Source organism: Caballeronia sp. Sq4a (genome assembly GCF_023170545.1).
In the GTDB taxonomy this organism is placed as follows: Bacteria; Pseudomonadota; Gammaproteobacteria; order Burkholderiales; family Burkholderiaceae; genus Caballeronia.
Map to the genome: position 1 here is coordinate 911389 of NZ_CP084252.1, position 56420 is coordinate 967808.

Here is a 56420-nt window from a genome sequence, read left to right on the forward strand (position 1 = left end):
GTCGTCGAGAAAAGCGCCGGACTGGAAGTAGCGGTCGGCAATCTGAAGGGCGGTGTCGCGGGTCACGTCGGTCTCCGTCGAAGCTGAAAAGGCAGCCGTAGCCGCCGACCAATTCATGCTGACCTCGCCGATATTTCTGGACAATTACAATATTTCTCACCAACCTTTGCCATTTCGGCAAAGCGCGGGTTTCGACTTCGAACGCGGATACGGACGGCGCATGGACCAGACGGCTTTACGCTATTTCCTCGAAGTGGCTCGCAGCGGATCGCTCAGCAAGGCGTCCGAGCGGCTCTTCGTCGCGGTGTCCGCGCTCAGCCGGCAGATCGCGAAAATCGAGGAGCAAATGGGCACGCCGCTTTTCGAGCGACGCCCGCGCGGCATGGTGCTGACCGAGGCCGGCCGCCTGCTCGCCAATCACGCGCGCCGCAGTCAACTGGAAGACGAGCGCGTGATCGACGAGATTCGCGGACTCGCCGCGAGCGGCCGCGCGACGATTCGCATCGCGGCATCCGAAGGCGTGGCGCCCGACTTCCTGCCGCAAGCCTTCGCGCACTTCCTGACCACGCATCCGCGCGCGCACTTTCAACTCGACGTGTCCGCGCCGTCCATCGCGACACAGCGCGTGCGCGACGGCTCGCACGACATCGCCGTGTGCTTCAGCATGGCGCCCGAGCCGGACGTGCACGTGCAATATGCGCAGCGCGCGCCGGTCTATGCGCTGATGCGGCGCGACCATCCGCTCGCATCGCGCGAATCGGTGTCGCTCGCTGACTTGCATGCATGGCCGCTCGCGATGCATAGTCAGGGCGTTACGCTTCGACAACTCTTCGACATCGCGTGCAGTCTCGAAGGACTCGTATTCGAGCCGGTCTTCGTCGGCAATTACCACATGGCGCTGCAAAGCTTCGTGCGGCTCACGGACGCCATCACGCTCACCGGCTATCTCACGGTGCGCAGCCGTCTTGGCGCCGAGGGCTTCGCCGCCGTGCCGATCCGTAATCCCGAACTGCATCAACGCACGCTGCAAATTCAGACGATGGCAGGACGCACGCTGCCGCAGCCGGTCGCGGCATTCGTCGCTCTGCTGAAGGATGCGATCGAAGACCCGGCGATCATCGACAGGAATAGCCGTTGCTCCAACTGATGCCAACGCCACACGGCATTGCGACTCACGGAGCACATCATGTCAGGCTTGCCATCGACCGGGCAGGACAAACCCGAGACACGCCCGCCGTTCGTCGGCGCTTCGGAGCGGCGCTCGCCTGTCGAGCTACCGCCGCTTGCGCCTGATCGCAAGGTGGGCTTCGCCATCGTCGGCCTCGGCCGTCTGAGTCTCGATTCGATCTTGCCCGCGCTGGCTTCATCGAAGCTCGCGCGCCTCGCAGCCGTGATGACCGGCGACAAGGCAAAGGGCGAGCGCGTGGCGCGTCAATACGGCGCGCCTGCCGAAGCGGTGTACGGCTACGACGAATGGGCGCGCCTCGCCGCCAACGACGAGGTGCAGGCGGTCTATATCGTGACGCCCAACGGCTTGCATCGCGAACAGGTGATCGCGGCGGCGGGCATCGGCAAACACGTGCTGTGCGAGAAGCCGTTGAGCAATACATCGGCCGAAGCGGAAGAGATGATTCGCGCATGCGCGGATGCGGGCGTCATGCTGATGGTCGCGTACCGCTTGCAATACGAGCCGCATAATCGCGAGGCCGCGCGGCTGGCGAGATCGAAAACATTCGGAGAACTGAAGATCATCGAAGCGCATAACGGTCAGGTGCAGGGCGAGGCGGATCAATGGCGGCACGACAAGCGCCTCGCGGGCGGCGGATCGTTGCCGGACATCGGCCTCTATTGCCTGAACTTCGCGCGATTCGTGACCGGTGAAGAACCGGTCGAAGTGTCGGCCTGGGCGTGGAGCACGCCGGGCGACGCGCGCTTCGCTGAAGTCGAAGAGAACATCTCGTGGCAGATGCGCTTTCCGTCGGGCGTCGTCGCGCGTTGCTCGGCCGCTTACGATGCGCACGAATCGCGCGTCGCACGCCTGCATTTCCAGCGCGGGACCGTGGTGCTCGATCCGGCGTTCGCGTACAAGGGCCTGCGATTGTCGGTGCAGCATCGCTCGCCGGAACGCGAGGACGTCGAGGTGCGCGAAGAGCGCGTGCTCGAAGACGCGAACCAGTTCGGCGCGGAGATCGACCACATGGCCGAATGCATCCTGACCGGCAGAACGCCCGCGACGCCCGGCGAAGAGGGCTTGCAGGATCAAAGGATCATGGAAGCGATCTATCGCTCGGCGGCGGAAAATCGCCCGGTGCAGCTTCCCGCCGTCGCCGAGCGGGACGCGTTCCGCGACGCCCGGCTCACTGTCTGAGGCGACATCATGCACTGGCTACTCGCGATCTTCGCGGTACTGGCGGGCGTCTCGAACCCGCTGCAATCGGGCAGCAACTCGGCGCTGCTCAAGGGCTTGCACGAGCCGATCGTGTCCGCGTTGATCGTCTATCTGATCGGCGCGGCGTGTCTTGCCGTGTGCGTGCCGTTCTTCGGCTTCGGCGTGCGGCCCGCGCTCTCGCGTCTCGGCAGCGTGCCGTGGTGGGCGTACATCGGCGGCATCTGCAACGCGCTCTTTCTGATGTGCTCGCTCCTCATCACGCGCAAGCTCGGGTCGGCCACCTTCACGACCATCGTCGTCATTTCCGCTGTCGTGACATCGATCGCGCTCGACCACTTCGGGCTGATGGGCTTCGAAGTGCGCGAGGCCAGCGCGTTGCGTCTGCTCGGCGCCGGCCTGGCTGTCGCGGGCGTCATCCTCATTGCGATCTTCTGACTGCGCCCGTCGACGTTCGCATTAACGCGCGTCGCCGTTAGCTTTACAAACGTAAAGCCAGCGGGCACAATCCGCCGTTGAATAATAATGATTCGCATTTAAAACCACGACGGCTACGAGAAGAAGCATGAATTCAGACAAGACCAGCCGGTTCGCCCTGCGACCGCTGAGAACGGCCGCGCTGCTTTTGTTCACGGCGAGCGCATGCGTGAACGCGCAATCGGTCGACGCCGACACCGCACCAGCGGAAAGCGCGCTGCCCGCGGTGAAGGTGACGGCCCAGAGCGATCAGGACGCGCCGTACGGACCGACGAAAGGCTACGTCGCGAAGTCCAGTTCGACGGCGCTCAAGTCCGGCACGCCGATCATCGAGACGCCGCAGTCGGTCTCCGTCGTCACGCGCGATCAGATGGATCAGCAGAACGCGCAGACGCTGAATGCCGCGGTGCGCTACGTGTCGGGCGTGACGCCGGAAACGCGCGGTGCCATCGCCACCCGCTACGATCTGCTGAAGGTGCGCGGCTTCGACGCCGACACGTACTGGAACGGGCTGAAGCTCATCGGCAACGGCTGGTATTCGACACCGCAACTCGACCCGTATCTGATGGATCGCGTCGAAGTCCTGAAAGGGCCGGTGTCCGTGCTGTACGGGCAAGCCGCGGCGGGCGGGCTGCTCAACATGGAAAGCAAGCTGCCGACTGTCGAGCCGCTGCACGAAGTGGGCGTCGAAGTCGGCAACTACGGGCACGTGCAGGGCAAGTTCGATCTGTCCGGGCCGATTGCCGGCGACGACCGCTACCTCTTTCGCGTGACCGGCATCGGACGCAAGGAGGACGGACAGGTTGCCATGACGAAGAACGAGCGCATCGCGATTGCGCCGTCGTTCACCTGGCGCCCGGACAACAAGACGTCACTCACATTGTTCGGCCTGTATCAGCACGATCCGCGCAGCTCGTCTTACGGCAGCGTGCCGCCGCAAGGCACCGTGCTCTATAACCCGAACGGCAAGCTGCCGAGCAATTTCTACGACGGCGATCCGAGCTTCGAGAGCTTCAATCGCGTGCAGGAATCCGTCGGCTACAAGTTCGACCGACGCCTGACGAACGCGTGGACGTTCCGCGCGAACGGCCGTTACATGCACCTCGCGCAGGACTACAAGAGCGTCTACGCAAGCGCGCTGGAAGACGACCTGCGCACGCTGGATCGCGGCACCGCTTATTCCCAGGACAATCTGAATACCGTCGCGCTGGACAATCAACTCGAAGGCAACTTCTCGACCGGCCCGATCGACCACACGTTGCTCGTCGGCTTCGACTATCAGCATTACGCGACGAACTTCGTCTCCGGCTTCGGCACGGCGCCTTCCATCGACATGTTCGCGCCCGTGTACAACCAGGCGATTCCCGTGCCCGAGTTGTCGAAGCAGGTCTTGAGCGGCACGCAATACGGCGTGTATGCGCAGGATCAGGCGCGTTTCGGCAACGCGATTCTCACGCTCGGCGGGCGCGAGGACTGGATCAACAGCAAGACGCGCAACGAAACGTTCGGCACGTCGTCGAGCCAGTCCGACCGCGCGTTCACGGGCCGCGCCGGTTTGACGTATGTATTCAACAACGGCATTGCGCCGTATGTGAGCTATACGGAGTCGTTCACGCCGCAAGTGGGCACCGACATTAACGGCCGCGCGTTCGACCCGGAGCGCGGGCATCAATATGAAGTGGGCGTGAAGTATCAGCCGAAGGGCTACGACGCGCTTTTCACGGCGGCACTATTCGATCTGACGCGCGCAAACTTGCTGACCGTCGATGCCACGAACCCGAATTTCCAGTCGCAAACCGGCGAAGCGCGCTCGCGCGGCGTCGAGCTCGAAGCGAAGGTCAGTCTCACTGATTCGTTGAACGTGACGGGAAGCTATACGTATCTGAATACCGTCTACACGAAGGACAACGGCGGCCTGAAAGGCAAGCATCTGCCGGCGGTGCCGCAGAACCAGGCGTCGTTGTGGGCGTATTACACGATCAATCGCGGGCCGCTTGCGGGCCTTTCGCTCGGCGCGGGCGGGCGATACACCGGCACGACGTACAGCACCCAGAACGACTTCAAAGTGCAGAGCTTCTTTCTGGTCGATGCCACGCTGCGCTACGACCTCGGCCACGCGGCAGCGCAGCTGAAGGGCGCGGAGTTGTATGTCAATGCGCAGAATCTCTTCGACAAAGAGTATGTGGCGTCGTGCTACTACGGAAGCTGGTGCGCGTTCGGCTACGGGCGGCAAGTGTTCGCAGGCATGAACTATCGCTGGTAGTGCACATGCGCGCGTCACACGGGGAATGCTGTCGTCGAGAGAATTTCCCGCAGAACGACGAAGGTCCGTATCTGCCGCACGCCCGGCAGATACAGCAGCTTCTCTGCGTGCAGCCGGTTGAAGCTGTCGCTGTCGCGCGTGCGGATCAGCATGAAGAAATCGAACTCGCCGGTGACGACATGACACTCCATGCAGCCCGGCACCTTTTGCGCGGCCTTTTCGAAGTCGGTGAAGGACTCCGGTGTCGAGCGATCGAGCACGACGCCGATCAGCACGAGCATGCCCGCATCCAGCGCCTTCGGGTTCAATAGCGCGACGGTGCCGCGAATCAGCCCGGCTTCGCGCAGCCGTTCGACGCGCCGCAGGCACGCGGGCGGGCTCAGGTGAACCTTGGCGGCGAGCGCGACATTGGAGATGGATGCATCGCGCTGAAGCTGACGCAGGATCGCACGATCGACGCGATCGATCTCGTTGCCCGATGCTGGCGGCTCTCGCCGTAGCGTGGTTTTTTTCATTGCGTGCCCGCGTCGTTCGAAGAAATAAAACTGCGCTGCGTCGAACCGATAAGCGGCTACGTTAGGCCAAAGCCAATTTATTCGCAACGCCGACATCTCCCAGATTGACTACGATTTCGGTCAGGCGTCGCGGATCATGCGCGGCAGCCCGACCTCAATCGCACAGGATGCCGACCATGAACCTGCAACGCTTTCCCCGCTACAAGCTCACATTCGGGCCGACGCCCATTCAGCCGCTCAAGCGCCTGAGCGCGCATCTCGGCGGCAAAGTCGAGCTGTATGCGAAGCGCGAGGACTGCAACAGCGGTCTCGCGTTCGGCGGCAACAAGACGCGCAAGCTCGAATACCTCATTCCCGAGGCGCTCGAACAAGGCTGCGATACGCTCGTGTCCATCGGCGGCATTCAGTCGAACCAGACGCGTCAGGTCGCCGCCGTCGCCGCGCATCTCGGCATGAAGTGCGTGCTCGTGCAGGAGAACTGGGTCAACTACTCGGACGCCGTCTACGACCGCGTCGGCAATATCCAGCTGTCGCGCATGATGGGCGCGGACGTGCGGCTCGTGCCCGACGGCTTCGATATCGGCATTCGCAAAAGCTGGCAGGACGCGATGGACAGCGTGCGCGCGGCGGGCGGCAAACCGTTTCCGATACCGGCGGGCTGCTCGGAGCATCCGAAGGGCGGGCTGGGTTTCGTCGGCTTCGCGGAGGAAGTGCGGCAGCAGGAAGCCGAACTCGGCTTCAAGTTCGACTACATCGTGGTGTGCTCGGTGACGGGCAGCACGCAGGCCGGCATGGTCGTCGGCTTCGCGGCGGACGGCCGGGCGCGGCGCGTGATCGGCATCGACGCGTCCGCGAAACCGCAGCAGACGCACGATCAGATCACGCGCATTGCGAAGCACACGGCGGAACTCGTCGATCTCGGCCAGGACATCACGCGCGACGACGTGATTCTCGACACGCGCTTCGGCGGCCCCGAGTACGGCCTGCCGAACGAAGGCACGCTCGACGCCATTCGCCTGTGCGCGCGGCTGGAAGGCGTGCTGACCGATCCCGTCTACGAAGGCAAGTCGATGGACGGCATGATCCAGATGGTGCGCAACGGCGAGTTCCCGGAAGGGTCGAAGGTGCTGTACGCGCATCTGGGCGGCGTGCCCGCGCTCAATGCGTACAGCTACCTGTTTCGCAACGGCTGACTCGCTTTACCTCGCACGTAATCGACGCGACGCGCGCGGGGCGGCAAGATCGGCGGCATCCCCAGACAGAAGAAGGAGCCGCGAAATGACTGCTTACGCCGTTGGGCATCTGCACGAAGTCGAGATGTGCGCGGATATCGTCGCGTATCTGGAGCGAATCGACGCCACGCTCGCGCCGTTCGGCGGGCGATTCATCATTCACGGCGGGCCGTGCGACGTGCGCGAGGGTGAGTGGCACGGCGATCTCATCGTGATCGCGTTTCCGGATGCATCGGCCGCGCGGGGCTGGTACGAGTCCGACGCGTATCGGCGCATCCTGCCGCTGCGCACCCGCCACGCGCGCGGCGCGGTCTTTTTGATCGACGGCGTCGATCCAACGCACAAGGCGACCGACATCCTGCACTAACGGCGGCTCGCGGCGAACGACCGTCTACACGCGCGGTTTTGGCGCAAACTTGTCATATCACCGGTCATGGTTGATACTGCCCAGTTGCACCTTTCCCGTACGTCGACTTAACGGTTTCGCTAATGAGCACAATTCTTGAAAGCCTTCCGACTGGGCAAAAAGTCGGTATCGCGTTCTCAGGTGGCCTCGACACCAGCGCCGCGCTGCACTGGATGCGCCTGAAGGGCGCGGTGCCGTACGCCTACACGGCCAACCTCGGCCAGCCCGACGAAGACGACTACGACTCCATTCCCCGCCGCGCCACGCAATACGGCGCGGAAGGCGCGCGCCTGATCGACTGCCGCGCGCAACTGGTCGCGGAAGGCATCGCCGCGCTGCAATGCGGCGCGTTCCATATCTCGACGGCGGGCGTCACCTACTTCAACACGACGCCGCTCGGCCGCGCCGTGACCGGCACCATGCTCGTCGCCGCCATGAAGGAAGACGGCGTCAACATCTGGGGCGACGGCAGCACGTACAAGGGCAACGACATCGAGCGTTTCTATCGCTACGGCTTGCTCGTGAATCCGGACCTGAAGATCTACAAGCCGTGGCTCGACCAGACGTTCATCGACGAACTCGGCGGCCGCGCGGAAATGTCGGAGTTCATGCGCCAGTCGGGCTTCGAGTACAAGATGTCGGCGGAAAAGGCGTATTCGACGGATTCGAACCTGCTCGGCGCCACGCACGAAGCCAAGGACCTCGAAAGCCTCGAATCGGGCATCAAGATCGTGAATCCGATCATGGGCGTCGCGTTCTGGCGCGACGACGTGAAGATCGACAAGGAAGAAGTGACGATCCGCTTCGAGGAAGGCCGCCCGGTCGCGCTCAACGGCAAGACGTTCACCGACGCGGTGGAACTGCTGCTGGAAGCCAACCGCATCGGCGGGCGTCACGGCCTCGGCATGAGCGATCAGATCGAGAACCGCATCATCGAGGCAAAGAGCCGCGGCATCTATGAGGCGCCGGGGCTCGCGCTGCTTTACATCGCGTATGAACGGCTCGTGACGGGCATTCATAACGAAGACACCATCGAGCAGTATCGCGAGAACGGCCGCCGCCTCGGACGCTTGCTGTATCAGGGCCGCTGGTTCGATTCGCAGGCCATCATGCTGCGCGAAACCGCGCAACGCTGGGTCGCGCGCGCGATCACCGGCGAAGTGACGCTCGAACTGCGCCGCGGCAACGACTACTCGATTCTCAGCACCAAGTCGCCGAATCTGACGTATCAGCCGGAACGCCTGTCGATGGAAAAGGTGGCGTCCACGTTCTCGCCGCGCGACCGCATCGGCCAGTTGACGATGCGCAATCTCGACATCACGGATACGCGCGACAAGCTGCGCATCTACGCGCAAGTCGGGCTGCTCACGCCGGGCGAGGCGTCCGCGCTGCCGCAGATCAAGGGCGACGAGGCCTGACGCCACGCGTCCGGTCGCCGGATGAGCGCTGCGAGCGCGCGCTCATCCGCGTATCCTGTGGGTCTCGTCACCGATCCGCAAGGAGCCGCACTTGACTCGTTTGACCATTGCGCTGCTCGGCGCGGGCAGCATGGGATCGGCGGTCGGTCTGGCGCTGTCTGCCTCCGGCGCGCGCGTGCTCACGACGCTCGAAGGTCGCAGCGCCGCGAGCGCCGCTCGTGCAAAAGACGCAGGCATGGAGGACGCGAGCCTCGCCGAACTGGCCGCGTGCGATTTCATTCTTTCGATCGTGCCGCCGGCCGTCGCCATTCAGACTGCCGAACGTCTCGCGCCCGCGCTCACGCAGGCGGACCGAAAAGCCGTCTTCGTCGACTGCAACGCCATCAGCCCGGACACCGCCGCGACCATCGCCCGAACGGTCGATGCCACCGGCGCGCCGTTCGTCGATGCCGCCATCATCGGGCCGCCGTCGGCGCCGAAGTTTTATCTCTCCGGACTGCACGCCGCGCGCGCAGCCGTACTCGGCGACGCGGGCCTGAACGTGCGCGTGCTCGACGGCCCGGTCGGCGCAGCCTCCGCGCTCAAGATGTCGTACGCGGGCATCACGAAAGGGCTGACGGCGCTGGGCTCGGCCATGTCGCTTGCCGCCATGCGCAACGGCGCGGGAGAGGCGCTTTTCGACGAACTCCGCGAGAGCCAGCCCCAGCTTGCCGCGTGGCTTGACGGTAACGTGCCGCGCATGCCGCCGAAAGCGTATCGCTGGGTCGCGGAGATGGAAGAGATCGCCGCGTTCATCGGCGATGCGTACCCGGAGCATCGCATCTACGAAGGCGCGGCGGCCCTGTACGCGCGGCTCGCAAGCGACAAAGCCGCGACCGACGCGCTCATCGACTTCTTCGGCAAGCGCGGGAAGTGAAGGGCGACCCATGCACGCCCGCGATTTAATCCGTATCCTTTTCCTTTTCGACGACGATGCAGCGCGGCGCATGCGCCGAAGCGCCGAAGCGGCAATCGTCGTGCAATAGACGCCGCGCCGGAAACGCACCGGCGCGGACCATCTTTCCAGCAAGAGGTGCTCAATGACTGCAGGTACGTATCAGAACACGCGTCTTTATATCAACGGCGAATGGTGCGACGCGCAGGGCGGCGCCACGCTCGACGTGGTGAACCCGGCCACCGGCGAGAAAATCGGCACCGTCGCGCGCGCCGGCATTCCGGATCTGGATCGCGCCGTGGCCGCCGCGCAAGCGGGCTTCGCGACGTGGCGCAAGATGAGCGCGCTCGAACGCGCCTCGCTGATGCGCAAGGCCGCCGCGCTCGTGCGCGAACGCGCCGACAGCATCGCGCGCCTGATGACGATGGAGCAGGGCAAGCCGCTCGCCGAAGCGCGCATCGAAGTGAACTCGGCGGCGGATATCATCGAATGGTTCGCGGACGAAGGGCGCCGCGTCTACGGCCGGATCGTGCCGCCGCGCAACGTCAACGCGCAGCAGACGGTCGTGAAGGAGCCGGTCGGCCCGGTCGCCGCGTTCACGCCGTGGAACTTCCCGGTCAATCAGGTGGTGCGCAAGCTCTCGGCCGCGCTTACGACGGGCTGCTCGTTCATCGTGAAGGCGCCGGAAGAGACGCCGGCATCGCCCGCCGAACTCATCCGCGCGTTCGCCGACGCGGGCGTGCCCAACGGCGTGCTCGGACTCGTGTTCGGCGATCCGCCCGAAATCTCGAAGTACCTGATCGCGCATCCGGTCATCCGCAAAGTGACGTTCACCGGCTCGACGGCCGTCGGCAAGCAACTCGCCGCGCTCGCCGGTCAGCACATGAAGCGCGCGACGATGGAACTCGGCGGCCACGCGCCCGTGATCGTCGCGGAAGACGCAGACGTCGAGCTTGCCGTGAAGGCGTCGGGCGCGGCGAAGTTCCGCAACGCGGGCCAGGTCTGCATCTCGCCGACGCGCTTTCTGGTTCACAACAGCCTGCGCGACGACTTCGCGAAGGCGCTCGTCAAGCACGCGGAGAGCCTCTCGGTCGGCGACGGCCTCGCCGAAGGCACGACGCTCGGGCCGCTCGCCAACGCGCGGCGCATCACCGCGATGGCGAGCGTCGTCGAGAACGCGCGTCAGGCGGGCGCGAAGATCGCGACGGGCGGCGAGCGCATCGGCTCGGCGGGCAACTTCTTCGCGCCGACCGTGCTGACCGACGTGCCCCTCGAAGCCGACGTGTTCAACAACGAGCCGTTCGGCCCGGTCGCGGCCATTCGCGGCTTCGATTCGCTGGAGGACGCCATCGCCGAGGCGAACCGGCTGCCGTACGGCCTGGCCGGCTACGCGTTCACGCGCTCGTTCAAGAACGTGCACTTGCTCACGAACCAGCTCGAAGTGGGCATGTTGTGGATCAACCAGCCCGCGACGCCGTGGCCGGAAATGCCGTTCGGCGGCGTGAAGGATTCGGGCTACGGCTCCGAAGGCGGACCCGAGGCGCTGGAGCCGTATCTCGTGTCGAAGTCGGTCACGGTGATGGCGGTCTGATCTCCGCTCTTTGCCCGCAATGACGCTTGGCGGCCCCGCAAGGGGCCGCTTCGCTTTGGGCCGCTCAAACTTGGGCCGCTCAAACGTCAGACATAGAGGTATCGAACGAGGTGAAAGAACACCGGCGCCGCGAAGCAGACGGAATCCACGCGATCCAGCATGCCGCCGTGTCCCGCAATCATCACGCCCCAGTCTTTCGCGCCGAGCGAGCGTTTGACCGCCGACAGCACGAGCCCGCCGACGAAGCCCGCGAGCACGATCGCCAGCGACATGAGAAACGCCGCGCCGAATCCGAACGGCGTCACGCGATACAGCGCCGCGCCGCACAGGGTCGCGAGCAATCCGCCGCCGACGAAACCTTCCACGGTCTTCGAAGGCGACAGCACCGGCGCGATCTTGCGCCGCCCGAAGAGCTTGCCGACGACATACTGCAACACATCGCTGATCTGCACGACGAGCAGGAAGTAGAACAACAGCAGCGCGTTCTGCCCGCGATAACCGGGAATATCGAGCGTCAGCAGCGCGGGCGCGTGGCTCAGCCCGTACACGCACACCATCAGCGCCCAGTTGATGCGCGCGTTGCGGCTCAGGAACTCGCGCGTGTCCTGCGTGAGCGCGGAGACGAGCGACATCGCGAAGAAAAGATGCACCGGCACGAAGATCGAATACATGCCGTACCAGTCGATGCCGAGCAGCACGTATTGCACCGGCACCGCGACGAAGAACGCGACGAACAGCGTGGTGTGATCGCTCGCGGTGGTCGGCGTGAGCGTGATGAATTCGCGCAGCGCGAGATACGAGAGCAGCGCGAAGACGACGAACGTCGCCTTGTCGCCGAGACCGATGGCGACGACCATCACCGCGATCATGCCCCACCAGGCACGGATGCGCTGGTTCAGATTGACGATGGTCGCGCTCGTGCCCTTTGCGCGCGCGCCGAGCACCGCGCCGATCAGCGTCGCGAAGGTCAGCGCGCCCACGACGCCCGCGACCAGATTCCAGAATGAAGTCGGCATAGCTTAATTTCGATGTGCTGATTGAGCGAGCGCGATCACGGCGTCGCGCATCCGGGCGAGAAACGGCGCTTTTTCTTCGCCGTCGCGCAGTGTTTCGCTCGCGCCGACGTGCACCTTGCAGATGAGCGGAATTGGCCAGATAGCGCCTTTCGGCATGATTCGCTGAAGGTTCTCCAGATACACGGGCGTCAGCGCCACGTCCGGAAACTCGCTCGCCAGATGAAAGAGCCCGCTTTTGAACGCTTGAGGCAGCGCATCGGCGCCGCGCGTGCCTTCCGGGAAGATGATGATCGAGTGGCCGTGCCCGAGCGCGTCGCGCACCGGATCGAGCGGATCGCCTTCCGTCTCCCGGCGGCGGTCGATCAATACGGCGTTGAGCAGATTGCGCGCGATATGTCGCTTGATGCGGCCGGTAGCCCAGTAATCGCGCGCGGCGACAGGCCGCACGGCATCGCGCAGTTTGCGTGGCAGCGCAGCGAGAATCGCGAGCGTGTCGATATGGCTCGTGTGATTCGAAAAATAGAGCTTCTGCGTGGCGGTCGGCGCGGCGCAATGCCATACCGGATACGCGCCCGCAACGAGCCGCACCAGCGCGAGCAGCAGGTCGCGCTGCCAGACGTGCATGAGTTTCATCGGGTAAGAGTGCGAATAGTGATTGTCAGGCTGCTATTCCTTTCACATCCGCCGTTGGCTTGCAATGCACAGTGACGAGATTTGCCAGATATCGGCGATGCTGTGACAAACCTGCTCAAATGTTGAGCTTCGGCGTCCTTATCGTTTGACGCGTGCGGAAAGGGCCGCGATAGTAGCGCCTTGTTTTCGACATCCCACCCGTCTCATGAGCCTCTACGCACTCAAGCCCCGCTTTCAGAATCTCTTGCGTCCGCTGACCGACTGGCTCTTTCGCCACGGCGTGACCGCGAATCAGGTGACGTTGACCGCGGCGGGCGGATCGATCGCGGTAGGCGCGGTCGCGGCGTTCGGCTCGCCGCGCCATTCCCTGTTCCTGCTGATTCCGCTTTGGCTTTTCATCCGCATGGCGCTCAACGCCATCGACGGCATGCTGGCGCGCGAGCACGGCCAGAAGAGCGCGCTCGGCGCGTACCTGAACGAACTGGGCGATGTGGTCTCCGACGTCGCGCTCACGCTGCCGTTTCTCGCGGTGCAGGCGTTCTGCGCGGCCGATGTCTGGCTCTTCGCGCTCTTGGCGGCGATCGCGGAATGCGCCGGGCTCGCCGGGCCGCTCGCGGGCGCGAGCCGGCGTTATGACGGACCGTTCGGCAAGAGCGACCGCGCCTTCGTGCTCGGCGCGTTTGCGCTCTGGGTCGGCGCGGGCGGCGCGGGCGGCGCAGTGGGCGCGGCCGGCGTGGGACTGTGGCGCGCGTTGATCGTCTTGTCGCTCGTGACGGCGATCCGGCGCGTGCGCGCGGGCGTCGCGGAGGCGAACCGCGCGCGCGTCGGGAGCGATGTCAGTTGAAGCGGCGCACGAAGCGATAAAAGATACGCGGATGGATCTTCAGAAGACACATCGCGACGGATAACTTGGGCCGCTTGTCCGCGTAGATCTTGCCGACATGCGTGAAGCGCAGCTTGCTCGCGACGCTGTCGAGTATCGGAGCGGCCGTCGCGTAATCGGGCGCGAGGCGCGCGGCTTCGAACGCGATGTTCCGGTACGCATACACGTACTTGAGCCGGAAAAAGAGCTTGCTGCCGTTGTCGATGGGCAGCCCGCGCGTGTCGCGCTCCACGCGGTCCATGATTTCGAACAGGTCTACGATACGCGGATTGAAGCGCACCGAAAGCCCGTTGCCGCGCTTCACGTAGAAGTACAGTTCGTCGGGAATCAGCCGCACCACGCGCGCGCGCGAAAGCGCCTGCACGCAAACGAGAATGTCTTCGTAGATGAGCCCGGCCGGATGCTCGACCGAGGCGAACAGCTCGCGCTTGAAGAGCTTGTTCCAGCAGTACGCCTGCAGGCTCAGGTCCATGATGCGGCCCACGGCCTGAAGTCCGGTGATGGTCTCGTTGCCGGTCTTGACGCGATAGACCTCGCGTCCCTGCGGGTCGATGCACTTCGCCGCGAAGATCACTACGTCCGCGCCGTGCTGGTCGGCTTCGCGGCACACCACTTCCACGACGTTCGGCGCGACGAAATCGTCGCTGTCCACGCACAGCACGTACTCGCCGCTCGCGTGACTCACCGCGATGCGCCGCGTCTCCGCAATGCCGACGTTCTTCTCGTTGCGCACGAGCTTCCACGGAATGACGTGCTGCGCTTCGAGCAGCGCGCGCGCGACTTCGCCGGAGCGGTCGGGACTGCAATCGTCGACGGCGATGATCTCGAAGTCGGTGCGCGTCTGCGCGAGAATCGAGCGGACGCACTCGGCGATGCATCCTTCCACGTCGTACATCGGCAGAAGAATGCTGACTTTCGGTGTAGGCATGCAGGCTCTCACGGGTGGCCGGGGAAAGGGCGGTATGCAGCACCGTTGGAAGCGGCCTCGCGATGAAAACGGCGGTGGACCGCCGTCGAGACTAACGTGACGAATCGCGCCGGATTGTGCGGCACCGCACATAGCGGCGATGCGCGGCTGCGTGCATCGCTTGCTGCCGGTATGCGAGTTTCGCGACCTTAACGCCCTTTACTGCCGACTTCCGCAACGCCGCTTCTTGCGGCTGCGGCGTGAGCGCGCTGGCTTTCGCTGCGTGAACCGGGCGACCTCGACGCGTCGATCCCGACGAGCCCGCGACGACGCCGCACGAACCGAGACCGTGAGCCGCGCGCTTCAGCTAATGAACACGAGCTGGTCTTCGTGCGCCGCCGAGTGCCGGTACCAGCACACGCGCCCCGCGCGCACGTCGAGCAACACCTGATCGAGGCCGGCTATTTCGATGCCGTCCGTCCTGCATCCGTCGATAGCCGGTGCCGCGCGATTCATCCGCGCCAGTTCCCGCTTGAGTTCCATCAGACGCTTGATGGCGCCTTGCCTTGAGGTGAAATATCGAGTCATTGACCGCCGAACGCTGATCCGCCTGGAGGGCCACAGCGTAGGGCGATTCATCGGACAATAATGTGCGCTCGGCGACACACGCGCGTATGCGACACTTCGCTCGAAGGCGCCGTGTGCGCAGAGGAAAGGAAAAACGACGATGAACGACGTGATGCTGCCCGAGGACGACTACGACGCGACGCTCGGCGACGTGCTGACGTTGCTCGAACAGGGCCGTCAGGCGGCGGCGCGCAGCATCAACGCGCTGATGACGGCGACGTACTGGCGCATCGGGCACCGGATCGTCGAATTCGAGCAGGGCGGCGCGGGCCGCGCGGCGTACGGACAGGCGCTGTTGCAGCGGCTCTCGGCCGATCTGACGAGGCGCTTCGGGCGCGGCTTCGGCGTCGACAATCTGGAGCTGATGCGCCTCTTCTACCAGGCGTATGCGAGCGCCGGGATTTCCGAATCGCCGATTCGGAATTCGGCGGCGTCCGCGTCCGCGGGAAAATCCGAACCGGCGATTCGGATTTCGACGCTCGCGCAACTGGCCGAGCGGTTCCCGCTCTCGTGGACGCATTATGTCCATCTGATGCGGCGCACCCGTTCCGACGACGAGCGGCGTTTCTACGAAGCCGAAGCGCTGCGCGGCGGCTGGAGCGTGCGGCAACTCGACAGGCAGATCGGCAGTCAGTTCTACACGCGCACGCTGATGTCGCGCGACAAGCGGGCGATGCTGGACAAAGGCGCCATCGCCGAGACGCGCGACATCGTGACGCCCGAGGAAGCCATCAAGGACCCGTACGTGCTCGAGTTCCTCGATCTGAAGGACGAGTACTCGGAAAGCCAGCTCGAGGACGCCCTGATTCATCGGCTCGAGGACTTTCTGCTGGAACTGGGCGGCGACTTCACGTTCGTCGGACGGCAGCGGCGCCTGCGCATCGGCGATAGCTGGTATCGCGTGGATCTGCTGTTCTTTCACCGGCGGCTGCGGTGTCTCGTCATCATCGACCTGAAGCTGACCGAGCTTAATCACGCCGATGTCGGGCAGATGCACATGTACTGCAATTACGCGAAAGAGCACTGGATGCTGCCGGGCGAGAACCCGCCGGTGGGCCTGATTCTCTGCGCGCGGACCAATGCGGCGGTCGCGAAATACGCGCTCGACGGTCTGCCGAACAAGGTGCTCGCCGCCGAATACCACATGATGCTGCCGGACGAGGCGGTGCTCGCCGAAGAACTGGCGCGTGTGCGCAGAGAGCTGGAAGCGGCGCGGCTCGCGGAAGGCGGCGAAGCGTAGCCGCGTCGCGCAGCGTCTACGCCGCTACCGGTTCCAGCGCGTTCAACGCCGCGCGCCATGCCTGCGAAAGCGGCTTGGGCCGCCGCGTCTCGCGATCAACATAGACGTGCACGAAATGCCCTTGCGCCGCCGGTGAATCGCTGCCTTCGCGAAAAAGCCCGATCTCATAGCGCACGCTCGACGTGCCGACCTTCGACACGCGCAAGCCCGCCTCGACGCGATCCGGAAACGCGATGGATTCGAAGTAATTGCACTGCGTCTCCACCACGAGGCCGATCACATCGCTCGCGCCGAAATCGAGCACGCCCTGACGCAGCAGGTACTCGTTGACCACCGTGTCGAAGTAGCTGTAATACACGACGTTATTGATGTGGCCGTACACGTCGTTGTCCATCCAGCGGGTCGGAATCGTCAGGAAGTGACGATACGCATCGCGCCCGCGCAGCGCGGGTTTGCTCATGGAATCATCCTGTGGGGTGAGAGGATGGCCCGCGATACCGCGCGCGGGCCAGCGCCGATGCCGTTACCGGAATTCTTCGGGAATGGCGAGATACCGCCCTTCGCCGAACGGGATATACGGCACGTTCGGATGCGTCTTCAGTTCGGAGAAGAAGCGCGTCATGACCGGCACGAAGAACAGCCCGATCCAGCCATTGTCCTGCCCGCTGTAGCGGCCCGGCGACGTCTGATTGCCGCCCGTGGGCATCGCGCCATTGAAGGCGATGTCGAACTGCTCGCGCGGGTCCCACTGAAGATCGTAGATGGCGGGCGCTTTCATCGGGCGTTGCGGGCCGAGCCACGTGTCCTGCGCGGTGTACAGCGCCTTGAAGTTCTTCACGCGCACGCCCCCGAACGTCTGCCCCGAGAAGTAGACGAAGCTCGTCCGCTTGCCCGGTCCGTTGCCGAGCAGCGAATCGCTGAGACCCATGCCGTCGAAGATGATCGGCTTGCCTTCGTTGTCCTTCGATTCGTACGCCGGCGGCTGTTCGCCCGCCAGCGCGGCGAACGTCGGCCACCAGTCCATGTGCGAGAACATGTCGGTGTTCACCGAGCCCGGCTTGATATGCCCCGGCCACCACGCGATGGCCGGCACGCGGAAGCCGCCCTCGAACGGCGTGCCCTTCTCCCCGCGAAACGGCGTATAGCCGGCGTCGGGCCACGCATCGACCCACGCGCCGTTGTCGGTGGTCCAGACGACGAGCGTGTTCTCGGCGATGCCGGCGTCGCGAATGGCCTGCAAGATCTGACCGCTGTTGTCGTCCAGCTCCATCAGCGAATCGAGATAATTGCCGCCGCCCGGCGACTTGCCCTTCCAGCGCGGCGACGGGTTGTTCGGGTTATGCACCTTCAGGAAGTTCAGGTACATGAAGAACGGATGATCGTCCTTCGCGTGCGCCTTGATCCAGTTCACGGCGGTGGCGCGCATGTCGTCGTCGGCCGTCGCGAGGTCGTCGTAGCTGAACTTCGGCTTGACCACGCGGACCGGCTGACCGGCCTTCTGCTCCAGCATCGACACATTCACGCGATCCCACGCCTTCTGAAAGTCGGCGTCGTGCGCGGGCCAGTTCGGATGCAGCTCGCGATTCTCGTACGCATAGACGCCGGCGTAATACGCGAGCTCGTTGTACATCTCGTCGAAGCCGTTCGCGGTCGGATAGTTCTGCGGCTTGTCGCCGAGATGCCACTTGCCGAGTTGTACGGTCGTGTAGCCCGCCTTCTTCAGAAATTGCGCGATGGTCGGCGTCTGCTTCGTCAAGCCGTTCGGGTCGCCCGGCACGAGCACCGACGACAGCGACGTGCGAATCGGCAAGCGCCCGGTGATGAACGACGCGCGTCCCGCCGTGCAACTCGCCTGCCCGTAGTAGTTCAGGAAGCCTTCGCCTTCGGCGGCCATGCGGTCGAGATTGGGCGTGGGCGCGCCGCGCATGACGCCGCCGTCGTAGCTGCCGAGGTCGCCCCAGCCCACGTCGTCGGTCATCACGACGACGATGTTCGGACGCGCGCCCGTCGTACCCGTCGCCGCCCACGCCTGCCCGCCCGCCGCGAACGCCACGCAGGCGCCGAGCAGCACGCGGGCGGCCGAGCCGAGCCGCGCGATCGATCGATAGATTTTCATTTGTTGTCTCCTCCTCGCAGATCGGCACGCATGAATCTGCGTGCGCAGTGTGCTTTCCTCTAGATCAGACGGCGATGCCCGCGTACGGCACGTCTTTGTGTCCGTAACGGCGCACGCGGAGATTGGCCTGTTCGCCGTGTCCGGCGAAGCCTTCCAGCGCGCACAGACGCGAACAGTATTCGCCGATCATCGCCGAGGCCTCGTCGGTGAGCACGCGCTGATACGTGCACGTCTTCAGGAACTTGCCGACCCACAGGCCGCCGGTATAGCGCGCGGCCTTGCGCGTGGGCAGCGTGTGATTCGTGCCGATCACCTTGTCGCCGAACGAGACGTTCGTCCGCGGGCCGAGAAACAGCGCGCCGTAGTTCGTCATGTTGGCGAGGAAATAGTCCGGGTCGCGCGTCATGACCTGAACGTGCTCGAACGCGATTTCTTCGGCAATGCGTACCATTTCTTCTTCGTTTTCCGCGACGATCACTTCGCCGTATTTCTCCCACGACTTGCGGGCGATGTCAGCGGTCGGAAGAATCCCGAGCAGCCGTTCGACTTCCGCCATGGTTTCGCGCGCGAGCTTCTCCGAGTTCGTGAGCAGAATGGCGGGCGAATCCGGGCCGTGCTCGGCTTGTCCGAGCAGATCGGTGGCGCACATTTCGCCGTCCACGGTTTCATCGGCGATCACGAGGGTTTCGGTCGGTCCCGCGAACAGGTCGATACCCACGCGGCCGAACAGTTGCCGCTTGGCTTCGGCGACAAACGCGTTGCCCGGGCCGACCAGCATGTCGACGGGCGCGATGCTTTGCGTGCCGAGCGCCATCGCGCCGATCGCCTGAATGCCGCCGAGGCAGTAGATCTCGTCCGCGCCCGCCATGTGCTGCGCCGCGACGATGGCCGGCGCCGGCTTGCCATGAAACGGCGGCGCGCAGGTCACGACGCGCGGCACGCCCGCCACCTTCGCGGTGATGACGGACATATGCGCCGAAGCAAGCAGCGGATACTTGCCGCCCGGCACGTAACAGCCCGCCGCGTTCACCGGCAGATTCTTGTGCCCGAGCACGACGCCCGGCAGCGTTTCCACTTCGATATCGCGAATCGCCTCGCGCTGGTGCCGCGCGAAGTTCTGCACCTGCTTCTGCGCGAACTCGATGTCGGCAATATCGCGGGCGGACAGCTGCGCGAGACATTGATCGATCTCGCTTTGCGACAGACGATAGTCCTCGCGATCCAGCTTGTCGAAGCGCACGGAAAGCTCGCGCACCGCCGCGTCGCCGCGCGCCTCGATGTCGGCGAGCGTCGTTTCGACCGTCTCGCGCACTTCCCGCGCCGCTGCTTTCAGGACTTCCGCTTCCGCGCCACGTTTGAGCCACATTGCCATCTTCGTTCCTCACGTAATCAGGGGTAGCCGGGTTGCGCTGTCGGTATCCGGCGAGCGGGAAGCTTCGCCCGTTCGCAGCAGGCCGCGCGCATTGAACGAAGCGAATGTAGCGCAAAAGCCTATGCAAAAAGTCTGCAAACGCTCCACACTTTCCCTGACAGTACTCGCTTAAGCCCCCCGCAACCGTCGGTTTCTGCGACACTTCGTCACAAATAATCAATCGCCCAGTTATGCAAAAGAATGCAAACCGGCTTCCCGCGAAGGTACGCCTGGAAGACGTCGCTCTCAAGCTCGGTGTGTCGGTATCGACGGTTTCGCGGTCGCTGGCCGGTCATCCGGCGATCAGCGCCGAGACGCGGCAGGCCGTGCAAGCGGCGGCCGCGGAACTGGGATACCGCATCCCCGCGCAGGGGCGGCGGCCCAAGAAATCGGCGACGCGGCTGATCGGCGTGGTCGTCGGCGCGCTGCACAACCGCTTCATGACGATGCTGCTGACGCATCTGCACGATGCGTTGCAGGAGCTCGGCTATCAACTGACGCTGATGATCGATTCGATGAACGATTACGAGAATCTGCTGGCGTTCCGGCCGCTGATCGACGGCTATCTGGACGGCCTGATCTTCGCCACCGCGACGCTCGATTCGCCGGTCGTGGCCGAGATGCAGCGGCGCGGCATTCCGCTGGTGCTGGTCGTGAGGTCGGTGGACGACGTGCAGGTCGATACGGTGGAGGTCGATAACGTCCACGCCGGCGCGCTCGCCGCCGAGCATCTGTATCAGCTCGGGCACCGGAGAATCGGCCTCGTCATGGGCCCGGAGAACACGTCGACCGGCCGCGACCGCGCGAAGGGCGCGCTCGGCTGGCTGAACGACGCGGGCCTGGCCGCCGAGGCCGTCCCCGTTGTCTGGTGCGACTACACGACCGAGGCGGGCTACTCCTGCGCGATCGCGATGCTGAGCGAGCCGCAACCGGTCACCGCCATCGTCGCCGGCAACGACACGATCGCGCTCGGCGTGCTGGAGGCTGCGAGGCGGCGCGGCATCCGCGTGCCCGAGCAGCTTTCCATCATCGGCTTCGACGACATGCCGCTCGCGGGTTCGCCGCTCGTCGGACTGACGTCGATCCGGCAGCCGGTCGAAGCACTGGCCCGGACGGCCGCGCGGCGGCTCGTGGAACGCATTCGCGCCGGCGGCATGGGCGCGCCGACGCATGACGTGCTGCCGATTCAGCTCGTGCGACGCGATACGACAGGGCCGATTTAAAGATGCCGCTTACGCCTTCTCGGCGCTTTTCAGCGCGAGACGCACGGCGCGCGCAAGGTCTTCGAGCTGGAACGGCTTGCGAAGCGCGGTGAAGCGCCGGTCCGTGATGGTGGTGACATCGACGTCGGCGTAGCCGGTCGCGAGGATGACCGGCAGGTCGGGGCGCGATTCGCGGGCGCTCGCGAGCACCTGTATGCCGTTCATGCCCGGCATCGCGTAATCGACCATCATCACGTCCGGCTTGTCGGCATCGAGACGCGCGAGGCCGCTCGGCCCGTCCGGCGCCTGCGTGACGTGATAGCCGAGCGCTTCGAGACAATCGACGATCATCGTGCGCACGTCCTCGTCGTCCTCGATAACGAGGATGCGGCCCGGCGTCGCCGTATCGTCGCGCGGGTCCGCGCCTAGGGCGCCTTCCGACGGATCCTGCGCGCCGAACGGCAGCCAGACCTGCACGGTGGTGCCCTTGCCCACCTCGCTTTCGATTCGCGCGACGCCGCCCGCCTGCCGCGCAATGCCGTACACCTGACTGAGACCCAGGCCGGTTCCCTTGCCGACCGGCTTGGTCGTGAAGAAGGGATCGAATACGCGCGAGAGCACGCCCGGCTCGATGCCCGAGCCCGAATCGGTCACGCTAATCACGATGTAGCGGCCAGGCGCGAGCGCTTCGTCGACGCTCGGCCGTTCTTCGGCGTGAATGGCCAGGCGGCCGCCGTTCGGCATTGCGTCGCGAGCGTTGATCGCGAGATTGAGTATCGCCAGTTCCAGCTGGTTCGCGTCGGCTTGCGTCCAGAGATCGTCGGACGCAGTCGTGATCGACAGCGCGATGGTCGAGCCGAGCGAGATGGAAATGATGTCGCGGATGCCGTGCAGCAACGCGGCCACGTTCACCGCTTTCAAATCCAGATTGCTCGTGCGCGAAAACGTCAGCAACTGCGCGGTCAGCTTCGCGCCCCGCTCGGTCGCGCGCTTGGTGGTCGCGGCCATCTTGAGCACGCGCTCGTCCTTGCTGATGCGCGCGAGCAGTTCCGCGTTGGCCATGATCACGTTCAGCAGGTTATTGAAGTCGTGCGCGATGCCGCCGGTCAACTGCCCGAGCGCTTCCATCTTCTGCGACTGCACGAGCACGGCCTGCACCTTGGCGCGTTCGTGAATCTCGCGCATCAGGCGGTTGTTGGCCGAGGCGAGTTCGTGCGTGCGTTCCGCGATGCGGCTTTCGAGCGATTCGTTGAGCCGTTGGAGCGCTTCCTGCGCCTTGACGCGGTCGATGAGATGCTGCTCCGACTCGGCGAGGTGCTTGCGCGCATCGTATTGCCGGGCGCGCGCCCGCAACGACGACGCCACGGCGCGGCGCAAGGTCTCGGAGTTGAGCGGCCGTTCGAGCACCAGCACGTTGCCGAGCCGCTCCAGCATCTCGATGCTCTTGGCGGAGCGCCTGCCCGGCAGCCGCCCGGACAGCAGCACGATCGGGAAATCCGACCATGCGGGTTGCTGTTCGATCCATGCGGCAAGCGCCATCGCGCTGTCGTCCAGCAGCGATTCTTCGGTGATGATGGCGACGGCCGCGCCGCGGTCCAGTTCGGTCACGAGCACGCGCGAGTCGGCGCAGACGAAGCACTCGCGGCCCTCCGTCTTGAGGACATCGACGATGACCTCGGCGTCGCGGCCGAAAGGCGCAACGATCAGTACGCGATGTTCCATCGCGTTATTCCCGTGGCGAGGCCGGCTCGCCCTCCGATGACGCGAGCATGGCGGTATCGCCCCGGTAAGTCGGCAGGCCGCTCAGCACGCCTTCGAAATCGCGTAGCGCCTCGCCGACGTTCAAGCCCTTGCTGCCGAGCCGGAACTGCCGGATCGAGCGTTCGTGGCCGTTGGTGCGGCTCTTGACGGCGGTCACGGCGGTGAGCACTTCGCCCTGGCGTTCGAAATAGCGAAAGAGCAGCACGACGTCGCTGAGATAGCTGATATCGATATCGCTCTGTATTTCGCCGATGATCCCGTGCTGGCCCAGCACGAGCATGGTGATGACGCCGCGCTGGTTCAGATACGTGAGCAGCTCGTGCATCTGAAGCAGCAAATAACGCTCGCCGGGCATGGCCTGCAGATACGCGTTCAGGCTGTCGATGGCGACGAAGCGCGCGCCGTCCTGCTCCACGCTCTTGCGCACGTCGCTCGTGAATTCGCCGGGCGAGATCTCGGCGGGATCGATCTGGCGCAGCGTCAGCAGACCGCTGTCGAGATGCGGTCTGAGGTCGATGCCGAGGCTCGTCGAGCGGCGCACGAGCGTCATCAGCGTCTCGTCGAAGAGATAGTAGACGCACGGCTGACCGCGGTTGAGCGCGGCGAGCAGACACGAGGCGACCGTCGTCGTCTTGCCGACGCCCGACGGACCGACGATCAGCGTATTGGTGCCCGGCACGAGGCCGCCGCCCATGAGCGCATCGAGTTCGCGGGTTCCCGTGCTGAGCGAATCCGAAGGAAACTCCGCGTGATGCTCGGCCGCGACGAGCCGCGGATACACCTCGATGCCGCCCGTCTTCAGCGTCATGTCGTGAAAGCCTTCGCGGAACCGGATGCCGCGCATTTTCGCAATGCGTATGCGCCGGCGCTCGCCGCCGTAGTCGTGCACGAGGTTGTCGAGGCTGATGACGCCGTGCGCGATGCTGTGCAACTGCAAGTCGCCGGTTTCGGACGTGTTGTCGTCGAGCAGCATGACGGTGCAGGCGCGCGTGGCGAAATAGCGCTTGAGCGCCAGAATCTGGCGTCGATAGCGCAGCGAATTCTGCGACAACATGCGCAGTTCGGAGAGGCTGTCGAAGACGAGCCGGGCGGGCTTCAGTTCATCGACTTTGGCGATCACGTCGCGCACGGTCTCGCCGAGTTCGACTTCGGCGGGATGCAGCACGGTCTGCTCGTACGCGGGATCGAGCCCTTCGTCGGACAATAGTTCGATGATGGTGAAGCGGCCTGTGTCCCAGCCGTGGCTTTCGGCGACGGCGACGAGTTCGTCCCGCGTTTCGGACAGCGTGATGTACAGCCCCGGCTCGCCGACCTCGGCGCCTTTGAGTAAAAACTGCAAGGCGAGGGTGGTTTTACCTGCGCCGGGCGCCCCTTCGACCAGATACATGCGGTGCGGCGTGAGCCCGCCGCCCAGAATATCGTCGATTCCTTCGATCCCGGATTGAATGCGCCCCCGTTGTGGCGCGGAGATGTTGTCTGGCATGTGATTGCTTCTGATGATCGACGAGATGGGCGATGTCCGCTACGGGGACTGCAAGAAGCAGGCCGGGAGGTCGTCGCAACGCGGCAGGCGGATGGCGGAGGCGGCGGCGCGGTTCGCGCGGGCGTGGCTGCGGCAGGCGGCCGCCTCAGAGCATTTCGTTCGATGGTCGGCGAAGGCTACCACATCGATGAGAGGGGCGCGGCTGGTTTCGTTGAGTGGAGGACAGCGCATCGATCGACGACGGTTCTTGATGGCGCGGTGTTCGAGTTGATGAGCGTCGCCGCTTTGCGTTCGCTGACGCTCTTCTTGAAGCTTTGGATGAACGCCAAAATCATGGGGCCGCGGCAACCATGACATGAGTGCTATTCCCGACGGTTTTATCGAGCCAAGGGGCTCGGAGGACGTGGTGATAGTGGGCGTGGAAGGTGCTCCAGGGCTGTTTATTAGCTGAGTGCCACGGACTAACTGCGGAGTGGCCCCTCCACGAGTGCTGCGGGCCAAAAAAAAGCTGCTTTCTTTGGTTACTTTCTTTGCAGCGGTGTATAGACCGGAGACATAGCGGCAAAGAAAGTGACCCCCGCCCCGGGGAGGGGCAACGCTAATACACCGACACGAATACAAGTTCCATAGAATGACAATACAACCGCCCAGCAGCAGACAAGCAAAAGAACCCGGAGACACCCAACCAAATGCCGGAAAAAAAGACTGAAGGCCTGTCCAAAGGCCTGACCAACTACGGTGACCGCGGCTTCGCCCTCTACCTGCGCCGCTCGTTCGCCCGCTCGATGGGCTACACCTCCGACATGCTGACCAAGCCGATCGTCGGCATCGCATCGAGCGGCTCGGGCTTCAACAATTGCCATCGCGGCATGCCGGAGCTCGTCGAAGCAGTCAAGCGCGGCGTGCTCGCAGCGGGCGGCCTGCCCATCGACTTTCCGACCATCTCGCTCGGCGAAGTCTTCCTCAATCCGACGTCGATGATGTTCCGCAACCTCATGAGCATGGACGTCGAGGAAATGCTGCGCGCGCAGCCGATGGACTCCGTGGTACTGATCGGCGGCTGCGACAAGACCGTGCCCGCGCAACTGATGGGCGCCGCCGCCGCCGATATCCCGGCCGTGCAACTCGTCGTCGGACCGATGATGACGGGCCGTCATCAAGGCGAGCGCCTCGGCGCGTGCACCGACTGCCGCCGTTTCTGGGGCAAGTTCCGCGCGGGCGAAATCGGCGAGCAGGAGATCGACCAGATCGAAGGGCGGCTCGCGACCACCGCCGGCACCTGTGCGGTGATGGGCACGGCGAGCACCATGGCGTGCATCGCGGAGACGCTCGGCATGTCGCTCCCGGGCACCGCCGCGATTCCCGCAGTCCATGCCGACCGCATTCGCGCCGCCGAAGCGAGCGGCGCGCGCGCCGTGCAGTTGATTCGCGCGCCGCTGCGCCCGAGCCAGATCATCACGGAGAAGTCCGTCGAGAACGCGCTGCGCGTGCTGCTGGCCATCGGCGGGTCAACCAACGCGATCATCCACTTGACCGCCGTCGCGGGGCGGCTCGGCATTCCGGTGTCGCTCGAACGGCTGAACGTGCTCTCCGACGACACGCCGGTGCTCGTCAATCTGAAGCCGACCGGCGAGCACTACATGGAAGACTTCTTCGCCGCCGGCGGCATGACGGCGGTGCTGCGCGAACTCGCGCCGAAGCTGCACCTCGATGCGATGACCGTCACCGGCGAAACGCTCGGCGAACGCATCGCGGCGGAGCGCGAGGCGTGGGTCGATCATCGCATCGTGCGCGAGCTGTCGGACCCGGTCGAACCGCAAGGCGGGCTCGTCGCGTTGTTCGGCTCGCTTGCGCCGCGCGGCGCGATTCTCAAGCGATCCGCCGCCGACAAGTCGCTCTTCGAGAAAGAGGGTCGCGCCGTGGTCTTCGAATCGCTGGAAGACCTGGCCGCGCGCATCGACGATCCCGCGCTCGATGTCGAGGCCGACGACATTCTCGTGCTGCAAAACGCCGGTCCGGCGAGCGGCACGGGCATGCCCGAAGCGGGCTATCTGCCGATTCCGAAGAAGCTCGCGCAGAAGGGCGTGAAGGACATGCTGCGCATTTCGGATGCGCGGATGAGCGGCACGGCGTATGGAACCATCGTGCTGCACGTCACGCCGGAAGCCGCGCTCGCGGGGCCCATCGGGCTCGTGCGCAACGGCGACCGCATTCGGCTTTCCGTGCGCGATCGGCGTATCGACCTGCTCGTCGATGAAGCCGAACTCGCGCGCCGCGCAGCCGATGTCAAGCCGCCGAAGCGCGTGCTGCGCGGTTATCAGAAGCTGTATCAGGAGCACGTGCTGCAGGCCGATGCGGGCTGTGACTTCGATTTCCTGCAGGCGGTATCGAAGGATTCCTGAATGCTTCTCGCGCCGGCCGAAACGGCGGCGAATCCCACCGCAGGTGGGCTGGCGCGAGGCGCGCACTCCGACGCGTACCACCGACTCGACACGCGCAAGAACTCGAAGCCGCCATCGCCGCGCCGCGCAGGCGGGGCGCACAGTCTTGGCCGCGCTTGGCGCAAAGCGCGGCGAGCCGGCACCGTATAATGGCCGCCCGCTAAAACGGCGGATGCCGGCGCGCGCGCCGGCCACAGCGCCTGATCCCAGCGAATCCGGTTCACTCAATCGAACTTCCGCCTTAAACAGCTCGAAGCATCAGAAACAAGAAGGAAAGCCCGCGTGGAAGACCTTTTCCAATCCGTCAACGCGTTCTTTGCGTTCATCGCGCCCATTTCCGATTTTCTTTGGGATTTTCCGACCAACTTCGCGGCCTATTCGCGCATTCCCGTGCTCGGCCGGTTTCCGTTCGCGATTCTGCTGCTGGTCGGCGTAGGCATCCACTTCAGCATCCGCACGCGCTTCGTCCAGACGATGAACATGCGCAAGATCGTGCGCATCATGCAGCGCAGGCAGTCGTCGAGAACGGGCGTCAGCGCGATGGCTTCATTCATGCTCGGACTGGCGATGCGCGCCGGGCCGGGCAACATCGTCGGCATTACGGGCGCCATTTCGGTCGGCGGTCCTGGCGCGTTGTTCTGGATGTGGGTCGCCGCCTTCTTCGGCATGGCGACGGCCTTCATGGAATCCGTGCTCGCCCAGTTGTTCAAGGAGAAGAACGGCGACGAGTTCGTCGGCGGCTTGCCGTTCTACGGGCGGCGCGTGCTCGGCGGACGGCGCGTCGTGGGCACGTTCCTGTCGCTCGTGTTCATCGTCTATGCATTATTCAACGTGCCGCCGCAAACGTTCAACGTCTTCACCGCGATGGGCACCATTGCCGATACGGTCTCCGGCGAGCACCTCGCGCGGCAATCCACGGCCTACTACGGCATCGCGGCGACGCTCGTGATCGCGTGCGCGTTCATCATCATGGGCGGTATCAGGCGCGTCACGGCTTACACGGACGTGCTGGTGCCGATCAAGGCCGCGCTCTTCTGCGCGATGTCGCTCGTCATCATCCTGATCAATCTGCCGCTCGTGCCTTACTTCTTTCGCGAGGTCGTCGTCGGCGCGTTCGCGCCACATGCGCTCTTCGGCGGCGCGATCGGCACGGCGCTCGCGCAGGGCGTGAAGCGCGGCCTCATGTCGAACGAGGCGGGGCAGGGCACCATCACGATGGCGGCGGCCATCGCCGACAACGCGCATCCGTGCGAACAAGGCTTCGTGCAAAGCCTCGGCGTGTTCTTCGACACGATGGTGATCTGCACGATGACCGGCTTTATCGTCGTGATGGCGCACGTGTGGACCGGAACCGTCGACGGGCAGGCATGGGAAGCCGTGCGCGCCTCGAAGATCACGGTCTATCTCGCTTCGGTGCAGGCGCTCGTGCCGCTCTGGGCCGCGCACGCGATCAAGATCGTCATGTGCGTGTGCTACGGGCTTTTCGCTTTTACCACGCTGCTCGGCATGATCTCGTTCGCCGAGATCTCGGCGAACTTCATCTCGCGCCGCCGCGCCTTCATTACCGGCATTCGCGTGGTCGGCTCGCTGGTGTTCGTGCCGTTCGGCGCGTTGACCGTGCTGGCCGGGCTCGAACTGCCGAACCTCTGGGCGCTCTCGGACCTGATGAACATCGTGATGGTGCTGCTCAATGTGCCGATCGTTCTGCTCGGGCAAGCGCTCGTCTATAAGGCGCTCGCGCACTATCGCGCGACGGGCGGCGGCGCATTTGTATCGGAAGAAATCGGAGTGAAAACGGCGTGCTGGTCCGGCGATGCGCGTCGCGCCGCGCCGGTCCACGAACGCGAGACCGTCGACGCGTAAAGCCGCGCAGGGCATCGCTCAGGCCGGATTCTGCAGCAGCAGTTCGGTCACCATCGCGCTGTCGAGATACGCGCGCACCTCGACGATCGAGCCTTCCTCGAAACGGCACACCCAGCAGTAGCGATTGTCGAAGTGCATGCCATTCGCCGCGCGCACGTCCGAATGCAACTCGACCGCCGCCGTGTCGCCGTCGACGAGCGCGTGCGTGACGGTCAGCTTCGCGCCGTCGGGCAGCGCCTTCGCGAGGCGCGCGAACGTATGTTCGAGAAACGCCTCCTTGCCGCGATAGCGCCCGGCGAGCGGATGCGTGCCCATCACGGTCCAGTCAACGTCATCGGCGACGTGCGCGAAGAAGGCGTCGGTGTCGTCCCTGAGCTTCCCGAATAGCGCGATCACGTCCTCCTTCTTCATGCGCCGCCCCATTGCATCGACAAACCGCCGTCGATGGTCCACGTCTGTCCGGTCACGTAATCGCCGTCGTCGGAGGCCAGAAAGAGCGCGAGACGCGCGATCTCCTCCGGTTGCCCCGGACGATGCCACGGAATCACCGACATCGACTTCTCGCGAGCGTCGGGGTCGTCGAGGCGCTCTTGCGTCATCGGCGTTTGAATGAGCCCGGGCGCGATGTTGTTCACGTTGATCTTGTCGTTGGCGACTTCGCGCGACAGGCTGCGCGTGAGCGAGCCGAGCGCGGCCTTGGCCATGCCGTACGGCACGCTTTCCGGCGTCGGCAAATGCTGCGCGACCGACGAAATCGTGACGATGCGCCCGCCGCCGCCCGCCTCGCGCCGCAGCTTCACGAACTCGCGGCAGCAGTAGAGCGGCCCGAAGAGATCGGTCCGGATGACGGTTTCCAATTGGGCGTCGTCGAGCTCGGCCACTTCGGCGCCGCCCGCGCCCACGCCTGCGTTGTTCACCAGAATGTCGAGGCGTCCCAACTGCGCGGTGACTTCGCCGAAGATGCGCTTGACCGACGCGGGGTCGCCCACGTCGCCTTGCAGCACGACCGCGCGCCGGCCGAAGGAGGCGATTTTGGCTGCCGTCTGCTCGGCGCCCGCGCGGTCAGTGTGATAGATCACCGCGACGTCCGCGCCTTGCTCCGCGAACAGCGTCGCGATGGCCTGACCGATGCCGGAGTCGCTTCCTGTAACCAGCGCCGTTTTCCCTTGCAATTTCATGTGCACTCCTCGTGAGCGGATGGGTCGGATGAGTCGGTGAACGGACGTCAGCAAACCGCGTACGCGCGTGTTGGGCACGAATGTCGCGCATGCGTGACCGCTGCGCCAGGCGGAAAGATTCGCATTCGCAAACCATAGGAGGAATGCATAATGCAGGCGAAAGGCGTAATCAATCAGACGAGTTTGCGACCATGATTGTTCGAATCGCTCAATACCCGCCGGGCAAGCGCCTGGTGTTCGGAGTCGCGTCCACCGCCGCCATTCTCGTGGCGCAGCAGGTCCTGACCGTGGTGGCCCACGGGCGGCTGACGTTTCTTCTCGTCAGCGCATCGCTTCCCCTGATCACGGTGCTGTTCGGCGGCTGGTCGGGCGTGCTCCTTCTGGCAGTCGGCTTCGTGTACGGCGCATTGTGGATGCCGCCTGTCGGCAGTCTGACCGTCGAGGGGCACGGCGACCGAGTCGTATTGCTGGCGTTTGTCGTAGTCGGCGCGCTTCTCGTGGCGGCGGGCCAGCAGCTAGCCAAGGTTGCAAGACGGGCCGGCAGGGCCGAAGCCGCTTCGCAGGAGACGGCCGAGCGCCTGTTGCAACTCGAGCGCGAGGCGCGGCACCGGTTCGACGTGGCGCTGAACAGCGCGGGCGTGCCGTTCTTCATCCTCACGCCGGTGGTGCGCAGCGGCCGCGTGACCGAGCTTCGGTGGGACTATCTCAACGATGCCGCCGCGCACCTGTTCAATCGGGCGACGGCGGTGGTCATCGGCAGCTCGACCACGTATGTGCGCCCGCACGGCTGGGACGCCGACGTGCTCCTGGAGCGGCTCGCGCCGCTGGCGGAAGGCGAAGGCCGCGATGCGTTCGACATAAGCGTTCAGGGAGAGCACGGCGAGCAATGGTTCCATGTCGTCGCTGCGTCGCTGAACGGTTCGGTGGTCGCCTGGTTCGGCGACGTGACGCCGCGCGTGCGCGCCGAGCAGGCGCTTTCCGAAGCAGACCGGCGCAAGGACGAATTCCTCGCGACCCTTGCGCACGAGTTGCGCAACCCGCTCGCCCCGATCCGGCAGGTCGCGGAGATTCTGGAACAGCCTCACCTGACCGACGAGCGCCGCAAGTGGTGCATCACGGTGCTGCGCCGACAGTCGGCCGCGATGGCGCTCTTGCTGGACGACCTGCTCGACGTGTCGCGCATCACGCGCGGCGCGCTGACGCTTCGCAAGGAGCCTGTGGCGTTGCGCGATGTCGTCGAGGACGCGGTGGAGACCGCGCGGCCTATGCTGGAGGGCAAGGGGCACGACCTCATCGTGAAGCTGCCCACGCGGCCGTTGCACATCGAGGCGGACCGCCTGCGGATCGCGCAAGTTTTGGCGAATCTGTTGACGAACGCCGCGAAATACACGCCGTCCGGCGGTCGCATCGAACTGACGGCGAAGGCAGACGACGCCGAGATCGTGGTGTCGGTCGCGGATAACGGCATCGGTATCGATCCCGACAAGCTGTCGGCCATCTTCTCGATGTTCTCGCAAGTGCATCGCGATCATCATCGACAGGGCGGGCTCGGCATCGGACTCGCGCTGTCGAAGTCGCTGATCGAGCTGCATGGCGGCCGGCTGACCGCATCGAGCGCCGGAAAGGACCAGGGAAGCTGCTTCTCCGTGCATCTTCCGGCGCAGTGCCGCGTGGTGCCGCCGCCCGCTCCCGCGCGCGACATGCCCGCCGTTCCGGCGGAGATGGAGAAGCATCGCATCCTCGTCGTGGATGACAACGTCGATGCGGCCGACGCGCTCACCGCGCTTCTCGAACTCGAAGGACACGAAGTGCGCACGGTCTACTCGGGCGAGGAGGCGGTCGACATACTGAGCCACTACACGCCCGAAGTGATCTTGCTCGACCTCGGCTTGCCGGGCATGAGCGGCATCGAGGTCGCGCACCGCATCAGGTCGAGACCGTCGACCGCGAATGTCACGCTCATCGCCATCACCGGCTGGGGGCAGCCTCAGGACCGCGCGCGCACCGCAGACGCCGGATTCGACTATCACTTCACGAAGCCGGTGGACGTGGCGCAACTCAATCTCGCGATCGAGAGTGCTGTCACTGCGGGTTAGCGGGACGCGTCGTCGCGCCGGAGAGGGACTGCGAGTGTTGAAGGGCGCGGGAGCATTGACGAAGATGCCGCGCCGAGATTGGGCAGCAGGCTGGTTAGGAAGCGTATCCGTCGCGCCGGAAGATCTCGCAGCGCGGGAGCGGCTCGTGGACGGGTGATGCCCGCCGTGTCGTTCGATGACTCGACGGATGGCGACGGTTCCTCAGAAATCGACAGAACGCGCTTCCCGCTCAGGACGCCGATGTCTGTCGAACAAGACCGCCACTCGGCTTGTCGAGGCGCGCGCTGGCGACGCGATTCCTGCCGCCTGCCTTGGCCGCGTACAGTGCCGCGTCAGCGGATTCGAGCAGCGCCTTCGCCGTCTGCCGCGAGGCGGCGTCCCGGCAAGCATGGCCGACGGAGATGGTGACGACAGCGCCGGACCTCGGCGCGGGCAACGCCGCCTTCTCGACGGCTGCGCGCAGCTTCTCGGCCACCGCGAGACCCGCTAGCGCGTCACACGCCGGAAGCACGACAACGAATTCTTCGCCGCCGTACCGCGCGACGAAGTCGCCCTTTCGCGTCAGCGTCCCGGTCAGCGCCTGCGCGACCTTTCTCAAGCAATCGTCGCCGGCCAGGTGGCCGAAGGTGTCGTTGTACGCCTTGAAGTTGTCCACGTCGATCAGCAGCACGCAAAGCGAATAGCCGGAGGAGGCGGCGAGCGTGTGCTCGTGGCCGTATCGCTCGTCGAAATAGGCGCGGTTGAAGACGCCCGTCAGTCCATCGCGCGCCGAACTCTCGAGCAGCTTCACATGCGCGTCGGTGAGCTTGCGATACAGTCCGCTCGTCTCGTAGATCAGCATGCCGAGAACCGCGCTCGACGACAGCATCGAGGCGACCCGCGCGGCATACCAGCCGACGCTGTAGCGGGCGCCCGCGGACAGCGTGAGCGTCACGTCGATCAGCGCCGCCAGCAAGGCGACGGCGAGCCACAGGTCCATTAGCGAGCGCAGCCGCGTGGTCGAGATGTGCAGGCCGAGCGCCGCGAGACAGGTCGCCTCGACGATCAACGCAGCCGGACTGCTCGACAGGCCCGAATACGAGCCGCCCGATGCCACCATGACCGGAAGAATGTCTTTGCCCATGATGGCCAACGCCGAGCAACCGGATGCGAGCGAGAGCGCGCCGAAGAGCGCCGCGTGTCCGGGCGCGTGATTGCGCACGCTCGGAGCCCAGGATCGGGCAACCAGCGACACGGTGACGAGCGCAGGAAATCCGCCATGCCAGAACACCCATATCCAGACGGCGGTTTGCGGGCCGGCGCCGAGCAGGCCGCCCGGTGAAAACACGCCGGGAAAAACCAGCAACTGGATGGCCGCAATCAGGCTCACGAACGCGTACGCGCCGCTGAGCGTCGCGAAGAGAAGGCGCCCGGAAATGCGGTACTGAGTCCACAACAGAAACGCAGTGAGACCTTCCGTGAGCGTGACCCACGTAGCGAAGATCGGCAGGAAAGGGACGATGACCGGGCCGGGCTGCTTCGCGTGCGGCCACACGATGAAAGCGCCGATGAGCGCGATGGCGGCGGTGACAGCCGCTGCGACACGGTCCTTCGACGTCGATGGCAGGTGAATAAGCGATTTTTGCACTGCGGATCCTCGGTCTGGGCCGGCACCGACGCCGAGCGACAAGTGGAATACGGCAGCTATCGGCGAATCTTGAGTGAGACGCTCCTGCATAGGCAGAACATCCCGCGCGTCGGCAGCGTCGTTGTGATCAGAAGTCTCCCGGCGCGACCTGAAAGCATGCGAGGCCCTCGGATCGCCACATATCGACCACTCGCTGGCGGTCATCGTAGACGCACAAGATCCTCTCGCGCGGGATCGAGCCGTTATGCAGCCATCCGCGCTTGAGCCGGTCGTCGGCCTGCCGGTCTCCGGCGCGGCGCATCAGCAGCGTGTCGATGTGATGCATGCCGACATGCAGATCGAGCCACGCTTCGGTCTCGGCGCGCACCTCGTCGCTGCGGCCCGACGCGATCCAGATGCGATGCCGGGCCGCGTGCGTATGCAGCGTTTCGATCACCGGCGCGTTCGGGAGATCGTCGCCACACGCGGCGAAGAACGCCTGCCAGTTGCGCCGTTTTCCGCTGATGTGGTGCACCCGGTGTTGAATCAGTCCGATGGTCCCGTCCAGATCGAATAGCACAATGTCGCGCATGAGACACCTCCGCTTTTGGAGAAGCAGAGATCGTGCGTGGTCTGGCGAGGAACGTAGAAGCGGTTCACCGAGCGGAAGCGGCTCTTGCAGAGCTGATCGTGAGCTAGCCGATGTTCCGTGCGAGCGGGGAAGGGGTGATGGCGAGCGATAGCGGTCTGTCGAGCGCGGGCGGCTCGCCAACTGATGCATGCTTCGGCGGGCGCATCACCGAGAGCGCAAGCACCATCGCGTCGTATTGATCATGCGCGCCACCGGCCTCGCTGACACATGGACCATGCACGGCGGCACGAGCGCAGCACATAAACGCCACGCAACCCCCGACGGTGCCGCTTCACACCAGCGTCGCGTGGGCGAAGCGGCAAACATCCGTCAGCGGATCAGCTCGGCTGCTTGTGCTTGTGATGATGGTGCTTCAAATGAAGCGTCGAGTGTTTCCCGGACGGACCGGCAGGCGCGCCGGTTTCGCCGTTGCCGTTCGGCGTGCCCACGCCGACTCCGCCGCGGCCCGCGCCGTTGCCGCCGGGTATGCCGCCGGCATTGCCCTGAGCGAGCGCGGCGGTGGATAGGCCCCACGCGAGGGCTGTCGTTACTATGCACTTCGTTGCAATGTTCATCGCTTCTGTTGTCCTTGGTTGACCGGCTCGGATCGGACGGCATCGCGCAGTGTCCGATGCCGTCGCGGCCCTAGAGCTTCGCAATCGACGGTCCACCTTCTAACGAGACCGCGACGGGCCGTATTAGAGCGGAGATTTGTGCCGGCGCCGCGAAAATCGCTGACTGCGCGCGCGCGTGCGGTGACGTATTTGCCGCTGCTTTCGCCTCGATCGATAGCCGCTCAAGTCGGCGTGTCGACCGCCGTTCTTATCGGCGGCAGCAGAAAAAGCATTCGGCCGGGAAGACAGCGTTTTCACCGTTTTTTCATTGGATACCTCGTGCCCGATGCCGCATACACTGCTTCTCATGGCGAGCGATCAAGCGCCATGAATCGCGAAACGAACGTCACCGAGCAAGCCGGCCAACCTTAACTTTTCCGGACCAGCGGTTGTCGCGTGAGCGGTTGCAGGACCCGCGCGGTATAGCAAGCGCAGTCCGAAGGCGGAAGTTGTTCCAGCAGTCGTTGTTGATTGTTGTACCGTTGCAAACGCAAGCTCCGGCCATCGGATGTTGGCCGGGGCTTCGTCTTTTGGTGCACCAAAAAGGGCGAACGTTCGAGAATCGCTAACGAAATCATCTATCTTAAGAGCTTATTGCAGATACGTTACTGTTTGTTAAATCGGATGCGGTCGACGCGACGGTTCATTATTCTTCTCACGGTTTGACAAAGCTTGGACGGCCGGCCGTGCGCCGGCGCTCCACTGAGCTCCAATACAAAACGTTTAGACAGGAAACGCGATGGCTTCTTCGAGGAAAGCCGTCGACTGGCTGAACCGAACCTGAGAGAGACGACCATGATCATCTATCACCGCGGCGCGGCCTTCGAGCCGAGAATCACCCAGGCTGGCAACGGCTTCGTGGCTTCTGTGGCAGTGCTCGAAGAAGACGGCCACGCGACATCGCTCGGAAAGCTGGGCATGTTTGCGAACGAAGAGGGCGCCATCAATTTCGCCGTTCGATGCGCGACCGCCTTTATCGAGGGCGACGAGATGCCGCTGCCGCCGTTCCGCGTGCACGCATAAAGGCGCGGTAGCAGGCCGCGAACGGTCCCTCGCGGGTCTTTAGTGAATTGCGCGCAGTAGGCCGTTAAGAAGCCCGCCCGCAGGCGCTGTTCAGACGACCCTCAACGACCGTTCGTGCCGCATAAGGCGAGTTCACTCACGCTCATCGATACGAGCAAGCGCCGCTTGCGCTGCCTCTCGACCGTGAGCCCAGTGCGTGTCGATCGCCGCAGCGGTGAACTGTCCGTCCTTGAAGTGCGATTCGCGCTGGGAAAACGCGTAGTCGACCGGCACGATGCGGACCGGCCGCGCGCCAGCAAGCGCCGCGGCATTCATCAGTTGCGGATCGGATTGACGTTGCGCTGCCGGAATGCATTCGAGCGCGTGAGCGAGAAGCGCTCTCAGGCGCTGCGATTCGTCGAACGTCTGATGGTAGGCCGCCGCGCGACTGCCATGCTCGATGTTCTTCTGCCGGATCTCGGCGTCGGTCAGATTGTCCGGCACCTGGCCTTCGGGCGTCCACAGGTCGGCACGCAAGATGATCGTCTCGACGTCCGCGGGCGCCGTCTCGACGATACGCTGCAGCGGCGCGGCCGAGACCAGCGAGCCGTCCCAGTACCACGCGTCGCCGATGTGCACGGCGGCGAACCACGGCGGCAGCGATCCCGACGCGACGATCATCGGTGCTTCGAGACGGCCGCCGCGATTATCGAAGTAATGCGGTTCGCCGGTCGCGACATTCGCTGCGATGACGCTGACGTGCGTCGCGCTGCGATTGAGTTCGTCGAAATCGCAAAGGCTCGCGAGCGTCTGATAGAGCGGGCGCATGTCCATGATGCTGGCGAGCTCGGGCGCTTCGCTGCCGGTGGTCCACGGCACGGCAAGCCGTCGTGTGAAGAAACCCGGCAGGCCCGCGCTGATCGCATAGCTTTGATCGGCCTCGGCCAGCATGCGGCGAAAGTCGTCGTTCGCGAATGCGAGTCCCCCGATCAACGACGCCATGCGGTCGCGCAGCGTCGTGCCGGGAACCGACACGCGATGATAGAACTGCCTGAGCCGATCAACGCGATGCTCCGGCGCGTTGCCGAAGAAGATCGCGGCGTTGATGGCGCCGATCGACGATCCGCAGCACGCGTCGATCTCGACGTTCGCATCGTGCAAAACCTCGAGCACGCCCGCCTGGAACGCGCCGATTGCGCCGCCCCCTTGCAGCGCCAGTGCGATGCGGGGGCGCTTGCCTACGCCATTGTCGTTGTCCTGCTGCGCCATACGTTCTCCAGTTGCTGCGGCGCTTTCGAATCTCCGCAGGCATCGGCTTTCATGGAATTGCGAGAGCTAAGTCGGGCCGCCGTCGTCATTGCGCCAGAACGGGCAGGCATTCCGTCTGAAACCAGTAGGCGACGAGGCGTTGTGCCTGCTGCAAATCGTCCGGGTAGTAGGGGTCGTCGTAGAACGGAGACGGGTCGTAGCCGGCCTTGCGCAGCGCCCCGAGTTCCACTTGATGCTGTGCCATCGTAGTGGGGCTCGCGTTCGCTCGGAGCGCGGCGAGATCACGGCATTCCAGGTCGGTCAGATGCCTGCCCGGCGGCGGCATTCCGCCCGCGACGCACCCGGCAAGCACGAGAAGCGCCGCCGATGCCAACGAAGTCTTGATCCGAATCTCGCGCATGATGCTTATCCGGCCGGCTAGTCGCCGCGCCTCGGTTCATAGGTTGTATCGGGATGCGTGAGCTTGTTTCTACGCTCCGTTGTCCTTTCGGACTGAGGTAGAGCCGTTCGCAAAGAGTCATGGCACCGTCTGTTCCGTCGATTCGGCCCAGTCGCGCGGGTCCGGCATGGTTGTCTCCTGTTTCTCTTGACGCCAGAGCAAGCTTTGTTCCGCCTAACAGCGTCGCACCGCGATGAATTCGCTACGTGGCGCGGCGGATCAATGCCATGCGACGAGCGGAACGCCAAGTTCTCGGTGTTCGGACGGTAACGGCCGAGCGCAAGTTTCGGCGCGTCAGTCAGCAACGGCGTCGGGCGCCGCGACTGGCTATCCAAGTCCAGCACATCGTTACAAAAAACGTAAGCGGTGGTAACACTGTCGTGTAATAGCTGCGGTAAAAGTGTTACGCGGAAACTATTGCCGCACTGCTCGCTCGCCTAAAAAGTGAAATTTCGTTCTGGTGGCACCGCATTCGTTCGAATTAATACTCGCGCACTGTTCAGATAGAAGAATACCTGGGCAGTCCAACCCACATCCCCCGTCGCACAAATCATCAGCAGATAACGTTTGCAATCGAAAAATGCGCCTCGGCGAACGTTTGCCACTGTAACTTTTTGTTGCAGATCGCTGCGATTAGCCAGACAATTGCTTCGCGCTGTGAGTCACGGCGCCCCAGACGCCAAACACGGTCACAGTTACCTCGGTACGCCAGCCATGACACACGCCAGCCCAGACCTTTCGTCCATCCGCGAGTTGAACCTGTCCTACTTGACGCTCGCGCGGCGTGTATTGGCGTCCGATCGCGAAGCGGCGCAGGCGCATCTGGGCCTGTCGGCGGAAATCGCGGACACGCTTCTGAATCTCTCGCCGGCGCAGGCGGACAAGCTGGCATCGTCGTCGCAACTGCTGTGCTTCTTCCGCATGAGCGCGGACGAAATGCTCGGCGGCCTCGCGAGCCGCAGCCAAGATGCGCCGGTCTCGGCCCTGTCCAACGCAGCCCTCATTGCCGCCTGACCATGAGCACGACCACGACTTCGAAGAGCCTCGCCGAGGAAGCCGCGCAGGTCCTGCGCGCCATCACGCTCATCAAACTGGGCGCGCGCATGCAGGTGCTCGAATCGGAATTCCCGAAGCTCTCGCGCGATCGTCTGATTCGTCTTTATCGGGAAGTGAAGGGCGCATCGCCGCCGAAGGGCATGCTTCCGTTCTCGGAAGACTGGTACCTGACGTGGGGGCCGAACATTCACGCATCGATGTTCGCCAACGTGTATGCGTTTCTCGAGCAAAACAGCGCGAACCTCGATCGCGTCGATCTGTTGAGCCGCGCCTACGCGCTGTACGCCGAGCACTTCACGCTCAACGGCGAGGCACTCCAGATGGATCTGACGCGCGCCTGGACGTTCGTGCGCTTCAAGGAAGCCGGCATCTTGCGCCTCGCGGGCTGCACGCGCTGCCGCGGCAAGTTCGTCGCGCACGCGCACGAACCGACGCACGGCATGGTGTGCGGCATCTGCCAGCCGCCGTCCCGCGCCGGCAAGACCAAGGCCAAGGCGGCGCGCGCGCAAAGCGCGGCGTTGCAGGCGGCTTGACGCGCGGTCATACCTAGATCGGTTCTTTAGGATCGCCAACGGGCGCGCAACGCCGCAGCGTCTTGCCGCTGTCGGCGCAGGCGGGTCGCGTCTTCCGCCGGAAGCGCGCGTAGCGAGGTTCGCTCAAGTTTCCCGCAGCACTTTTGTCCCACCGATCTCGCACGAACGTGCTTCTCCTTTGTCCCGACGAGGCGCAGACGACACCGCCACTCGAACCGAAACCGTCCCGCCTCCAGCACCGCAATCGCGACAAGCGACGCATTCGGTAAGTAATCCTGATGCGCTTCGGACGCCAAAAAATTCCACGTAAAGCTTCCATGCTTTCTGCCGATACTCAGGAAGGAAGGCGACAGTAACGAGCGATTCGATCCTGCAGGTGATCCCTACAGGAACTCAGCAACCGGCGACCGGCCGCGCTACGCAGCAGTTAGCGAGCGCCTTCCACAACACGTCCTGAATAACCGGTCCTCGGAATCCTAAATGAACCTGCACAACTTCAAGGTCGGCGCCCGGCTGACCATCGGCTTCGGCATCGTCGTCGCGTTGCTCGTCCTCATCGCCACGATCAACTTCGTCAATATGCGCGGTCTCGATACCGAGATCACGCTCATCACCGATGACCGGATGGTCAAGGCCTCGGAGGTCAGCAAAGCGAAGGATTCGGCGAGCCAGACCGTGCTTCGGCTGCAGCGCGCGGCGATCACCGGGAAGCCGGAGGACGTCGCCGCGATGCAGGCCGGTGTTCTCGAAGCATCGAAAGCCACGTCGCAACGGCTCGAAAAGGTCGACCGCATGATTACGTCGGCGCGCGGACGCGAGCTTTTCAAGGCGCTCGTCGAGGCGCGCGGAACGAACACCGCAGCGCGTCAGGAAGCGGTCAAGCTCTTGACGGCGGGACAGATCGAGGAAGCACGCGCGCAAATCGCGGGACCCGTTGCATCCGCGCAGGTCAAATATTTCGCGGCACTGGACGCGCTCGTCGCGTATCAGTACGAACTCGCCGACGACTCCGCGCGCCACGCACATGCCGCGTATGACCGCGCGGTCGCGCTGTCCTTTGCATCGACCATAGCCGCGGTGCTGGTCGCGATCGCGGCGATGCTGATCATCACGCGCTCGGTGACGAGGCCTTTGGGCGACGCGCTCGCGGCCATGAAGGCGCTGGAACAGGGCGATCTGACGCACCGCGTAGAAGTGGCCGGCCGCGACGAACTCGCGACCTTGATGCTGGCGGTGCGAGCCGCGTTTGCGAAGCTCTCGTCGCTCGCGACGGGCATCAAGGAGTCCGTCGATGTCATTCGGACGGCGTCGGGCGAGATCGCCGCGGGCAGCACGGATTTGTCGTCACGCACGGAACAGCAGGCCGCTTCGCTGGAGGAAACCGCAGCCAGCATGGAAGAGCTGACCGCGACGGTCAAGCAGAACGCCGAGAACGCACGGCAGGCGAGCGGCCTCGCGGACAACGCGAGCACCGTCGCGAACGAGGGCAGCGCCATCGTCAGTCAGGTCGTGGACACGATGACCGGCATCGAAGACAGCTCCGCGAGAATCGCCGAGATCATCGGCATGATCGAAGGCATCGCGTTCCAGACGAACATCCTCGCGCTCAATGCGGCGGTCGAAGCCGCGCGAGCCGGCGAGCAGGGCCGGGGCTTCGCGGTCGTGGCAAGCGAAGTGCGCAGCCTCGCGCAGCGGTCGTCGGCGGCGGCCAAGGAAATCAGGGAACTGATCGAGACTTCGGGCAGCCGCGTGCAGGCCGGGACCGAGCTGGTGGCGAGAGCAGGCGACACGATGCAGCGCGTGAGCACCGCGATCAAGCGCGTGACGGACATCATGGGCGAAATCGCTTCTGCCTCGAACGAACAGAGCCGCGGCATCGAGCAGGTGAATCAGGCCATCTCGCAGATGGACGAGGTCACGCAGCAAAACGCGGCGCTCGTCGAAGAAGCGGCGGCAGCCGCCGGTTCGATGGAAGATCAGGCGAAGCACCTGACCGCAGCGGTTGCTGTGTTCCGCACCGCGCAGTCGTTCGTCGCGCCGACGACCGGCAGCTACGAACAGAAGCCGACGCGGCCGTCGCTCCCCAGGAAAGCGCCGGCGGTGACGCGCGCGACGAAGCCTGTCGCCGCGCCTTCGGTAGCGGTCGCGGCCGCCGCTGACGGCGACTGGGCGACGTTCTGAGTCGAAAGGTGTCGCCATGCGGCTGACAAACCGGCGCGCGGATCCGGACGCGCCGACTCACGCAATCTCGCCTTGCAACGAAGAGTCGCAGGGCGAGTTTCTTGTCCGGAACGAGGTAGGTGACATGGTCAAGCAACTGCATGAACTTCGCCGTCGGCTGGCGGCGATGGACAACGATATCGCACAAGAGGCGATCGAGGCGGTCGTCAAAGCTTGCTTCGAGCTGGACGAATTTCTTCGATCGAGTGGCAGTCCGCCGGGCGATACCTCGCATTGCCCGAGCACGTAGTGAGCTAGCGCTGCGCTTGGCCGCGTGCGGTGGGCCATGCGCGGGAAAGTAAAGAGAGAAAGGATTGACAGATGGTTAAAACGGAAATGCGCTTGCTGGTGGTCGACGACTTGACCACCATGCGCAGTTTGATTCGAAAGATGCTGAAGGCGATCGGCTATACGCTGATCGACGAAGCAGTCGATGGCGTGACAGCCCTCGAAAAACTCAAGACGCAGCGATTCGATCTCGTCATTACCGACTGGAACATGCCGAATATGGACGGGCTGACGCTTCTGCAGGAGATTCGCAAGTCCGAGCATCATGCCGACGTTCCGGTTCTGATGGTGACCGCCGAGACCCGGCGCGAAAACGTGATCGCGGCGATTCGCGCCGGTGCGAACGGCTACGTAGTGAAGCCGTTTTCGGAGGCCGCGCTCGCCGATAAGCTGGCCCAGATTGCGCCGCTTCAGCAGACCACCGCGCCGGCAGATCGCAGCGCGTCCGTCTTCGGCGCGGTCTTCATGAACGCGTGACCGGCGTCTTTTACACTTTGTTGCAAACTGTTGCAATTCGCCGGGAGCCTTGTTAGATAAGGCTTTCCGGCGAATCCGGGGGCGTTGCGGCGACCGCGCGGCGCTCCGGATGGTAAAGGTTTCAACGCAGGCACCGTTAAGCATTAAAGCCAGCGAGAACCGAAACCATGAACATCCAGACCATCAAAAACGCAGATTCGTCGACCCAGATCACCGTGAAGCGCGCGACGAGCACCAGCACGAAGCCGGGCGCGAGCACTGCGCACCCGGTCGCGCCCGCCGCTGCGGAAGGCTCGACCATCAGCCTGTCGTCGACTGCGGCGTTGGCTTCCCACTCCTCGGATATCGATACTGCCAAGGTGGAAGCGATCAAGGCGGCATTGAAAGACGGTAGCTATAAGATCGACTCGGCGGCCATCGCCGACGGCATGCTTGGCACGGCGCGGGATCTTCTGCGCGCGACTTCGCGCTAATCAGAGCAGCAGTCATAGCGACGTCGTCTGATCGTGACAGCGGCCAGACGTCCGTCGTGTGCAGTCGGCGCGAGTTCCTCCACCGGCGATGAAGCGACGCCGACCGGCAATCATTCATAGCGCGAACCGCGCGAGTCGGTCCACCACTGTGCGCATGACGCGCTCGCACGAAACTCCCTCCGTTTGAAACGCCTAGGTCTGGTTCGCTTGCGCCCGGCCGATGGCTTTGACCAGAAAGGAGTGTTTTTCGGGGAGCGGCTGATGCGCTCCGTCGCAGATTCGCGCGTCAATGAAGCCGCGCAATCGAAACCGGCTCTCCAATGCCTTTCGAGGATCGTCGGCGACTATGCCTCGACGCCCGCAAGGCACGCTGCACCACGAAAAGTCATCGCCGCACGCGGTGCGCGTTGCGAGCGGCGATGCTGTCGGTTCAGTGTGAAGCCGTCAGTGCTGCCGTGACGAGCCGCTCCTGTTCGCGACGATGCGCCGACAACGAAGAATGCGCGCCCGCCGGCGTCGCGGTGCGGCAGACATCGCGCAAGGCGCAATTGGCCGGAAGCGCGCGCTCCAGCTCATCGCGGACGAATCGCCATGCGCCCTGGTTGCAGTCCTCTTCCTGCGCCCACACGACGCTGCGCAAATGGGTGAACCGGGCAAGCGCGCGCCCGAGCTGCTCATGCGGGAACGGATAAAGCTGCTCGATGCGGATGATCGCCGTCGATTCGTCACGGGCGGCCTCGCGCGCCTCGCGCAACTCGTAGAAGAACTTTCCGCTGCATAGCACGACGCGCTCGACAGCAGTTGCATCGGCGATGCCGTCGTCATCGAGCACGCACTGGAACGCGCCATCGACCATCTCGCACAGCGGCGCATGCGACGCGACGTTAGCGTAGAGCTTCGACTTCGGCGACATGACGATGAGCGGAATCCGGCGCTCCGCCATCGCCTGCTGGCGAAGCAGATGAAACCATTGCGCCGAGGTCGAAGGCACGACGATCCGCATGTTTTCATCGGCGCAGAGCTGCAGGAAGCGGCCGAGATACCCGCTCGAATGCTCGGGACCGACACCCTCGTGACCATGCGGCAGCAATACGGCAAGCGCCGACTCATAGCCCCATTTGAACTCGCCGGCGGCGATGTACTGATCGATGAAGACCTGCGCGCCGTTGACGAAATCGCCGTATTGCGCTTCCCATATTGTCATGGTCGCCTTCGTCTGCACGCTGTAGCCGTACTCGAATCCGAGCACGGCCTCTTCGGTGAGCGGCGAGTTCACGATGTCGAACCGGCCTTGTGCCGCGGCGATCGCACTGAGCGGCACATGACGCTGGCTCGGGACCTCGTGCGCGCCCTGCGCATGCCAGACGGCGTGGCGATGCATGAACGTGCCGCGCCCCACGTCGAGTCCCGATAGCCGGATGTCATGCCCGGCTTCGAGCAACGAGGCATACGCCATGTTTTCGGCGAAGCGCCAGTCGGCCGGACGGTTCTCGTCGGCGACGGTGTCTCGCCACTTCGCGAGCATCGAAGAAACAATCGGATGCAGCGGCACATTCTCCGGCACGCGCGTGATCGCGGCAGTGAGTGCCCGCAGCCGGCTCAACGACACTTGCGCGCCGGGCCGAACGGCCGGCTCGTTGGTCTCGTTGCTGCCGAGCGGCACGGCGTCCGCGACGGCCGCATTCGATTCGAGCCTGCGCAGCGCATCGTCGCGCAAGGAAGGAAGCGCCGTGCCGCCACCGATCGCGATGTAATACCGCTCCGTCACGGTCGGATGCATGTCGATGGCCATCTGCAACAGAGGTTGCGTCACTGCCGGGACATCATGCTCGGAATGCCCGAGCCGCCGATAGCCGATCAGGTCGATCACGATATCTGCGCCGTGCTCCTTGCGATAGTCATGCGCGAGCCGTGCCGCGCGCACGACTTCCTCAGGGTGATCCGCGTTCACGCGCAATACCGGCGCATCGATCATGCGAGCGATATCGGTACAGTAAGCGTGGTCGCTTACGTTCATCCTGTTGGGCGTGGTGAAGCCGATCTGATTGTTCAGGATGACGTGAATGGTGCCGCGCAGATCATAGCCGTCCTTGCGCGTCATGTTCAGCGTTTCCATGACGACGCCCTGACCGGCGAAAGCGGCGTCCCCATGAACCGCGACGGTCACGCAGTCTTCGCCCGGATGGTCGTCCTGCCATGCACGCGCCATGCCGCTGACAACCGGATACACACTCTGCAAATGCGAAGGATTGTGCGCGAGCAGCACGGCGACGTCGCCATGCGATGTGCGCTTCGTGACCTTACCGCCCAGATGGTATGGCAGATCCGTTGCAGCGGCCGCGAGCTCCGATTCAGGATCGAGGCGATCCAGCATTCCTTTCGCGGAAAACTCCATCACGTTGACGAGCGTGTTCAGGCGTCCGCGATGCGGCATGCCGAGAAACAACTGCTGCGTGCCATCGCTTGCCGCGCTGGCGATCAGCGTATCGAGAAGCGGCACGAAGCTCTCGCAGCCTTCGAGCGAGAAGCGCTTCGCATCTCCGTGACGCGCGGCGGCGAGGCGCTCCCACGCTTCCGCGTCCAGCAGACGCGCGAGCAGCGCCTCACGTTCTTGCTGCGTAGGCGCGGGGAGAGCCGCGTCGCGTTCCATCCGCTGAAACAGCCATGCACGACGCGCCTCGTTGCGCACGCCGCTGCAGTCGAGCGCCAGCGCGCCGCAGTAAGCACGCTTGAGCTGTTCCTCGAGTTCGCCGACCGTCGCGAACGGACCGGGTCCGGCAGCGATCGTCTGCGACGAGCCGAGCCCGTGATACAGCGGCGACAACTCCGGCGCCTGTCCCGGCGCGGAGAGTCCGAGCGGATCGAGCGTCGCAATGAGATGACCGTGATTGCGGTAAGCGTCGATCAGCGCCGCCGCTGCTTTCGCGGCAGCTTCAACGTTGCTTGAACGCGCGGTGGCGGGTTCGAGAACAAAAGCTTCGTCGTTAGGGTTTTGATACATGCTAGGGGGGGATATCGGATAACGGTTTTCGTGTTTCGCTGTTCTCCCCGCGCCCGATAGAAACGTGTTCAGGCAAGGCTTGGGGAAGAAGCGCGGTCGACAGACCGCGAGTCGCTCGGGAAGCGCCCGGTTCTGCGCTGCCCTCGACCTTTTTGGGCCGGAATGGCATTCCGGCCCGGTGCGTGACGGCACTACTACGATCAGCTCGTTGCAAGCATCGGCATGGCGGATTCAGGCGCGGCGTCCGCATGGCTCGCTGCGCGCGTCACCTTCGGCGGCGTGGTGCCGTCGAGCTTGAAAGAGGCGACGAGGTGCGTCAGTTCAGCGGCCTGATCGCGCAACGACTGCGCGGCGGCCGCGCTTTCTTCCACGAGCGCCGCGTTCTCCTGCGTGACCTGGTCCATCTGCGTGACGGCCTGATTGATCTGCTCGATGCCGTCGCTCTGCTCGCGGCTCGACACGCTCATTTCGCCGACGATGCTCGTGACGCGCGAAATGCTGTTCAGCACTTCACGAATGGTCTGTCCCGCTTCGCCGACGATCTGACTGCCCGTATCCGCGAGGCCGACCGAGTTGTCGATGAGCGTCTTGATTTCCTTGGCAGCTACCGCGCTACGCTGGGCGAGGCTGCGCACTTCGCTCGCCACGACGGCGAAGCCGCGTCCGTGTTCACCGGCCCGTGCAGCTTCGACAGCGGCGTTGAGCGCGAGGATGTTCGTCTGGAACGCGATGCCTTCGATTACCGCGATGATGTTCACGATCTCGCGCGACGATGCGTTGATCGCGCCCATCGTATCCACGACCCGGTTCACCGCTTCCCCGCCTCGGCCTGCAATGACAGACGCATCCGACGCGACGCGGTTGGCTTCGAGCGCGTTGTCCGCGTTCTGCCGGACCGTGGAGGTGAGCTCTTCCATCGCGGCTGCCGTTTCTTCTAGCGCGCTCGCCTGCTGCTCGGTGCGGCTCGACAGGTCCATGTTGCCACTCGCGACTTCGTGCGACGCGTGCGTGATCGTTTGCGTCGCCATGCGCACATTGCCGACGATGCCGTGCAGGTTCTCGATCATTCGCTTGAGCGCGCCTTGCAGTCTGCCGATTTCGTCGCTCGACGCGACTTCGAGACGATGCGTCAGGTCGCCGTCCGCCACCGCTTCGGCCAGGACCACGGCTTGGTGAATAGGCCGGGTAATGCTGCGCGTGATGATGATGCCCGTGCCGATTGCGGCCAGTATCGCGCCGAGCGAGAGCAGCACCATCTGGATGCGCGCGTCGCGGCCGTCTTCGGCTGCCTTGGTCACGGCTGCCTGCATCAGCGCGGCCTGATAGTCGACCATTTTGTCGACGAGCAGGTAGTAGTCGTCCTGTTGACGCGCGAGATCGCCGAGATAGAGCGCGCGGGCGTCCTGCTGCTGATTGCCTTTGACGAGATCGAAGAATTGACGGACGCTCGCGCCATAAACCGTGCGCGCGCCGATCTGCTCCTTGAAAAGCGCCTTGCCTTCCTCGCTCGACAGAAGTTTTTCCAGCTTCGCGTAGGCTTGTGCATTGGCGGTGCGGATCGCCACGTATTCGTCCATGAACTGCTTTGCTTGATCCTCCGAAGAGGCAAGCAGTAGCTTGCTCAAGATGCCATTGGCCTTGTAGCCGTTGGACTTAATGGTGTTGCTCAGCGCAATGAGCGAATAATGTTCGCTGACGACGCTGTCCATCTTCTCGTTGCTCGCTTCGAGATGCTTGGTTCCGAGTGCCGCCGTGCCGATCATCAGCGCGACGACCACGCCGAACGCGCAGCCGAGGCGAACTCCGATCCTGAGGTTTGTGATGCGCATGTTTCAATCGCTCCGTCTTTTCGACTGTCCCCGTCAAGGGACGCTGACTCCGTTTTGTCCCGGTACTTCCTGCCCAAAGCGGACGTGAAACCGGTGACATGGACGTTAAGAAAACCACCGGACGAACGTCGCTGGCGGCTGTCAGCCAATTAACGGCGATCTTTCACAAGAATTAAGGGTTTATAACAATCGCTGCCCGGACAGCCGCGTGGGAGACGGGCTGAAATTACCGACGAACCTCGCCCTCAGCGCGCGTTTGTCAGGAACGTGGCCTTGCGCGAGCTTTCGTGAGGGGTAGACCGGTTGCAGCAAGAAATGAATTGCGACGCGCTGCTGCTTCATGGTAGAAGCACCGCTGCGTTCGCGGCTGTGCGGCGCGTGTCACGGTTTCGTTGTTGCCACGAAGGAGCAGATGTTGAGAAGGACCGCCGAAAACAAGTTGAAGGTGGTCGCGGTACGAGTCGAGCCGGCAATCGAGCAGAGATTGCGGCTACTGGCGGAAGTAACGGGACGCAAGCAATCATTCTTTTTGCAGCAGATGATCGAAAGCGGCATCGGCGCAATGGAAGATCTCTGGCTTCCGCCCGATGTCCTCGAAGAGGTGCGCGGCGGCAACATGCAGGCGCGGCAGCTTTCAACCGCAGCGACGCCTGATCTATTCGGCAATTTGTCTGATGAGACGCGTGACTGAGCGCGTCGGCTTTCATTTTGCGCAAGTGAAATCGGCCAGCGGAAATGATTTGCGTTCAGCAATAGCGCTTAGCACATTCCGCCATTCGCATGAAGAAGCGTAAAAGCATTACGCGCAATTTCTCGATGACTTAGCCGCCCCGAGATTACCTACGCGATAATTCGAGCGCCTTGTCTCGAGACAAATGGCCGACGCTGATACGCAGCGAGCGCCTTATGTTGCAAGGCGTTCCTCCGCATGAGGCGATACAACAGAAGCCTCCGCATAACCTCTTTCTCGCGTCCTTCGATGCAAGCCGCATTAATCAGGAATCGCTCTTGCTCCATGCTGCGGCGAAAACACGCGGTCACCTGCGCTCCCGTAAAAGTCAATGCGCGTCACACGGCATTTTCTGACGGCTAATACAAGGAAAATCCGCAGGCAACCGTTTCTGGGGTGCTGTGTACGCTTCCGCACGGTGGTCAGACCGCTGCCTTTGGGACGATTTCGGGGATACACCTAACCGGTGATAAGCCCGAGGCGCCCGCCACCGTGGGCCGCGAATCGCGCCTGAACATTACATGACATTTACAGGGGGATAACCGGATGTCGCTTTCGAAAAGGCTCCTTGACAGCGCTAAAGTCTTTCTGCCCGACGACGTCTTCTTGAGCTTCGTGCATCGCCGCAGGATCGGGCGATTTCCCAATCTCAAGCGTCCGCTCACCTTCAACGAACAGATCCTCAGCCGCTGCCTGCACCCGGATCCGCGCTACGTGGATCTCAGCGACAAGCTCGCAGTGCGCGACTTCATCGCCCGAAAGATCGGCCCGCAGTATCTGATTCCGTTGATCGCGGAACCCGCCGTCTTCACCAGGACCGTCTTCGACCAGTTGCCCAACGAGTTCGTGATGAAAGCGAACCACGGCAGCGGCTTCGTGAAGGTCGTGCGCGACAAGAAGGACACGACGTTCGAAGAACTCGCGGCGCTCGCGCAAGAGTGGCTCGCGACCGACTTCTACAAGATCGCGCGGGAGCGGCACTATCGCGCGATCAAGCCGCGCGTGTACTTCGAAACGCTGCTTCTCGACGACAACGGCGTCGTGCCCGCCGACCTGAAGTTCCACGTGTTCAACGAGAAGTCGGGCAAGCAGACCATCTACATAATGGTGATTTCCGATCGCTTCGGAGAGACCCCGCGCGGCGATATCTTCGACGTCAACTGGAACGTGCAGGACATCACGTTCGGCGCGTACGCCCGCAGCCAGACGCCTGTTCCTCGCCCGAAGAACCTCGACGCGCTGCTCGAAGTCGCGAACGCGCTCGCGAAGGACTTCGAATACGTGCGTGTCGATCTGTATTCGCGCAACGATGACATTTACTTCGGTGAACTAACGTTCACGCCGGGCGCAGGCGTTCTGCGGATGCTTCCCGAAAGCGTCGACTATGAATGGGGCCGGCTTCTGCAAATGACGCGCCGGCCGCTGCACGCCGGAGCGTAACTCCCGCGCGCCGCAACGGCGCGCGGCACATCGCATGGCTAAGACGGCTACGCTTCGCGTAGCCGTTTCTCTCGTCGCTCAATCCCACTTCATTTTTCAAGCACGTCCGGGCGCGGAGGCGAAGCAGCGTCGAATGCATCGCGCGATGGAAGCGGTAGCGTCATCGCACGTTGAGCCTGTGCCTCGAAGGTCTCGCGCGAGAAGCGGCGACGGAACTCGGCCGCAAGCGCAGCCATCGGAACCTCGCGCGCCGCGAAGATGCGTTGCACGAACGCAGCGTGATCGCCGGGAGGGAACAGCAACGTTTCCGGAAGGTAAGCATCGAGGCCGGACACCCGCGATACGACGATCGGGCGCTCCGCGAGCACGGCTTCGATCATGACGAGCGGCACGCCTTCGAAAGCAGACGGCAACACCAGGGCATCGCTCGCCGCGATATAGGGCAGCACGTCGGCCTGCGCGCCCACCATGCGAACGTGAGCGGACAAGACCGGGCTTGCTTGCACCCAGTCGGTCGTGCGTTGCGCGTCCGGTCCTTCACCCACGATGAGTACGATCGCGCGCTCGAACGCGTCGGGGTGTCGCTCTATGGATTCGAGCAGGAAGTCTTGTCGCTTATGCCTGAAGTCGATACGCCCGATATGCGCGATGATGGTGGTCTCGTCGTCCGGCAGGCCGAGCATGGCGCGAGCCGTGGAGCGCGTGAGCGTGGACTGTGCGAAGCGGTCGTCCACGCAATTCGCGAGTATCGTCGTGCGCGCGTTGGGTGCGAGCGTGCGCAGCTTCGCGCGTAGATGTTCGTTGAGCGTGATGAATTCGTCCGGCATGCGGTACACGCCGCGCTTCACGAGCCACTTCAACCGGTCGAGCAGGCGAGCGCTGTCTGGACCGTCGCCAACGAGTGGGAGATAGCTCACTGAGCGCGTGCCTGTCAGCCGTGCGGCGAAGAGCCCGGCGAGTCCTGAAACAATCGTGCCTTGCGCGATGAGCAGGCGCGTCAGGTTAAGGCCGCGCAGAACGGATGCAGTCGACCGCGTCATGCGAAGCAGCGCGAACGGATTCCCGCGTATCGACTCAGCTGTATATGACAGGCCAATCGTCTGCACTTTCGGATGCGAGCGAGCGAGGTCTTCCACGAAACCGAACAGTGCGATGTTTTGTCGGGGCGCCAGGATATGCAAGGTTTCAATCTGCGCATTCACGACCAGCGCCATCATGAAACGCTTGAGCATCTCCTCGTGCCCGCCGTTGATGCCCGAATCGCAGTAGATCCCAACCTTCACGGCATTCTCCCTTTTTGTGCGCGTCCTCGCGCTTCTTCATGGCCTTGCCGCCGACAGCGTCGAGCACGTCTATGCGTCAGGAGTCGAAAACGCCACCTGCATTCCGTCTCAAAGTAGCTTAGGCAAAAAAGGAATGAATTATTAGCAGTGGCGCGCGATCAGAATGCCACTCACCGTCAGGCGCATGTCAGCCTTACTGATGCGTCACACGCCGTTTGTATGTAGAAAGCGATTAGCACGATGTCCGAAGCGATTCGCATGACTTGAACGCGAAGCATCGATCAGGCCACGCCTTTTCCTGGCGGCTTGCAACGGAACCGCATGGTACCTGCAATCTGTGTTGCATGCCGGCTACGCTGCTCAGTGTAAGGAAAACGGCAGTCGGTGTCTGCCGAAATTAAAACGTCGAACAACGATCGAACGCGTTGTGTCGAGCGAGCATTCCCGCTACCTAACCGTAAATAGGTGTGCTAAGGTCAGTTCGTTTCCGATGTGCGCTCGTTGCGCCGTTCGAAACATCGTCTTCTTGACCGATGCATCAACGCGTCGCAGACGGCGCTCAAACCGATATGTGACCATGAACCAGCGGGAAGAGTGGCGATCGCTTTACTGCGTCGTGTGTCCTCGTTGCGAAAGCGTATCGCCGGCAGATGACCTATCGTGTCCTTACTGCGGCGCAGACCGACACGGCGCGGTGCTCACGCGAACTCGGGCATCTCTCTTCGAATTCGACGAGGCGGCGCGCGCAATGGTACGCGCCGCTTCGTCGCAAGTCGGCGAGATGCGACGCAATCAGACGAACGATGCAACGCCATCAGGCAGCGCGGATCAATCGGCAGCGTTGCTTTCGTTGCCGAGCTCGTTCGCCCTCAAGCCGGGCTCGATCGTTCTGCTGGTCGTCGGCGTGTGCTTGCTGATTGCGCTCTATGCGTGGGTGCGAATCTCGCACAGACCGGCTGCTCACGAGGCGCATGAAAACCGCGTGAGTGCCGCCGGTACTGTTCATAAACTCGCGGCGGTTGCACCCGCCGCTCCTTCGGATCGCCACGATGCGACCGGACGCTCCGCGCCCGCCGAAGCAGTCTCGCTCGCTCAAGAAAACTTTGTCGCAATGGCGGGTACGTCCGGCCGCGCCACGTTCGGCTTGCCCGCTTCCGCTGACATCGCGTCATGCGGCATCACGGCGGGGCCTGCTTGGCTCGCTTCGGTGCCTGTATGCGACAGCCTGGCTGCAACGCAAGCGTCACATATTTCTGAAGCGCCTCATTCAATCGCGTCTTCTGTGACGATGACCTCGCCCGCAAACACGAAGGCCGCGACGCCAACTCATGGTCGGGTCGAACATACATCGGCAAGCGCGCGACACGCATCGACGCGCCCTCGCGCGCATGCCCACGAAAGGACGACTCACGCGCAGCACGCGCTGCGCTCGGCTGGCCATGCAAAGAAGGTCGACAAGACTCATCCGCGCGTCCGTAACGCGCAGCGTGCGTCAACAGCGGCACGCGGCGAATCCGATGCCTTTGATGCGCCAGGCGTAGGCGCCCTCGCGCCGGCCGGCGATCCCGCGATGACATCTACCGGAAGCTGGAAGCCGGGCAGCGTTCCGGACTCGCACGACACCCTGCGTTCGCGCCTTCGCGCTTTATTGCCGGCGGGCACGGCGGCCACCAACAAAGGGCGCGGAGATGCACATTGAAGATGCGCGGCTCCGAGTGCCAATGTGGTCATTCGCACATTCGATTGAGTCTTTCGTTTGCAAGAATCTCTCGCTGTAATTATTCCCGGTGGAACGAGCCATAACGAGCACAAGATCGTTCCATTGTCTTCCCCCGAGGCATGAGGGCTTCCGGATGTTTGCCAAGACACTCATCGACGGCGCGAAGGCGTGGCTGCCGGACTCGGTGTTCTTAAGCATTTCGCACCGTCATAACGTCGGACGATTCCCGAACATGTGGAATCCCAGAACGTTCAACGAGAAGATCCTGCATCGGTGTCTCTATCCCGACCCGCGTTACATGGATCTGACCGACAAGCTGAAGGTTCGCGAGTATGTGGCGAACAAGATCGGTCCGCGACATCTCATCCCTTTGCTCGCAGAGCCCGGCGCTTTCACGAAAGAAGTCTTCGATGCTTTGCCTTCGTCGTTCGTGATGAAGGCGAATCACGGCAGCGGTTTCGTGGAGGTGGTGAAAGACAAAAGCCGCGTGTCGTTCGAAGAGCTCGCGGCGCTCTCCGAACAATGGCTGTCCACGCCCTTCTACAGAGTGGCGCGGGAACGCCATTACCGCATGATCGAGCCGCGCATCTTCTTCGAAACGCTGCTGCTCGCCGAAGATGGCGAGGTTCCTGCGGACCTGAAGTTCCACGTCTTCAACTCGCCATCCGGCCAGCAGACGGTTTTTATCACGGTGATATCGGGCCGCTTCACCGATCATCCTCGCGGCGATACGTATGACGCCGCGTGGCGGTTGCAGGACATCTGGTTCGGTCACTACCATCGGAGCGACACGCCTGCGCCGCCGCCTGCATCGCTCGATTCGTTGCTCGAAATCGCCGGCGTGCTGGCGAAAGAGTTCGAATACGTGAGAGTCGACCTTTACGAAACCAACGGAAACGTCTACTTCGGGGAACTAACGTTCACGCCGGGTGCGGGAGTTTTTCCGATACGTCCGGATCACGTCGACTACGAATGGGGCCGCCTCTTCAAGGTCAACCCGCGACACCGATCCAATAGATAGGCGCGAGCGCGAATGAATGAGAGACGGAGAATCGCGTGCGGCTGCCTGCTCCTCATGGCGCTTTCCGTCGGCGCGCGTGCGCAGGGCCGGTCGCTCTCGGACGCGCAGATGGTCGGCGTTCTGCTGACCGCGAATCAGGCGGAGATCGCAGCAGCGCAGATTGCGTTGCGCAGAACACGGTCCACCAGCCTGCGGAGTTTCGCCACGCGCATCGTCGATGAAAACGCGCAGATCGCGCAGGAGGCGAACGACATGTTGCGAAGGCTCGGCGCGAACGCGCAGCCGAGCAGCATGAGCGACGCGCTCGCGCGTCAAAGCCGGGACGATACCGACATGCTCGGCGAGCAAGACGAATATGCATTCGCGCAAGCCTATCTCGAACGCGAGGTCGATTTTCTCGGGCGGCTCGTGAATACCGTCGATGAATTCATCCGATCCACGCATAGCGCGGATGTGAAAGTCCTGCTCGTGCGAGTGAGGCCGGCATTCACGCTTCACCTGGATCAGGCGCGACGACTCCAACTGGTGTTCCAACGTCCGGGCTTCGGTCATTGAGAGCCGCAGGCGGGCGCCTGCAATGCATTTCACGAAGTCTTGTTTGCCGATCCCTTATCGGCGCGCTAGATTGGAATCATTCACGCACTGTCGGAGCCGGCCATGTCACAGATCCTGACGCAATACTGGCAAGCGTTATTGGTCCCCGTGGGACGGGCGCGACAACGCTGGCGGCAACGCGCATACGAGCGGGCGATGCGAGCGTGCGGATGCTCGGCCGCAAGCAAACCGACGCAGCGCGACGAGCAGGCAAGCGGCCCGGAGCGGCTCGAACAGATCGCGCTCTACGCGCGCGCGGGCTATTTCAACATGGGCTATACGGTGGACGCGTTCAGCACGCCCGCCGATTTGCCGCCACATTGATTCCGACCACAGCCGCGCGTTTCGCATATCGCGCAGAGGCATATTCGTAGCATTCTTCCTTCGTTTGTGCGCAAGCGCCGCGCTTGTACAGTGAACGCTCCTGACACTTCGCTCGGACGTTCAGCGCATGAGGGCATCTTCCGCATTCAATCGACTGCTTGTGCTCGTTATGCTCGTTGCGTCGTGTGTTGCACTAAGCGCGGCGCACGCGGAAGGAACGGTGCGCATCGTCGATCAATATGGCATCGGCTCCTTGCTGCTCAAAGTGGCGAAGGACCAGAAGCTGATCGAGAAGGAAGGCGCGCGCGCGGGACTGCATATCGCCGTGCAATGGACCACGCTGTCCGGCGGCGCGGCGGTCAATGAAGCCTTGCTCTCGGGCGCCGCCGATATCGCCACGCTCGGCATCGGTCCGCTGATGACGATATGGGACCGCACGCGCGGCCATCAGGATTTCCGCGCGATGTCGGCGCAAAGCGCAGTGCCGGTGTATCTCGTGTCGAACGATGCGCGCATTCGCAGCATCGCGGATATCGGCGAGAAGGACCGCATCGCGGTGGTGTCGGTCGCCGTCTCGCAGCAGGGGCGGCTGTTGCAGATGGCTTCGGCCAAGACATTCGGCGATGCCGAGTACGCGCGTCTGGACCGCTTTGAAGTGAACATGCCGCACGCGGATGCGACGACGGCGATGCTCGCAGGCAGCTCGGTCATCAACCTTCACTTCTCGAACGCGCCTTATCAGTATCAGGAACTCGACGACCCGAAGATTCACAAGGTCATCAGTTCGACGGACATACTGGGCGGCCCGGCGACGAGCAGCGTTGCCGTCACATCCGACAAATGGCGCAAGGACAACCCCCGCACTTATGCGGCCGTACGCGCGGCGCTCGTCGATGCGGCGCGGCTCGTTGCATCCAACAAGCCCGAGGCTGCGGCCATCTATATCCGACAGGACGCATCGAAACTCTCTGCGACATTCGTCGAACGCATTCTGAATGACAAGGACGTGAGTTTCTCCACGACCCCTGAAAACACACTCGCACTCGGCGCTTTCCTGTTCAAGGTCGGCGTTATTCGTCACGAGCCGAAGTCGTGGCGCGACTACTTCTTCACCGACGATCCCGACGCGCATGGCAGCTAACGTCGTCGGGTCGCTCGCAGAAACAGACCAACACTCAAAGCGGAGATTCGCCCATGAACGCAGCTGTCATCGCACACCAGGCAACCGAACACGACATCGAAGTGCGTCCTTTGTCGGCGCACATCGGCGCAGAGATTAGCGGCGTCGACCTGACGCGCGCGATGCAACCTGCCCAGGTCGCGGCGATTCGCGCGGCATTGCTGAAGTGGCGCGTCGTGTTTTTCCGCGAGCAATTTCTCACGCATGAACAGCATGTCGCGTTTTCGGCGCAGTTCGGCGAATTGACGGTCGGGCATCCGGTGTTCGGTCATGTGGAAGGCCATCCCGAGCTGTACTCGATCTCGAAGTTTCGCAAGGCGACGCGCTTCGAAGGTCAGGCGCTGTTGCGGCCATGGACCGGATGGCATACGGATGTGACGGCAGCGGTCAATCCGCCGTTCGCATCGATTCTTCGCGGCGTGACGGTCCCGCCGTATGGCGGCGATACGCAGTGGACCAACCTCGTCATCGCTTACGAGAAGTTGTCCCCGACGCTGCGCGCATTCGTCGACGGATTGCGCGGCATACATCGCTTCGCGCCCCCGCAAGGCGCGAGCGGCACGGATGCCTTCGCGAAGGCGGTCAACGAACACACGCTCGTCAGCGAACAT

Annotated in this window: 52 protein-coding genes (2 of these 52 only partly in view); 31 read left to right on the top strand and 21 right to left on the bottom strand. The window is 63.7% G+C overall.

All coding sequences use genetic code 11. The features are described 5' to 3' along the window. On the bottom strand, positions 1–66 hold the start of the coding sequence (locus tag LDZ24_RS23755) for a M20 family metallopeptidase (protein WP_248323652.1). Its footprint begins 1380 nt before the window's first position; the window shows 66 of its 1446 coding nt (coding positions 1–66); its start codon is at positions 64–66; its stop codon lies off the left edge, out of view. Between the two features lie 154 nt (positions 67–220). On the opposite strand from LDZ24_RS23755, the gene LDZ24_RS23760 reads away from it, so the two are divergent. From LDZ24_RS23760 to LDZ24_RS23775, 4 genes are all read left to right on the top strand, one after another. Continuing rightward, on the top strand, positions 221–1147 hold the full coding sequence (locus LDZ24_RS23760) for a LysR family transcriptional regulator (protein WP_248323653.1): 927 nt from the start codon (positions 221–223) through the stop codon (positions 1145–1147). A gap of 39 nt (positions 1148–1186) precedes the next feature. Further along, complete coding sequence (locus tag LDZ24_RS23765) at positions 1187–2368, top strand: Gfo/Idh/MocA family protein (RefSeq protein ID WP_248323654.1); 1182 nt, start codon at positions 1187–1189, stop codon at positions 2366–2368. Positions 2369–2377: 9 nt separating this feature from the next. Further along, on the top strand, positions 2378–2824 hold the full coding sequence (locus LDZ24_RS23770) for a DMT family transporter (protein ID WP_248323655.1): 447 nt from the start codon (positions 2378–2380) through the stop codon (positions 2822–2824). 127 nt (positions 2825–2951) lie between these two features. Beyond that, positions 2952–5126 carry a TonB-dependent siderophore receptor gene (locus LDZ24_RS23775; protein WP_248323656.1) on the top strand — a complete coding sequence of 725 codons (2175 nt, stop codon included), beginning with the start codon at positions 2952–2954 and terminating at the stop codon, positions 5124–5126. 14 nt (positions 5127–5140) lie between these two features. Here LDZ24_RS23775 and LDZ24_RS23780 read toward each other — a convergent pair whose 3' ends face one another. Next, entirely contained in the window at positions 5141–5641 is a 501-nt protein-coding gene (locus LDZ24_RS23780; protein ID WP_248323657.1) for an Lrp/AsnC family transcriptional regulator, read from the bottom strand. A 176-nt stretch (positions 5642–5817) separates the two neighbouring features. On the opposite strand from LDZ24_RS23780, the gene LDZ24_RS23785 reads away from it, so the two are divergent. The 5 genes from LDZ24_RS23785 to LDZ24_RS23805 all read left to right on the top strand — a co-directional run bounded on the left by LDZ24_RS23785 (position 5818) and on the right by LDZ24_RS23805 (position 11222). Continuing rightward, positions 5818–6834: a 1-aminocyclopropane-1-carboxylate deaminase gene (locus LDZ24_RS23785; protein WP_248323658.1), complete on the top strand. Its 1017-nt coding sequence runs from the start codon at positions 5818–5820 to the stop codon at positions 6832–6834. An 85-nt stretch (positions 6835–6919) separates the two neighbouring features. Next, positions 6920–7240 carry a DUF1330 domain-containing protein gene (locus LDZ24_RS23790; protein WP_248323659.1) on the top strand — a complete coding sequence of 107 codons (321 nt, stop codon included), beginning with the start codon at positions 6920–6922 and terminating at the stop codon, positions 7238–7240. 122 nt (positions 7241–7362) lie between these two features. Then, the gene (gene argG, locus LDZ24_RS23795) at positions 7363–8697 is read left to right on the top strand and encodes an argininosuccinate synthase (protein ID WP_244851351.1); all 1335 of its coding nucleotides are present in this window, start codon (positions 7363–7365) and stop codon (positions 8695–8697) included. Between the two features lie 91 nt (positions 8698–8788). After that, entirely contained in the window at positions 8789–9613 is an 825-nt protein-coding gene (locus LDZ24_RS23800) for an NAD(P)-dependent oxidoreductase (RefSeq protein ID WP_248323660.1), read from the top strand. Between the two features lie 163 nt (positions 9614–9776). Next, positions 9777–11222: an NAD-dependent succinate-semialdehyde dehydrogenase gene (locus tag LDZ24_RS23805; protein ID WP_175943797.1), complete on the top strand. Its 1446-nt coding sequence runs from the start codon at positions 9777–9779 to the stop codon at positions 11220–11222. Between the two features lie 86 nt (positions 11223–11308). Here LDZ24_RS23805 and LDZ24_RS23810 read toward each other — a convergent pair whose 3' ends face one another. Next, the gene (locus tag LDZ24_RS23810) at positions 11309–12238 is read right to left on the bottom strand and encodes a phosphatidate cytidylyltransferase (protein ID WP_248323661.1); all 930 of its coding nucleotides are present in this window, start codon (positions 12236–12238) and stop codon (positions 11309–11311) included. A 3-nt stretch (positions 12239–12241) separates the two neighbouring features. Next, complete coding sequence (locus LDZ24_RS23815; protein ID WP_248323662.1) at positions 12242–12871, bottom strand: lysophospholipid acyltransferase family protein; 630 nt, start codon at positions 12869–12871, stop codon at positions 12242–12244. 205 nt (positions 12872–13076) lie between these two features. On the opposite strand from LDZ24_RS23815, the gene LDZ24_RS23820 reads away from it, so the two are divergent. Beyond that, the gene (locus tag LDZ24_RS23820) at positions 13077–13715 is read left to right on the top strand and encodes a CDP-alcohol phosphatidyltransferase family protein (protein ID WP_248323663.1); all 639 of its coding nucleotides are present in this window, start codon (positions 13077–13079) and stop codon (positions 13713–13715) included. On the opposite strand, the gene LDZ24_RS23825 is transcribed toward LDZ24_RS23820, so the two are convergent. Next, complete coding sequence (locus LDZ24_RS23825) at positions 13708–14682, bottom strand: glycosyltransferase family 2 protein (protein WP_248323664.1); 975 nt, start codon at positions 14680–14682, stop codon at positions 13708–13710. The genes LDZ24_RS23820 and LDZ24_RS23825 overlap by 8 nt on opposite strands. 342 nt (positions 14683–15024) lie before the next feature. After that, positions 15025–15249, bottom strand: coding sequence for a hypothetical protein (locus LDZ24_RS23830; RefSeq protein ID WP_175943806.1), 225 nt, complete (start codon positions 15247–15249; stop codon positions 15025–15027). A 139-nt stretch (positions 15250–15388) separates the two neighbouring features. On the opposite strand from LDZ24_RS23830, the gene LDZ24_RS23835 reads away from it, so the two are divergent. Continuing rightward, positions 15389–16528, top strand: a complete 1140-nt coding sequence (locus LDZ24_RS23835; protein WP_248323665.1) for a YhcG family protein — start codon at positions 15389–15391, stop codon at positions 16526–16528. A 16-nt stretch (positions 16529–16544) separates the two neighbouring features. Here LDZ24_RS23835 and LDZ24_RS23840 read toward each other — a convergent pair whose 3' ends face one another. The 3 genes from LDZ24_RS23840 to hisD all read right to left on the bottom strand — a co-directional run bounded on the left by LDZ24_RS23840 (position 16545) and on the right by hisD (position 20016). After that, positions 16545–16988, bottom strand: a complete 444-nt coding sequence (locus LDZ24_RS23840) for a thioesterase family protein (protein ID WP_248323666.1) — start codon at positions 16986–16988, stop codon at positions 16545–16547. A 63-nt stretch (positions 16989–17051) separates the two neighbouring features. Further along, positions 17052–18644, bottom strand: a complete 1593-nt coding sequence (locus tag LDZ24_RS23845) for an arylsulfatase (RefSeq protein ID WP_248323667.1) — start codon at positions 18642–18644, stop codon at positions 17052–17054. A gap of 64 nt (positions 18645–18708) precedes the next feature. Then, on the bottom strand, positions 18709–20016 hold the full coding sequence (gene hisD, locus LDZ24_RS23850; RefSeq protein ID WP_248323668.1) for a histidinol dehydrogenase: 1308 nt from the start codon (positions 20014–20016) through the stop codon (positions 18709–18711). A gap of 230 nt (positions 20017–20246) precedes the next feature. Between hisD and LDZ24_RS23855 the strand changes: the two genes are divergently transcribed. Next, positions 20247–21278: a LacI family DNA-binding transcriptional regulator gene (locus LDZ24_RS23855; RefSeq protein WP_248323669.1), complete on the top strand. Its 1032-nt coding sequence runs from the start codon at positions 20247–20249 to the stop codon at positions 21276–21278. Positions 21279–21287: 9 nt separating this feature from the next. Here the strand turns inward: LDZ24_RS23855 and LDZ24_RS23860 are convergent, their stop codons facing one another. Together LDZ24_RS23860 and LDZ24_RS23865 are read right to left on the bottom strand one after the other, a co-directional pair. Beyond that, on the bottom strand, positions 21288–22979 hold the full coding sequence (locus LDZ24_RS23860) for a response regulator (RefSeq protein ID WP_248323670.1): 1692 nt from the start codon (positions 22977–22979) through the stop codon (positions 21288–21290). A gap of 4 nt (positions 22980–22983) precedes the next feature. Continuing rightward, on the bottom strand, positions 22984–24501 hold the full coding sequence (locus tag LDZ24_RS23865; RefSeq protein ID WP_248323671.1) for an ATPase domain-containing protein: 1518 nt from the start codon (positions 24499–24501) through the stop codon (positions 22984–22986). A 162-nt stretch (positions 24502–24663) separates the two neighbouring features. Here LDZ24_RS23865 and LDZ24_RS23870 point away from each other — a divergent pair, with 162 nt between their 5' ends. The 3 genes from LDZ24_RS23870 (at position 24664) to LDZ24_RS23880 (ending at position 28805) form a co-directional block, all read left to right on the top strand. Next, a complete protein-coding gene (locus LDZ24_RS23870) occupies positions 24664–24855 on the top strand; it encodes a hypothetical protein (RefSeq protein ID WP_248323672.1) in 192 nt (63 codons plus the stop codon). A gap of 335 nt (positions 24856–25190) precedes the next feature. Then, positions 25191–26903: an IlvD/Edd family dehydratase gene (locus LDZ24_RS23875; protein ID WP_248323673.1), complete on the top strand. Its 1713-nt coding sequence runs from the start codon at positions 25191–25193 to the stop codon at positions 26901–26903. Positions 26904–27224: 321 nt separating this feature from the next. Further along, positions 27225–28805, top strand: a complete 1581-nt coding sequence (locus LDZ24_RS23880; protein WP_248323674.1) for a sodium:alanine symporter family protein — start codon at positions 27225–27227, stop codon at positions 28803–28805. A gap of 18 nt (positions 28806–28823) precedes the next feature. On the opposite strand, the gene LDZ24_RS23885 is transcribed toward LDZ24_RS23880, so the two are convergent. After that, positions 28824–29216, bottom strand: coding sequence for a nuclear transport factor 2 family protein (locus tag LDZ24_RS23885; RefSeq protein ID WP_248323675.1), 393 nt, complete (start codon positions 29214–29216; stop codon positions 28824–28826). After that, positions 29213–29983 (bottom strand): SDR family NAD(P)-dependent oxidoreductase, encoded by a 771-nt coding sequence (locus tag LDZ24_RS23890; protein ID WP_248323676.1) that lies wholly within the window; start codon positions 29981–29983, stop codon positions 29213–29215. Before LDZ24_RS23890 ends, LDZ24_RS23885 begins: the two co-directional genes overlap by 4 nt. A gap of 191 nt (positions 29984–30174) precedes the next feature. Between LDZ24_RS23890 and LDZ24_RS23895 the strand changes: the two genes are divergently transcribed. Then, positions 30175–32079, top strand: a complete 1905-nt coding sequence (locus LDZ24_RS23895) for an ATP-binding protein (RefSeq protein WP_248323677.1) — start codon at positions 30175–30177, stop codon at positions 32077–32079. A 229-nt stretch (positions 32080–32308) separates the two neighbouring features. Here LDZ24_RS23895 and LDZ24_RS23900 read toward each other — a convergent pair whose 3' ends face one another. From LDZ24_RS23900 to LDZ24_RS23910, 3 genes are all read right to left on the bottom strand, one after another. After that, positions 32309–33706, bottom strand: coding sequence for a sensor domain-containing diguanylate cyclase (locus LDZ24_RS23900; protein ID WP_248323678.1), 1398 nt, complete (start codon positions 33704–33706; stop codon positions 32309–32311). Between the two features lie 127 nt (positions 33707–33833). Then, the gene (locus LDZ24_RS23905) at positions 33834–34277 is read right to left on the bottom strand and encodes a hypothetical protein (protein WP_248323679.1); all 444 of its coding nucleotides are present in this window, start codon (positions 34275–34277) and stop codon (positions 33834–33836) included. A 377-nt stretch (positions 34278–34654) separates the two neighbouring features. Continuing rightward, a complete protein-coding gene (locus LDZ24_RS23910) occupies positions 34655–34891 on the bottom strand; it encodes a hypothetical protein (protein ID WP_248323680.1) in 237 nt (78 codons plus the stop codon). 834 nt (positions 34892–35725) lie between these two features. Here LDZ24_RS23910 and LDZ24_RS23915 point away from each other — a divergent pair. Continuing rightward, positions 35726–35953 carry a hypothetical protein gene (locus tag LDZ24_RS23915; RefSeq protein ID WP_248323681.1) on the top strand — a complete coding sequence of 76 codons (228 nt, stop codon included), beginning with the start codon at positions 35726–35728 and terminating at the stop codon, positions 35951–35953. 132 nt (positions 35954–36085) lie between these two features. On the opposite strand, the gene LDZ24_RS23920 is transcribed toward LDZ24_RS23915, so the two are convergent. Further along, positions 36086–37201: a patatin-like phospholipase family protein gene (locus LDZ24_RS23920; protein WP_248323682.1), complete on the bottom strand. Its 1116-nt coding sequence runs from the start codon at positions 37199–37201 to the stop codon at positions 36086–36088. A gap of 85 nt (positions 37202–37286) precedes the next feature. Continuing rightward, a complete protein-coding gene (locus LDZ24_RS23925; RefSeq protein WP_248323683.1) occupies positions 37287–37601 on the bottom strand; it encodes a DUF4148 domain-containing protein in 315 nt (104 codons plus the stop codon). A gap of 753 nt (positions 37602–38354) precedes the next feature. On the opposite strand from LDZ24_RS23925, the gene LDZ24_RS23930 reads away from it, so the two are divergent. The 6 genes from LDZ24_RS23930 (at position 38355) to flgM (ending at position 42687) form a co-directional block, all read left to right on the top strand. Further along, positions 38355–38654: a flagellar transcriptional regulator FlhD gene (locus tag LDZ24_RS23930; protein WP_248323684.1), complete on the top strand. Its 300-nt coding sequence runs from the start codon at positions 38355–38357 to the stop codon at positions 38652–38654. Positions 38655–38656: 2 nt separating this feature from the next. After that, the gene (flhC, locus tag LDZ24_RS23935; RefSeq protein ID WP_248323685.1) at positions 38657–39229 is read left to right on the top strand and encodes a flagellar transcriptional regulator FlhC; all 573 of its coding nucleotides are present in this window, start codon (positions 38657–38659) and stop codon (positions 39227–39229) included. Between the two features lie 480 nt (positions 39230–39709). Further along, entirely contained in the window at positions 39710–41410 is a 1701-nt protein-coding gene (locus LDZ24_RS28075) for a methyl-accepting chemotaxis protein (protein ID WP_305854731.1), read from the top strand. 124 nt (positions 41411–41534) lie between these two features. Continuing rightward, positions 41535–41699 carry a hypothetical protein gene (locus LDZ24_RS23950; RefSeq protein WP_248323686.1) on the top strand — a complete coding sequence of 55 codons (165 nt, stop codon included), beginning with the start codon at positions 41535–41537 and terminating at the stop codon, positions 41697–41699. Between the two features lie 71 nt (positions 41700–41770). Beyond that, a complete protein-coding gene (locus LDZ24_RS23955) occupies positions 41771–42214 on the top strand; it encodes a response regulator (RefSeq protein ID WP_248323687.1) in 444 nt (147 codons plus the stop codon). A 167-nt stretch (positions 42215–42381) separates the two neighbouring features. After that, complete coding sequence (flgM, locus tag LDZ24_RS23960; RefSeq protein ID WP_248323688.1) at positions 42382–42687, top strand: flagellar biosynthesis anti-sigma factor FlgM; 306 nt, start codon at positions 42382–42384, stop codon at positions 42685–42687. Between the two features lie 430 nt (positions 42688–43117). Here the strand turns inward: flgM and LDZ24_RS23965 are convergent, their stop codons facing one another. Together LDZ24_RS23965 and LDZ24_RS23970 are read right to left on the bottom strand one after the other, a co-directional pair. After that, on the bottom strand, positions 43118–45688 hold the full coding sequence (locus LDZ24_RS23965) for a 2-oxoglutarate dehydrogenase E1 component (RefSeq protein ID WP_248323689.1): 2571 nt from the start codon (positions 45686–45688) through the stop codon (positions 43118–43120). Positions 45689–45888: 200 nt separating this feature from the next. Next, positions 45889–47517 carry a methyl-accepting chemotaxis protein gene (locus tag LDZ24_RS23970; protein WP_248323690.1) on the bottom strand — a complete coding sequence of 543 codons (1629 nt, stop codon included), beginning with the start codon at positions 47515–47517 and terminating at the stop codon, positions 45889–45891. A gap of 415 nt (positions 47518–47932) precedes the next feature. On the opposite strand from LDZ24_RS23970, the gene LDZ24_RS23975 reads away from it, so the two are divergent. Next, positions 47933–48208 (top strand): hypothetical protein, encoded by a 276-nt coding sequence (locus tag LDZ24_RS23975; protein WP_248324218.1) that lies wholly within the window; start codon positions 47933–47935, stop codon positions 48206–48208. A 654-nt stretch (positions 48209–48862) separates the two neighbouring features. Next, positions 48863–49687 carry an ATP-grasp fold amidoligase family protein gene (locus LDZ24_RS23980; protein ID WP_350029470.1) on the top strand — a complete coding sequence of 275 codons (825 nt, stop codon included), beginning with the start codon at positions 48863–48865 and terminating at the stop codon, positions 49685–49687. Positions 49688–49776: 89 nt separating this feature from the next. On the opposite strand, the gene LDZ24_RS23985 is transcribed toward LDZ24_RS23980, so the two are convergent. After that, the gene (locus tag LDZ24_RS23985) at positions 49777–50970 is read right to left on the bottom strand and encodes a glycosyltransferase family 4 protein (protein WP_248323692.1); all 1194 of its coding nucleotides are present in this window, start codon (positions 50968–50970) and stop codon (positions 49777–49779) included. Between the two features lie 340 nt (positions 50971–51310). Between LDZ24_RS23985 and LDZ24_RS23990 the strand changes: the two genes are divergently transcribed. The 6 genes from LDZ24_RS23990 to LDZ24_RS24015 form a co-directional block, all read left to right on the top strand. After that, the gene (locus LDZ24_RS23990) at positions 51311–52669 is read left to right on the top strand and encodes a hypothetical protein (RefSeq protein WP_248323693.1); all 1359 of its coding nucleotides are present in this window, start codon (positions 51311–51313) and stop codon (positions 52667–52669) included. Positions 52670–52823: 154 nt separating this feature from the next. Continuing rightward, positions 52824–53711: an ATP-grasp fold amidoligase family protein gene (locus LDZ24_RS23995; protein ID WP_248323694.1), complete on the top strand. Its 888-nt coding sequence runs from the start codon at positions 52824–52826 to the stop codon at positions 53709–53711. A gap of 12 nt (positions 53712–53723) precedes the next feature. After that, complete coding sequence (locus LDZ24_RS24000; RefSeq protein ID WP_248323695.1) at positions 53724–54266, top strand: DUF4142 domain-containing protein; 543 nt, start codon at positions 53724–53726, stop codon at positions 54264–54266. Positions 54267–54368: 102 nt separating this feature from the next. Beyond that, a complete protein-coding gene (locus tag LDZ24_RS24005) occupies positions 54369–54629 on the top strand; it encodes a hypothetical protein (protein ID WP_248323696.1) in 261 nt (86 codons plus the stop codon). Positions 54630–54849: 220 nt separating this feature from the next. Beyond that, positions 54850–55770: an ABC transporter substrate-binding protein gene (locus LDZ24_RS24010; RefSeq protein ID WP_248323697.1), complete on the top strand. Its 921-nt coding sequence runs from the start codon at positions 54850–54852 to the stop codon at positions 55768–55770. Between the two features lie 53 nt (positions 55771–55823). After that, positions 55824–56420, top strand: the 5' portion of a protein-coding gene (locus tag LDZ24_RS24015; RefSeq protein WP_248323698.1) for a TauD/TfdA family dioxygenase. Its footprint extends 360 nt past the window's final position; 597 of the gene's 957 nt are visible here — the first part of the coding sequence; it begins with the start codon at positions 55824–55826; its stop codon lies off the right edge, out of view.

What these genes read in the sequence shown, in the direction of transcription:
- LDZ24_RS23760 (WP_248323653.1), top strand. Translation starts at nt 221, where the DNA reads ATGGACCAGACGGCTTTACGCTATTTCCTCGAAGTGGCTCGCAGCGGA.
- LDZ24_RS23765 (WP_248323654.1), top strand. Translation starts at nt 1,187, where the DNA reads ATGTCAGGCTTGCCATCGACCGGGCAGGACAAACCCGAGACACGCCCG.
- LDZ24_RS23770 (WP_248323655.1), top strand. Translation starts at nt 2,378, where the DNA reads ATGCACTGGCTACTCGCGATCTTCGCGGTACTGGCGGGCGTCTCGAAC.
- LDZ24_RS23775 (WP_248323656.1), top strand. Translation starts at nt 2,952, where the DNA reads ATGAATTCAGACAAGACCAGCCGGTTCGCCCTGCGACCGCTGAGAACG.
- LDZ24_RS23780 (WP_248323657.1), bottom strand. Translation starts at nt 5,641, where the DNA reads ATGAAAAAAACCACGCTACGGCGAGAGCCGCCAGCATCGGGCAACGAG.
- LDZ24_RS23785 (WP_248323658.1), top strand. Translation starts at nt 5,818, where the DNA reads ATGAACCTGCAACGCTTTCCCCGCTACAAGCTCACATTCGGGCCGACG.
- LDZ24_RS23790 (WP_248323659.1), top strand. Translation starts at nt 6,920, where the DNA reads ATGACTGCTTACGCCGTTGGGCATCTGCACGAAGTCGAGATGTGCGCG.
- argG (WP_244851351.1), top strand. Translation starts at nt 7,363, where the DNA reads ATGAGCACAATTCTTGAAAGCCTTCCGACTGGGCAAAAAGTCGGTATC.
- LDZ24_RS23805 (WP_175943797.1), top strand. Translation starts at nt 9,777, where the DNA reads ATGACTGCAGGTACGTATCAGAACACGCGTCTTTATATCAACGGCGAA.
- LDZ24_RS23810 (WP_248323661.1), bottom strand. Translation starts at nt 12,238, where the DNA reads ATGCCGACTTCATTCTGGAATCTGGTCGCGGGCGTCGTGGGCGCGCTG.
- LDZ24_RS23815 (WP_248323662.1), bottom strand. Translation starts at nt 12,871, where the DNA reads ATGAAACTCATGCACGTCTGGCAGCGCGACCTGCTGCTCGCGCTGGTG.
- LDZ24_RS23820 (WP_248323663.1), top strand. Translation starts at nt 13,077, where the DNA reads ATGAGCCTCTACGCACTCAAGCCCCGCTTTCAGAATCTCTTGCGTCCG.
- LDZ24_RS23825 (WP_248323664.1), bottom strand. Translation starts at nt 14,682, where the DNA reads ATGCCTACACCGAAAGTCAGCATTCTTCTGCCGATGTACGACGTGGAA.
- LDZ24_RS23830 (WP_175943806.1), bottom strand. Translation starts at nt 15,249, where the DNA reads ATGACTCGATATTTCACCTCAAGGCAAGGCGCCATCAAGCGTCTGATG.
- LDZ24_RS23835 (WP_248323665.1), top strand. Translation starts at nt 15,389, where the DNA reads ATGAACGACGTGATGCTGCCCGAGGACGACTACGACGCGACGCTCGGC.
- LDZ24_RS23840 (WP_248323666.1), bottom strand. Translation starts at nt 16,988, where the DNA reads ATGAGCAAACCCGCGCTGCGCGGGCGCGATGCGTATCGTCACTTCCTG.
- LDZ24_RS23845 (WP_248323667.1), bottom strand. Translation starts at nt 18,644, where the DNA reads ATGAAAATCTATCGATCGATCGCGCGGCTCGGCTCGGCCGCCCGCGTG.
- hisD (WP_248323668.1), bottom strand. Translation starts at nt 20,016, where the DNA reads ATGGCAATGTGGCTCAAACGTGGCGCGGAAGCGGAAGTCCTGAAAGCA.
- LDZ24_RS23855 (WP_248323669.1), top strand. Translation starts at nt 20,247, where the DNA reads ATGCAAAAGAATGCAAACCGGCTTCCCGCGAAGGTACGCCTGGAAGAC.
- LDZ24_RS23860 (WP_248323670.1), bottom strand. Translation starts at nt 22,979, where the DNA reads ATGGAACATCGCGTACTGATCGTTGCGCCTTTCGGCCGCGACGCCGAG.
- LDZ24_RS23865 (WP_248323671.1), bottom strand. Translation starts at nt 24,501, where the DNA reads ATGCCAGACAACATCTCCGCGCCACAACGGGGGCGCATTCAATCCGGG.
- LDZ24_RS23870 (WP_248323672.1), top strand. Translation starts at nt 24,664, where the DNA reads ATGGTCGGCGAAGGCTACCACATCGATGAGAGGGGCGCGGCTGGTTTC.
- LDZ24_RS23875 (WP_248323673.1), top strand. Translation starts at nt 25,191, where the DNA reads ATGCCGGAAAAAAAGACTGAAGGCCTGTCCAAAGGCCTGACCAACTAC.
- LDZ24_RS23885 (WP_248323675.1), bottom strand. Translation starts at nt 29,216, where the DNA reads ATGAAGAAGGAGGACGTGATCGCGCTATTCGGGAAGCTCAGGGACGAC.
- LDZ24_RS23890 (WP_248323676.1), bottom strand. Translation starts at nt 29,983, where the DNA reads ATGAAATTGCAAGGGAAAACGGCGCTGGTTACAGGAAGCGACTCCGGC.
- LDZ24_RS23895 (WP_248323677.1), top strand. Translation starts at nt 30,175, where the DNA reads ATGATTGTTCGAATCGCTCAATACCCGCCGGGCAAGCGCCTGGTGTTC.
- LDZ24_RS23905 (WP_248323679.1), bottom strand. Translation starts at nt 34,277, where the DNA reads ATGCGCGACATTGTGCTATTCGATCTGGACGGGACCATCGGACTGATT.
- LDZ24_RS23910 (WP_248323680.1), bottom strand. Translation starts at nt 34,891, where the DNA reads ATGAACATTGCAACGAAGTGCATAGTAACGACAGCCCTCGCGTGGGGC.
- LDZ24_RS23915 (WP_248323681.1), top strand. Translation starts at nt 35,726, where the DNA reads ATGATCATCTATCACCGCGGCGCGGCCTTCGAGCCGAGAATCACCCAG.
- LDZ24_RS23920 (WP_248323682.1), bottom strand. Translation starts at nt 37,201, where the DNA reads ATGGCGCAGCAGGACAACGACAATGGCGTAGGCAAGCGCCCCCGCATC.
- LDZ24_RS23925 (WP_248323683.1), bottom strand. Translation starts at nt 37,601, where the DNA reads ATGCGCGAGATTCGGATCAAGACTTCGTTGGCATCGGCGGCGCTTCTC.
- LDZ24_RS23930 (WP_248323684.1), top strand. Translation starts at nt 38,355, where the DNA reads ATGACACACGCCAGCCCAGACCTTTCGTCCATCCGCGAGTTGAACCTG.
- flhC (WP_248323685.1), top strand. Translation starts at nt 38,657, where the DNA reads ATGAGCACGACCACGACTTCGAAGAGCCTCGCCGAGGAAGCCGCGCAG.
- LDZ24_RS28075 (WP_305854731.1), top strand. Translation starts at nt 39,710, where the DNA reads ATGAACCTGCACAACTTCAAGGTCGGCGCCCGGCTGACCATCGGCTTC.
- LDZ24_RS23950 (WP_248323686.1), top strand. Translation starts at nt 41,535, where the DNA reads ATGGTCAAGCAACTGCATGAACTTCGCCGTCGGCTGGCGGCGATGGAC.
- LDZ24_RS23955 (WP_248323687.1), top strand. Translation starts at nt 41,771, where the DNA reads ATGGTTAAAACGGAAATGCGCTTGCTGGTGGTCGACGACTTGACCACC.
- flgM (WP_248323688.1), top strand. Translation starts at nt 42,382, where the DNA reads ATGAACATCCAGACCATCAAAAACGCAGATTCGTCGACCCAGATCACC.
- LDZ24_RS23965 (WP_248323689.1), bottom strand. Translation starts at nt 45,688, where the DNA reads ATGTATCAAAACCCTAACGACGAAGCTTTTGTTCTCGAACCCGCCACC.
- LDZ24_RS23970 (WP_248323690.1), bottom strand. Translation starts at nt 47,517, where the DNA reads ATGCGCATCACAAACCTCAGGATCGGAGTTCGCCTCGGCTGCGCGTTC.
- LDZ24_RS23995 (WP_248323694.1), top strand. Translation starts at nt 52,824, where the DNA reads ATGTTTGCCAAGACACTCATCGACGGCGCGAAGGCGTGGCTGCCGGAC.
- LDZ24_RS24000 (WP_248323695.1), top strand. Translation starts at nt 53,724, where the DNA reads ATGAATGAGAGACGGAGAATCGCGTGCGGCTGCCTGCTCCTCATGGCG.
- LDZ24_RS24005 (WP_248323696.1), top strand. Translation starts at nt 54,369, where the DNA reads ATGTCACAGATCCTGACGCAATACTGGCAAGCGTTATTGGTCCCCGTG.